This is a genomic window from Pseudacidovorax intermedius (assembly GCF_003350475.1).
Lineage (GTDB): Bacteria > Pseudomonadota > Gammaproteobacteria > Burkholderiales > Burkholderiaceae_C > Xenophilus > Xenophilus intermedius.
Window position 1 is genome coordinate 56,470 of sequence record NZ_QQAV01000015.1, and the last position, 54,486, is coordinate 110,955.

Here is a 54,486-nt window from a genome sequence, read left to right on the forward strand (position 1 = left end):
CCCTCAAGGCCATGGGCCGCGCCGACCTGATCGGCAACGGCAAGCACCACCTGATCCCGACCTTCCAGCCGGCGACCGATGGCGGCTACCAGAGCGCGCGGCGCAAGAACTCCACGCCGGCACCGTCGTCGGCAGCGACGCCATCCAGCGCCCGCCGTGTCGGTGCCGCGCCACGGCCGGGCACCGTGCTGACGCAGCACACGGGCCTGCCGCCGCGGGAGACGGGCACATCGGCACAGTCGAGAAAGCGAAGAAGTACTTAGAACCCCTAATTGTCAACTTCGTTGAAATTTAAATACTCGAAACGCTTTCGAGGAGAATTTCGATGGGGCGTTATCAGGAGATATTTCATAGTCATTCTGCGTTGCAGCAGAGAATCAAGAGTAGTAGAGAGCTTCTCGAAAAGGTTAGAAAAAACGTATCGGAGAAGAGTGCGTGTAAGGCTCCTGGAGTTTGTATTTACGCTGCTGGAAGTCTTGCACGATACGAAACGGGAAAGGTTTCGGACTTAGATTTGTTTTTCGTCGCTGATCGAAGAAAAAGGAAGAAAGGTGAAAGAAGCCTTTCCAAGCTCAGTGAGGTGAAGATATTCTCTGACTTGATTCGATTGACAGATGAATTGCAGATTCAGCCTTTTTCTGGCGACGGAAAATTCCTCAAAATTCACGAACTTCAAGATATCATTGAAGGGACGGGGAGCTCAGATGATGATAGCGAAAACTTATTCACGACACGGCTTTTGCTGTTATTAGAAAGCAAATGCATAGTTGGGCAAAAAGTTTACGATAATTCAATTCGTAAAGTCTTGGATATGTATTTTAGAGATGGGCGGGGTCGGAAGGAATTTCGGCCCCTTTTTTTATTGAACGATATTCTCCGATATTGGCGAACGTTATGCCTAAACTACGAGCGCACTCGGTCAGAGCAGGGTAAGCCGTGGTGGAAGAAAAATTTGAATCTTAAATTTCCAAGAAAGCTTACGGTCTTTTCTACTGTGCTCTGCATTGTTGCGTTGGATATGCATACGTTAGAAGATTTTTTAAAAATTTCGTCCATGACCCCTCTTGAGCGCCTTATTTTTGCGCTAGATCATATGGCGGATAGCGAGCTGGAAGGGAGTTTTCTGGAAGTTCTAAATTATTACGAGGATTTCCTGGCGGCCAAATCATATGAGCAGTTGAACCAACCCGATCAGGTGCAGCTAGGTGAATTTAGCGCCAAGGCCCAAAAGTTGGACGACTTTTTCCACTCTGCTTTAGCAAGTACCAAGCTGAATCAAGAGCTGGTGCGCTATGTGCTGATCTAAATTGATAAAATATTTTGTTTTTGCGGAATTTGGGAGCGCTCGGGTAGTCGAGTTTTTAGAAGGCTTGCGATATGCCTTCTTCCAAAAAAAGAAAAATTCTCCTATACATGTAACTCTGCGGGGACCGCATGCTCGAGCGATAAGCCAGAACCGCCTGCAAGAGCTCGCCGAATTAGTACGTGGATATGGTGTAAAAATCCACAGTCCTGGATTTTTTTCCACAAGTACTGGATATGTGGTATTTCTTCGTGCCGAATGTTCTGTCTTTCGGGATATATGGAATAAGCCGGACTTTGATGTCAGTAAATTTGGAATTCAGCCACACATCACATTGTTCGAGACAAAAAATAAGAGTGATGCGGAGCGGGTGCTCAGATTTATAAAGAAAGAAAAAATTCATATTCATACATATGATTTATATTTGAGCTTGTATAGATCTGGGAACCAGCAGAGCGATCTATTTGATTTTCTTATTGCGAGACCTCAGGGGGAGCGTCCTCGCCCAGACATATTTCGCATCAATGACGGTGTTGTAGAACGTGCGCACGTTTTAGGAAAAGAAATTCTGGAAAAGCAGGGCCATGATATTGACTGAGCCTGTGCACTAAGACTTGAACCGGTCGATCACGTCCAGCACCGTCGTCACCGCCGGGTCGGACATGCCCGCCTGCCGGCTGGCCACCGCCATCGGCCGCATCAGCGACGGCGCCATCGGGCGGATGCACACCTCGGGCGCGTCCGCCAGGTCGGCCACTTCCTCGAAAGGGAGGATGGCCGCAGCCTGCGCGGCGGCGGCCAGGCTCTTGAGCGCGCCGGGATAGCTCAGCGCCAAGTAGGGCCGGGGGCTCAAGCCTGCCTGCCCGAACCAGCCGGCGATCAGCCCGTGCATCTGCGTGGCCGGCGTGAAGCTGGCCCAGCGCCGGCCGGCCAGCCAGTCGGGCGTGATGGCCTCCGGCGGCGCCCAGGCAGCGGGCAACAGCACCACCATCGCATCCTGCCGCCAGGGCTGCAGCCGCACCTCGGGTGCGGCCGGCTGGGGGCTGGCGACGATGGCGATGTCCAGCGTGCCAGCCTTCAGGCGTCGCATGGCTTCGGCGGAGCCGACGGCTTCCAGCCGCAGTTCGATATCGGGGCTCTGGGCATTGAGCTGCTGCAGCATCAGTGGCAGCAGCTGGGTGCTTACGCCGGCCGAGACGGCCACCCGCACCATGCCCGCGCGGCCGGCTGCGCGACGGCGCACCCGGTCGACCAGATCGTCGCCCGCGGCCAGCAGCTTGCGGCCCTCCTGCACCAACACGGCGCCGGCCGGCGTCAGCTCCGCCTGACGGCGGCCACGGATGACGAGCGCCGTGTCGAGCCAGCTTTCCAGCTCCTTCACATGCAGGCTGACCGTGGGCGGCGCCAGGTGCAGCGCCTGCGCGGCGGCCGCAAAGGTGCCCAGGTCGGCAATGACGATCAGCGTCTGTAGCTGGTCGAGGTTGAGTTGACGCATCAGAAATGATGAAGTGAATGCTAAGTAAATTCAACTTTACGAAAGTGTAGGCGAGCGTGAGCATTCGGGCATGTCGATTTCTGATACTGCCAATCCCGCCCGACACCGCCCCGCTGGGGAGCCCGGTTCGCCGACGATGGCCATGGTGGGTTCAAGCGGCGTGCATGAGCAGGGCGTCAAGGAGGGCGTGGGAGATGAGCGCGGCGAGCAGATCGTTGGCGCGGGAGGACTGGGGCGCCGCTGGCGTGACGCGATGGTTGATCTGCTTGAGCGCGCTGAGGCTCGAATCGCCGCCAACTTCCGTGTACCGCCGGGAGGCGGCTGATCATTCCATCGGCGCCGGGCCCGGCCAGATGGCCTGTCGCGCCCAAGCGCACACCCGGGGCGGTGTGCTGGAATCTGTCGGATGCCCGCCGCTCTGAGTCTCGACCATCTTCGCCGCTATGCCGTCGCACGCTCACTGTTCACGCCGACCACGCTGCCGGCGGCCATCCGCCGGCTCGGCTTCGTGCAGGCCGACCCGATCCGCGCGCCCGCCCGCGCGCAGGACCTGATCCTGCGCCACCGCGTCACCGACTACCGCGCCGGCGACCTGGAGGCCCGCTACCCGCGGCTGCAGATCGACGAGGACTGCCTCGTCAACTACGGCTTCCTGCCACGCGAGCACCTCGCGCTGATGCACCCGCGCGAGCCCAGGCGCCCCTGGGATGCCCAGACCCAGCGCAAGGCCGACGATGTGCTGGCCTTCGTTCGTGAGCGCCGCATCGTGCATCCGCGGGAGGTCGAACTGCACTTCGCGCATGGCCGGAGGCAGAACCCCTGGGGCGGCGCCGGCAACCTGGCCACTCACCTGCTCGACGGCCTGCACTACCGGGGCCTGCTGCGCGTCAAACGCCGCGACAGCGGCACGCGCGTGTACGAAGTCGCTGCGCACCCGCCGGCCGACGAAAGCCCGGCCGGCCGTGCCCGCCGCGCCGCAGCGCTGATCGATCTGGTGGTGCGGACCTATGCCCCCTTGCCGGCGGCCAGCCTGACCTACCTCGTGCGCCTGCTCGGCTACGGCGCGCCGCACCTGAGCGCCCAGACCCAGGCTGCCCTGCGCCTGGCCCGCGAGCAACTCGCCAGCGCCACCCTCGACGGCACCACGTGGTACTGGCCGGCCGACGAGAACCCGCGCTCGCGCCGCTGGGCCGTCGATGACCAACTGCGCCTGCTCGCCCCCTTCGACCCCATCGTCTGGGACCGCCGCCGCTTCACGCTGTTCTGGGGCTGGACGTACAAGTTCGAGGCGTACGTGCCACCGGCGCAGCGGCAGTTTGGGTATTACGCGTTGCCGATGCTGTGGGGGGATCGGGTGATTGGGTGGGCGAATGTGGCGGGGGAATCGGCGGGTAGGGCGCCAGCAGTGGGCTATGCCGACGCGGCAGCAGCCCAGGATCGGACTGCGTCGACGTTGCTGGATGAGGACCTGGCGCGGCTCAGCCAGTTCCTCCTGCCGCGTTGAACGGACCGGTCGGCGAGTCCTTTGGCCGCTCCGTCGGTCAGGAACGAGTCTCCTGGAAGTTCCGGTCCGTCGGCTTCTCGCGCAAATACCTCGTCGCCCCCGCCGTCCTCACCACCGCCGACAACAACGACCGAAACCACACATGCCCCGGCGCCAATTGCGTGCGCCCATGCCACAACTGATAGAAGCGCATCGGCGGAAAGTCCACCGGCGCGGGCACGATGGCGAGGGGCAGCAGGCCGGCGTAGTACTGCGCAAAGTGCCGGCTGGTGGTGAAGATCAGGTCGGTGCCGGGCAGCAGGTGCGGCGCCAGGCCGAAGTAGGGCACGGTGACCGTGCCGGTGCGGCTCATGCGCTGGGAGGCGAGGGCGGTCTCGACCACGCCGCGCTGGGTCACGCTGTACAGCAGCGGCACCACGTGCGAGCCCTGCAGGTAGTCGGCCAGCGTCATGCGGGCGGCGCAGGGGTGGCGCTCGTCGACCAGGCAGACGATCTCGTCCTCCAGCAGCAGCGTGGTGCGCAGGTGTTCCGGCGGCTGGGGCCAGTTGCCGATGACCACGTCCAGCTCGCCTTCGGCCAGGGCGGCTTCGAAGTCGTAGTCGGGGCCCAGCGGCTGCAGCACCAGCCGGGCGGCGGGCGCGGTCTCGCGCATGTACTGCGCCACGGCGGCCATGAGCGGCGGCGCCAGGTAGTCGGGCGTGCCGATGCGAAAGACCTGCCGCGTTGTGGCGGGGTCGAAATTGGATTCGGGGGCGAGCAAGGCGTCCAGCTCGCCCAGCACCAGCCGCACCGACGCATGCAGTTGCATCGCCCGCTCGGTGGGCACCATGCGCTGCTTGTCCTTGATGAGCAGCGGGTCGCCAAAGATCTCGCGCAGGCGCTTGAGGGCACTGCTGATGGCGGGCTGCGACTGGTTCATGCGCGCGGCGGTGCGCGACACGCTGCATTCCGCCATCAAGGTGTGAAAGACGCGCAGCAGGTAGGTGTCGAAAGGATCGTCGGGTCGGGACATGCGGTGGTTGCCTGCACCGCCTTGGTGCCTCGCCGTCGGAATGGCGGGCCGCCAGCGCCTTGCGGCTGATACGGTGCATTCGGTCTTGGCAATTGGCGTGCCGGAGCACGGCTCGAACAATGCGGGCATTCCCATTGCTTGCGGCGCCCACCATGTCCGAATCCTTTCTGCCTACCTCTTCCCCGTCCCTGCCGCGCCTTCACCGCCGAGGCGTCCTGCGCCTGATGGCGGCCGGGGCGGCGGCGGGCGCTCTGCCGACCTTCGCCCAGTGGCCCGAGCGGCCGATCAAGATCGTCGTCACCTTCGCGCCCGGCGGCGCCAGCGACATCCTGGCGCGCGTGGTGGCCGAGCAGCTGGGGCGCAAACTGGGCCAGCCGGTGGTGGTGGACAACCGCCCCGGTGCGGGCGGCACCATCGGTGGCCAGGTGGTGGCGACGGCTGCGCCGGACGGCTACACGCTGATGCTCTCCAACACGACGCCCATCGCGCTGGGGCCCTTCACGCTCGACAAGCAGCCCTACGACCCGGTGGCCGCTTTCAGCCATGTGGCCTATCTGGGCTCGGCGCCGCTGGTGGTCATGGCGAGCAAGGAGTCGGGCATCAAGAGCTGGGCCGACCTGGAGGCCCGTGCCAAGAAGGAAGGCCGGCTGGACTTCGGCTCCGGCGGTCCGGGCTCGGTCGGGCACATCCACGGCGAGCTGATCAAGCGGGTAACGGGCGCCAACATGGTGCATGTGCCCTACCGCGGCGGCGCGCCGATGACCACCGACCTGCTGGCCAACATCGTGCCGGTGGGCATCGACGTGATCACCGCCTATGTGCAGTACTTCAAGACCGGCCAGCTGGTGCCGCTGGCCGTGACCGGCACCACCCGCTCGCCGCTGATGCCCGAGGTGCCGACCATGGTCGAGCTGGGCCAGCCCAAGCTGGTGCTGGAGAACTTCTTCGGCATCTCGGGCCCGGCGAAGCTGCCGGCCGAGACGGTCGCGCGTCTGCACGACGCCGCCAATGCGGTGCTGGCGATGCCCGAGGTGCAGAAGAAGATGGTCGACCTGGGGATCGTGGCCCAGCCCGAGAGCACGGCGCGCTTCGAGGGCTTCGTGCGCGAGCAGGTGGCGGTGCTGGGGCCGACGGTGAAGGGCGCGGGCATCAAGCTCTGAGCCTGTAGCGCGGCGGCGCACAGGCACCGCTGGCACCGCGGGTGCCCGGCGGGTTGGCGCCGGCCGCCAGCCACCTGGACGACAGCGGCCCGGCGCAGCGGCGCCCACAATGCGCAGCTTTGCCCCAGGAGCTGCGATGACCGATTCCGCCACGCCCGTGCTCGGGCTGATCGTGCCGCCCGCCGCCGGCGAGGTGCCGCCGGAAGGGCCGGCGCTGTACGCGGGCCGGGTGCGCTTCATGGCGCGCGGCCTGGCGCTCGCCGGCATCCATCCCGAAGGCTTCGACGAGGTGGAAGGGCGCATCGTCGACCTGTCCCGCGAACTGAAGGCAGCCGGGGCGCAGGCCGTCTCACTCATGGGCACCTCGCTCAGCTTCTACCGCGGCGCCGCCTTCACCGAGGATCTCCGTGCGCGGATGGTGGCCGCGACCGGCTTGCCGTGCACGACCATGAGCCATGCCATCGTGCGCAGCCTGCGCCAGCTGGGCGTGCGGCGGGTGGCGGTGGCCACCGCCTACATCGACACGCTCAACGACCGGCTCGCCGCCTACCTGGAAGGCGAGGGCTTCGAGGTCACGGCCATCCGCGGCCTGTCGATGACGGGCGTCGAGGCGGTCGGTCAGGTCGATGCCGAGACGCTCGCCCAACTGGCCCGCAGCGTCAGCGTTGAAGGGCAGCCGGACGGCCTGCTCATCTCCTGCGGCGGCCTGCGCACGCTGGACCTGCATCCGCGCCTGAAGCGCGAACTGGGCCTGCCCGTCACGTCCAGCTCGCCGGCCGGCTTCTGGGACCTGATGCGCACCGCCGGCCTGGATGCTGCCTCGCCCGGCCACGGCCGCCTCTTCGATGCCTGAGGGCCTGCAACTGGACCTGGCGACGCTGCGCGTCGTGGTCACGGCAGCCGAACTGGGCTCGATCAGCGCCGCGAGCGACCGGCTGAACCTGGCCATCGCCGCCGCCAGCGCCCGCATCAGCGCGCTGGAGGAATCGCTGGGCCTGCGCATCTTCGAGCGCTCATCGCGGGGCGTGCGGCTCACGCCGGCGGGTCAGATGCTGGTGCGCCGCGGACGCGAGCTGCTGGCCGACGCCGACCGCCTGTCGCTCGACCTGCACGACCATGCCCGCGGCCTGCAGGGCCATGTGCGCCTGGCGGCCAACACCTCGGCGCTGGTGGAGGTGATGCCCGCCCACCTGCAGCACATGGCCCGCGCCCATCCGCTGATCCGCATCGATGTGGAGGAGCACGGCAGCCTCGACATTCCGCTGCTGCTGCTCGAAGGCCGGGCCGACCTGGGCATCGTGCACATGGCGCATGCGCCGCACGGCATCGCGCTGACCGACTGCTTCGTCGACACGCTGGTGCTGGTGGTGCCGCAGGGACACGCACTGGCCAAGCGCGAGGCCGCGGCGCTGGCGGATGCGCTGGATGAGGACTTCATCTCCCTGGGCGACGGCACCGCGCTCTCCAGCCGGCTGGCCGCCGCCGCGTCGGTGGCGGGCCGCCTGCTCAAGATCCGCATGCAGATGCGCAGCTTCGACGTGGTCTGCCGCATGGTGGCCGGCGGCCTGGGCGTGGCGGTGCTGCCGCGCGAGGCCGTGGCACCACAGCTGGCCAGCCTGCCGATCCGCGCCGTGCCGCTGACGGATGCCTGGGCCGTGCGCACGCACAGAATCGCCGTGCGCGAGGGCGTGGAGCTGGCGCCGCCCGCGCGCACGCTGTTCGACGTGCTGGCCGGCCACGCGCCGCGCCCCGCGTAAACCCTCGTCTTCGCGGATCGCGAAAGCGGCCTTCGCGCCGCCGCGTTGTGGCGCCTGGAGACGCTTCCTAGACTGGGCCAAAACCCCCGAGCCCCGAAGCAGGAGACACCGCCCCATGAAGATCGCCCGCGTCCACGCCACGCCGCTGAACCTGCCGGTCAGCGTCGGCCATGGCGGCCGCACCAAAACCACCTCGCTGTCGCTGTGCCTGGTCGACATCGAGACCGACGATGGCCGTATCGGCACCGGCATGACCGCCATCACCGAGGAAGAGGCCGTCGCCGCCATCGTCAACGAGGTGGCCGCCCATCACCTGGAGGGGCTGGACCCGCTCAACCACGAGCAGGTGTGGGAGCGGCTCTACTGGCTGCTCACGCCGCGTGGCCAGTCGGGCTACGCCAGCCATGCCATCGCCGCCATCGACCTCGCGCTGTGGGACCTCAAGGGCCAGGCCCTGGGCCAGCCCTGCTGGAAGCTGCTGGGCGGCGCCCGCGCCCAGGTGCCGGTGTATGCGACCTTCGGCTTCGCCTTCTACGACCGCGACGAGCTGGCCCAGGCCGCCCGCGCCTGGGTGGGCCGCGGCTTCACCCGCCTGAAGATGACCGTGGGCCACCACGGCCTGGCGCGCCGCGACGAGCCCCGGCCGCTCGACACGCTGATCGCCGAGGACGTGCAGCGCATCCGTGCCGTTCGCGAGGCGGTGGGCCCCGACGTCCAGATCTACATCGACGCCAACTGCAGCCTGGACTACTTCCATGCACTGTCGCTGGCCCGGCGGGTGGAGGCCTACGACATCGCCTTCTTCGAGGAGCCGGTGACGCAGAACGACATTCCCAACCTGGCCAAGCTGCGCGCCAAGACCGCCATTCCGCTGGCGGCCGGCCAGAACGAAGGCCATGCCAGCCGCTTCCGCGACATGCTGGTGGCACAGGCGGTGGACGTGGTGCAGCCCAATGCCTGCATCACCGGCGGCTTCACCCAGTGCGCGCGCATCGCCGGCATGGCCGCGGCCTTCAACACGCGCTTTGCCAACGGTGGCGCCTGGCCGCACCACAACATGCACCTGCATGCGGGCCTGGCCAATGGCTCGCTGGTCGAGTACCACTCGGTGGCGGTCGAATGCTGCAAGCAGGTGTTCGACGGCCTGCCCGAGCCGCAGGCCGGCGTGCTCGACCTGCCGCAGGCGCCGGGCCTGGGCTTCGCGCCCAACCGCGAGCGGCTGCGCGAGCTGGCCAAGCGCCCGGGCTCGCGCGGTGCCGGAAAAGCGTGACATGAAGCGCCCTCGAATAGCCCGTTCCCCGAACGTTCGTTCCCCGTCCCCACACCGGTTCCAGACATTCGGGTGAACCGCGGCGCCTCAACCCGTTCGCCCTGAAACCGCGGCGCCCCAACCCGTTCGCCCTGAGCTTGTCGAAGGGCAGAACGGCGCGCAGCCCAAGTCCGCGCCCGAACAAGAAAAGGAGACAACCATGACGACCCATCCATTGACTCGCCGCCACGCCTTCGCCCTGGCCGCCGCGATGCTGGCCGCCGCGCCGGCCGTGCAGGCGCAGTCCGGCACCTATCCCGAGCGCCCGATCCGCCTGCTGGTCGGCTATTCGGCCGGCGGCGGCGTGGACGCCATGGCCCGGCTGCTCACGCCGCGCCTGTCCACGTTGCTGGGCCAGCAGGTCGTGGTCGAGAACCGCGCGGGCGCGGCCGGCCTGATCGCCGGCGACCTGGCGGCCAAGGCGCCCGCCGACGGCTACACGCTGCTACTGGGCGACAGCTCCACGCTGATCGCGCAATACATGCAGCCGAAGATGTCCTTCGACCCGATCAAGAGCTTCGTGCCGGTCGCCGGTCTGTTCACGCTGCCGCTGATCGTCGTGGCGGGCAACGACTTCCCGGCGAAGACGCCGCAGGAGCTGGTGGCCGCCCTCAAGGCCCGGCCCGGGCACTATTCCTTCGCCACCTCGGGCGTGGGCACGGTGCAGCACCTGGGCTTCGAACTGTTCAAGGGCAAGACGGGCACCTTCGTCACGCACATCCCCTACCGCGGCGCGGCGCAGATCGTGCCGGACGTGATCAGCGGGCAGGTGCCGCTGGGCGTCGTCAGCGCCACCTCGGCCCTGGCGCAGGCCAAGGGCGGACGGCTCAAGGCGCTGGCGGTGATGAGCCCGGTCAAGCTGGCCGGTGCGGAGGACGTGGCGCCGCTGGCAGCCGCCGTGCCGGGCTTCGATGCCGCGCCGCGCGTGTTCCTGCTGGCACCGGCGGGTACGCCCGATGCGGTGGTCGAGCGGCTGGGCAGCGCCGTGCGCACGGTGATGGCTGCGCCCGACCTGGCCCAGGTCGCCGCGCAGCAGGGCGCCGTGCCGGCCTTCGAGCCGCCGGCCGAACTGGGCCGCAGCCTCGTGCAGGAGTCGCAGCGCTGGGGCCAGCTGATCCGCGAGCAGAACATCGTCGCCCAATGAGCCCCCTTGCACCGTCGCCGAGCGGGTGGGCGTGGAGGGTGTGCGCATGAGTGCGCCGGCCGCACTGGCGCGCATGACCTGCGTGGAGGATCTGCGCCAGGTGGCCCGCGCGCGGGTGCCGCGCATGTTCTACGAGTACGTCGATTCGGGCTCCTGGCGCGAATCGACCTACCGCGCCAACGAGCGCGATTTCCAGCAATTGCTGCTGCGCCAGCGCGTGGCGCGGGACATCTCGCAGCGCACCGTCGCCACCACGATGCTCGGCCATCACGTGGCCATGCCGGTGGCGCTGGCGCCGACAGGCCTCACGGGCATGCAGCATGCCGACGGCGAGATCCTGGCTGCGCGCGCCGCACGCGACTTCGGCGTGCCCTTCACGCTTTCGACCATGAGCATCTGCTCGCTGGAGGACGTGGCCGCGAACACGGGGCGGCATCCCTTCTGGTTCCAGCTCTACGTGATGCGCGACCGTACGTTCATCGAGGCACTGATCGAGCGGGCGAGGGCGGCCAACTGCAGCGCGCTCCAGCTCACGCTCGACCTGCCGGTGATGGGGCAGCGCCATGCCGACATCCGCAACGGCCTGTCGGTACCGCCGCGGCCCACGTTGCGCAACCTGCTCGACCTCGCCCTGCGCACGCGCTGGTGCCTGGGCATGCTGGGCACGCGGCGGCGCAGCTTCGGCAACATCGTGGGCCATGTGAAGGGCGTGGACGACATGGCCTCGCTGGCCGCCTGGACCAACGCCCAGTTCGATCCCACGCTGTCGTGGGCGGACGTGGAATGGATCAAGCGCCGCTGGGGTGGGCCGCTGGTGCTCAAGGGCATCCTCGATGCGGAGGACGCGCGCCGGGCCGTGGACTGCGGCGCGGAGGCGATCGTGGTCTCCAACCATGGCGGCCGCCAGTTGGACGGGGCGCCCTCCGCCATCCGCGCGCTGCCCGCCATTGCCGATGCCGTAGGGCGGGAGACCGAGGTCTGGCTCGACAGCGGCGTGCGCAGCGGCCAGGACGTGCTCAAGGCCCGAGCCCTGGGTGCGCGCGGCACGATGATCGGCCGTGCCTTCCTCTACGGGCTGGGTGCCTTCGGCGAGGCGGGCGTCACGCGGGTGCTGCAGATCATCCGGCGCGAACTGGACCTGACCATGGCCTTCTGCGGCCGCACGCACATCGACGACGTGGATGGGTCGATCCTGCTCGCACCGCGGCGTGCCGGCCCTTGGGACTGAGGGCCGGCACGCCGGCGAGCAGGGGTCGGGTCAGAGCCCCAGCGTGTCGAACTGCGTGTAGATCTGCACCAGCCAGCCCTTGACGCGCTGACGCTCCAGCAGGCCCAGGGCCTCGGGGCCGGTCTTGTCGTTGACGGCCTTCCAGAAGCTCGTGTTGTTGGCGTCGATCTTGCGCATCGTCGCTTCCTGCAGGCGGGGCAGGGTGATGAACTGGGCGCCGTGCTCGCGGGCCTTGATCTGGGCGGGGGAGCCGTCCAGCGTCGAGAAGTCGCTGCCGCGGCCCTGGTTCTGCACCACCACATAGCGGGCGCGGGTGCCGTAGGTGTCGACCAGGCGCCCGAGCATGTCGGTGGAGTCGCGGCCATCGTCCATCACGTGCCAGAACACGACCGGAATCTCCAGTTCGTCGAACACGTCGAAGAGCTGCGACTCGGCGATCCAGCGGGCCAGCGGCGCCTGCGTCTGCGCGGCCAGGTCGACGATCACGCTGCGCTCGGGGTGCTCCTCGAAGCCGTTGACCACCGTGTCCAGGCCTTCGAAGCTGTCCACCGCCACCGGCGAGGCAAAGCCTTCGTAGAAGCGGGTGAAGGAGTTGTGCGACCGGTCGGTGTCGAAGCCGATGAAGGGCCGGCTGCGGTCGATGAAGTACTGGGCCAGCAGGCGCGAGGTGACGGACTTGCCGACGCCGCCTTTTTCGCCACCGATGAAGTTCAGGGTGCTCATGTGCAGGAGGGGAGGTGGTGGAGAAGTTGCGCGCCGCGCGGTGCGGAAGCCGGGTTTGCACGGGTTGCGCGGCGCATTCTAGAAAGCGACCTGTGTCGGTGGTGTGCAAATACGGCAGGCGCAAAGGGTCGGCGCGACGCCCGCGCTCAGCGCGGCACCATCGCCAGCAGCGGCCCCAGGTTGCCCATCAGCCAGTTCTGGCTGAAGTCCAGCGCGGCGCGGCGGTATTTCTCGTCGGCCTGGGCGGCCAGCAGATCGAGCCGCGCCACCACTTTCGACAGTTCGCGGTCCACCACCAGATTGCGGCCGCGTTCGCTGATCTCGGTGGACAGCAGCAGCGGCTGGCCGTCGGCCCCGGTGCGCGAGCTCAGCAGCCACAGCGAGATCTCGAAGTTGCGTGCGGCGCGGAAGGCGTTCTCGGCACTGATGCCATCGATCATGGTCTGCCGCCAGGTGTCGCCGTTGGCCTGCTTGAGCATGGCGGCCCAGCCGGTCACCAGCGCCGCCACGCGGTCGCCTGCGTAGGTCTCCGGCGGCGCGAAGGCCAGGCGCACGGCCTCGATGCCGGTGGCACCGCGCAGCCAGGGCAGCGGCGGGCCCTGGTCGATGGCCTGCCAGGTGCGGGCCACGGCGTCGTCGGCGCTGGTGGCCCATTTGCGCCATTCGCGCGGATTGCGGCGGTACAGCGACAGCTGCACCCGGCGCACCGATTCCAGGTTGTCCCGCAACGCGAGGTTGGCCACGCGGTTGGCGCCGGACTCCAGCCATTCGCCCTGGGTGTAGGGCTCGGCGCGCTTGGTGTCATGGAACATGCCGCAGCCGGCGAGCAGGGCGCAGGTGGCGATCAGGGAGCCGAACAGCAGGCGATGCGCGTGCGCGGGCACGAGGGAAGCGGACGGGGGAAGGCGCATTGGGCGCACGTTATCATCCTGCGCTTGCGCGGCGAGCCACGGGCTGCGCACTTTTTCCTTGAATATCAACATCTTGGCCTTGCTGCCCGTCTGCGGTGCGTCTCAACTCCATCAAGCTTTCCGGGTTCAAGTCCTTCGCTGAGCCGACCAACTTCATGCTCCCTGGCCAGCTGGTGGGCGTTGTGGGTCCCAACGGCTGCGGCAAGTCCAACATCATGGACGCGGTGCGCTGGGTGCTGGGCGAGTCGCGCGCCTCCGAGCTGCGCGGCGAGTCCATGCAGGACGTGATCTTCAACGGCACCACCAGCCGCAAGCAGGCCAGCCGGGCGAGCGTGGAGCTGGTGTTCGACAACGCCGACCATCGCGCCGGCGGCCAGTGGAGCCAGTTCACCGAGATTGCGGTCAAGCGCGTGCTCACGCGCGACGGCAACAGCAGCTACTTCATCAACAACCAGCCGGTGCGCCGACGCGACGTGCAGGACGTGTTCCTGGGCACCGGCCTGGGCCCGCGGGCCTACGCGATCATCGGCCAGGGGACGATCAGCCGGATCATCGAGTCCAAGCCCGAGGAGCTGCGCCTGTTCCTCGAAGAGGCCGCGGGCGTTTCCAAGTACAAGGAGCGCCGCCGCGAGACAGAGAACCGCCTGTCGGACACGCGCGAGAACCTGACCCGGGTCGAGGACATCCTGCGCGAGCTCAACGCCAACCTCGAGAAGCTGGAGAAGCAGGCCGAGGTGGCCGCGCGCTACAACCAGCTGCAGGCCGAGGCCACGCGCAAGCAGCACCAGCTGTGGTTCCTCAAGCGCGCCGACGCCGAGGCCGACCAACTGCGCGTGCAGGCCGAGGGCCGCCAGGCCGTCAACGACCTCGAATCGCGCATGGCCGACCTGCGCCACATCGAGGCCGAGCTGGAGACCATCCGCCAGGCCCACTACGGCGCCGGCGACCAGGTCAACCAGGCCCAGGGCAAGCTCTATGAGGCCAGCGCCGAGGTCGGCCGGCTGGAGGGCGAGATCCGCTACGTGGTCGAAGGCCGCCAGCGCGTTCAGCAGCGGCTGGCCCAGCTGGCCGAGCAGATCCAGCAATGGGACACCCGCCGCGCCGATGCCGAGGTCGAACTGGAGAACCTGGCCGGCGCCGGCATGGACGCCGAGGAGCAGGCTGCGATCCTGGCCGCGCAACTGGAAGAGCAGGAGGCCCGCCTGCCCGAGCTGGAAGACGCCCGCCAGCGCGCGCAGGAAACGGCCAACGGCCAGCGCGGTGCCGTGGTGCAGGTGCAGCAGCAGATCCAGGTGCTGGCCGCCGACCAGCGCAACATCGACGACCAGGTGCGCCAGCTCAGCCAGCGCAGCGACCGCCTGCGCGCCGACCGCCAGGCGCTGAACGCGCCCGATGAGGCCAAGCTGGAAGCGCTGCGCGAGGAATTCACCATGGCCGAAGAAGCGGCCAGCGAATCCGAGGCGCGCCTGATGGACCTGCAGGAACGCGTGCCGCAGCTGGACGACGACCGCCGCGCCCGCCAGCAGGCCGTCAACACCGAAGGCGCGCGCCAGGCCGAACTGTCGGCCCGGCTCGAGGCGCTGCGCGCCCTGCAGGAGAAGGTCAAGACCGACGGCAAGCTGCGCCCCTGGCTCGCCAAGCACGGCCTGGACGGCCTGCAAGGCCTGTGGAGCCGCCTGCATGTGGAGCCCGGCTGGGAGGCCGCGCTCGAAGCCGCGCTGCGTGACCGCATGGGCGCGCTGGAAATCTCGCGCCTGGAGATGGCCCGCGCCTTCGCCGCCGACGCGCCGCCGGCCAAGCTCAGCTTCTACACGCCGCCCTCGGCGCCGGCTGCTGCCAGTGCGGGCGCCATGCCCCGCCTGGCCGACCTGCTGCGCCTTCACGACGCCGGCCTGCAGTCGCTGATGGCCGACTGGCTGCACGGCTGCTTCACTGCCGCCAGCCTGGACGAGGCCCTGGCCGCCCGCGAGCGCCTGCAGCCCGGCGAGGCCATCTACGTGGCCGCCGGCCACGTCGTCACGCGCCACAGCGTCGGCCTCTATGCGCAGGACTCCGAGCAGTCCGGCTTGCTGGCCCGCCAGCAGGAAATGGAGAACCTGGAGCGCGAACTGCGCGCCCAGGCCCTGATCGCCGAAGAGGCCCGCACCGCCCTCGTGCGGGCCGAAAGCGCCTATGGCGAGGCAGCCGGCCGCCTGGTCGGCGCACGGCGCGAGGCCGACCAGACCCGCGCCCGCGCCCACGAATTGCAGGTCGAGACGCTGCGCCTGTCGCAGCAGGCCGAGCAGGCCCGCGCCCGCAGCGAGCAGCTCAATGCCGACCTGGGCGAGGTCGAGGCCCAGCTCGAAGAGTTGCAGGAGCGCCGCGTCGCCGCCGAGGCCCGCTTCGAGGAGCTGGACCTGCAGTTGGCCGACAGCCAGGAGCGCCATGCCGAGCTGGAAGAGCGGGTGATCGAGGCCAGCCGCAAGCTGGACGCCGCACGGGAGCAGCACCGCAGCCTGGAGCGGCAGGTGCAGGAATCCACCTTCTCGCAGCGCACGCTGGAGGCGCGCCGCGCCGAACTCGGCCGCGCCATCGACACTGCCCGCCAGCAGACCGTGGCCCTGGCCGACGAGCGCGAGCGGGCCGAGGGCGAACTGGCCCGCCTGTCCGACGCCGCTGCCCAGGCCGGCCTGCAGGACGCGCTCAACCTCAAGGCCGAGCGCGAGGCCGCGCTGGGCGCCATGCGCAGCCAGTACGACGACCTGACGCAAAAGCTGCGCGCCAGCGACGAGCGGCGGCTGCAGATCGAGCGCGCGCTCGACCCGCTGCGCCAGCGCATCACCGAAATGCAGCTCAAGGAGCAGGCCGCCCGCCTGGGCCTGGAGCAGTACGAGCAGTTGCTGGCCGACGCCCAGGCCGACCGCGAGGCCATCGCCGCCTCCATCGAGGCCGACAAGGTGCGCCTGACCGGCCTGCAAGGCGAGATCGACCGGCTGCACCGCGAGGTGGCCGGCCTGGGCGCCGTCAACCTGGCGGCGCTGGACGAGCTGACCAGCGCCCGCGAGCGCAAGACCTTCCTCGACGCCCAGTCGGCCGACCTGAACGAGGCCATCACCACGCTGGAAGACGCGATCCGGAAGATCGACGGCGAGACGCGCGAGTTGCTGGGCGGCACCTTCAATACCGTCAACGAGCACTTCAGCCGCATGTTCCCGGAGCTGTTCGGCGGCGGCAATGCGCGGCTGATCATGACCGGCGACGAGATTCTGGACGCCGGCGTGCAGGTCATGGCCCAGCCGCCCGGCAAGAAGAACCAGACCATCCACCTGCTCTCGGGCGGCGAGAAGGCGCTGACGGCCATCGCGCTGGTGTTCGCCATCTTCCAGCTCAACCCTGCGCCCTTCTGCCTGCTGGACGAGGTGGACGCGCCGCTGGACGACGCCAACACCGAGCGCTACGCCCGGCTGGTGTCGGCCATGAGCCGCGGCACGCAGTTCCTCTTCATCAGCCACAACAAGATTGCCATGGAGATGGCGCAGCAGCTGATCGGCGTGACCATGCAGGAGCAGGGCGTCTCGCGCATCGTGGCGGTGGACATGGAATCCGCCGCCGGCATGGCCGAAGTCGGCTGACGCGCCGGACCGTCCGCGCGCATTACAACAAGAACACGGAAGAGCAATCCCAATGAGCAATCTCACGATCGCCGTGGCCATCGCCGGCGGCCTGGTGCTGGCGGCCCTGATCGCCTACAACACCTGGACGCTGCGCCGCAACGCCCCGCGCCAGCCCGAAGGCGACGGCCCGCATTCCGGCCTCGCGCCGCTCGATGGGGCGCAGGGCGGCCCGGACGATCCGGTGCTGCATGCCGACCCGAACGACGTGCATTCGGCTGATCGGCACGAGCCGCTGTTCGACCCCGACCTGCCGCCGCCCACCGGCCAGCCCGGTGCCGCCGCGTTGCTGGGCAGCCGCCGCGGCGGGCTCGATCCGCTGATCGACGTGATCGCCCCGGTGGCGCTGGAAGGCCTGGTCTCCGGTGCCGCCGTGCTGGCGGCCACGCCGGCCACCCGCCGCGCGGGCAGCAAGCCCATCGCCGTCGAGGGGCTGCGCGATGGCGCCGCCGAATGGGAGCCGCCCGTCGCCAGCGCCCGCTACCGCGCGCTGCAGATCGGCGTGCAGCTGGCCAACCGCACCGGCGCCCTGAACGAGATCGAGTATTCGGAATTCGTCGTCAAGGCCCAGGCCTTCGCCGACGCGCTCAATGGCGCGCCCGAGTTCCCCGAGATGCTGGACGAGGTCGCCCGTGCCCGCGAGCTGGACCAGTTCGCCAGCGCGCACGATGCGCAGCTGGCCTTCGTTCTTCGGGCGCGGCACGCCGCCTGGAGCCCTGGCTACGTGCAGCAGAATGCCGCGCGCCTGGGCTTCGTGCCCGGCATGCTGCCCGGGCGCATGGTGCTGCCCAATACCGATGCCGGCGCGCCGCCGGTGCTCGGCCTGGTCTTCGACACCCAGGCCGCGCTGGCCGACGACCCGGCCCAGTCCGCCATCCGCGAGCTGATGCTGAGCCTGGACGTGCCGCAGGTGGACCGAGCCCTGGAACCCTTCGCCCGCATGCGCGAGATCGCCGAGGCGCTGGCCCGGGAGATGGACGGCGTGGTCACCGACAGCGACGGCCAGCCCCTGCGCACCGAGACGCTGGACGCCATCGGGCAGGATCTGGAACAGCTCTACGACACGTTGGACGGCCGCGAGCTGTCCGCCGGCTCGGCGCTGGCGCGCCGGCTGTTCTCCTGATCCGCGCTGCTACCGCACACCGACCGCGATGACCGACACCGTTCCCGCAGCGGTGGCCCAGGAGGCCGCCGAGCTGCGCATTGCCCTCAACCATCACGCGCACCAGTACTACGTGCTGGACGCGCCGCAGATCCCGGACGCCGAATACGACCGTCTGTTCCGCCGCCTGTCCGAGCTGGAAGAGGCGCATCCCGCGCTGCGCACGCCCGATTCGCCCACCCAGCGCGTGGGCGGCGCGGTGCTGCCTTTCTTTGCCAAGGTGCGGCACCAGGTGCCGATGCTGTCCATCCGCACCGAGACCGACATCGAGGCCACCGGCGCCGAAGCCTTCGACGCCCGCGTGCGCCGCGAGCTGGGCCTGGCCGCCGATGCGCCGGCCATCGAATACGTGGCCGAACTCAAGTTCGACGGCCTGGCCATCAACCTGCGCTACGAGAACGGCACGCTGGTCCAGGCCGCCACCCGCGGCGACGGCGAGGTGGGCGAGGACGTGACGCAGAACATCCGCACCATCGGTCAGATTCCGTTGACGCTGCCGAAGGACGCGCCACCGGTGCTGGAGGTGCGCGGCGAGGTCTACATGAAGCGGGCCGACTTCGATCGCCTCAACGAGCGCCAGCGCCAGAAGATCGAGGCCGGCCAGAAGAACGAGAAGACCTACGTCAACCCCCGCAATGCCGCGGCCGGCGCGGTGCGCCAGCTCGACCCGGCCATCGCGCGGCAGCGGCCGCTGTCCTTCTTCGCCTACGGCTGGGGCGAGGTCACACCGGTGGAGCAGGGCGGCCCCGACTTCGGCACCCAGTACCAGGCGCTGCTGACGCTGCGCTCCTGGGGCTTTCCGGTGTCGGACCGCACACAGGTCTGCAACGGCCCGCAGGAGCTGGCCGAGTTCCACCGCCAGGTCGGCGCGCTGCGCGACCAGCTGCCCTTCGACATCGACGGCGTGGTCTACAAGGTGAACAGCCTGGCGCTGCAGCGGCAGCTGGGCTTCGTCTCGCGCGAGCCGCGCTGGGCCGTGGCCCACAAGTACCCGGCGCAGGAGCAGATGACGCGCATGCTGGACATCGACGTGCAGGTCGGCCGCACCGGCAAGCTGACGCCGGTGGCGCGGCTGGACCCGGTGTTCGTCGGCGGCACCACCGTCTCCAACGCCACGCTGCACAACCTGTTCGAGCTGCGCCGCAAGGAACTGCGCGTGGGGGACATGGTGGTCATCCGCCGCGCGGGCGATGTGATTCCCGAGGTGGTCGGCCGCGTGCCGCCGGCCGGTGTGGCGACGGCGCGCGCCGAAGGCACGGCCAGCGAGGCGGCCATCGACCAGGCGGTGGGCGAAGGCGAGAGCCACCGCCTGCCGCCGCGCGACCCTTACGTGCCCAACTTCCGCATGCCGCGGGCGTGCCCCATCTGCGGCAGCGCGGTGGTGCGGGAGAAGGGCGAGGTCAACCACCGCTGCTCGGGCGGCCTCTTCTGCGGGGCACAGCGCAAGCAGGCGATCCTGCATTACGCGCAGCGCCGCGCCGTGGACATCGAGGGCCTGGGCGAGAAGTTGGTCGACCAACTGGTGGACGCGGGCATCGTCAAGACGCTGCCCGACCTCTACCGCATCGGCCTGACGGCGCTGGCGGCGCTGGACCGCATGGCCGAGAAGTCCGCCCAGAACGTGCTGGAAGGGCTGGAGGCGTCCAAGACGACCACACTGCCGCGCTTTTTGTACGGCCTGGGCATCCGGCACGTGGGTGAGACCACGGCCAAGGACCTGGCCCGCCACTTCGGCCGACTCGACGGCATCATGGACGCGAGCGTGGAGCAGCTGCTGGAGGTCAATGACGTCGGCCCGATCGTGGCCGAGGCCATCCACACCTTCTTCGACCAGCCCCACAACCGCGAGGTGATCGAGCAACTGCGGGCCTGTGGCGTGCAGTGGCCGGAGGGCGATCCTGCCCCGCGCGCGGCGCTCCCGCTGGCGGGCAAGACCTTCGTCATCACAGGCACGCTGCCTACGCTCTCGCGCGAGGACGCGAAGGAAAAACTCGAGGCGGCAGGGGCCAAGGTGGCGGGCTCGGTCAGCAAGAAGACGCACTACGTGGTGGCCGGCGAGGCCGCCGGCAGCAAGCTCGACAAGGCTCGCGAGCTGGGCGTCGAGGTGCTCGACGAGGCGGGGATGCTGGCGCTGCTGGCAGCGGGCTGAAGCCGCCGACTGCACTGACGACGCGCTGACTCTTACCGCGTGTTACGCCCCGGTGGGGACCCTGGCGTCGGCACCCGCGCTCCAACCGCGTTGAACATCCAGGGCTGCGGCCCGGAGGACAAACGATGACGATGAATTTCAGACGTGGCGGGGCCGGCGCGCTGGCGCTCGGTGCAGCAATCCTTCTGGGCGGCTGCGCAGCCTATGAAGAGCCGGGTTACGCATATCCGGGTTATTCGACGTATCCGCAGGCGACTTATCCGGCCTATCCCGCGCAGCCCTATTACGGGCAACCGGCCGTCGTCCCTGGCGGTTACGTGGGCGTCGATGTGTACCGGGAGCCGGCGCCGCGGTATTGGGATCGCCGGCCGGTAACGCCCTATCCCTATCCCCCGGCGTACGGGCGCCCGGGCTGGAACGACCGCGACAGGGACCATGACCGGGGTCGGGGCTGGCGCGGTGCACCGCCCCAGGCGCAGCTGCCCGGCGCCGTGCCGGTGGTGCCACCTCGCGGGCCCGGTGCCGGCCGACCGGGTGGCCCGCAGGTCGTTCCCTTCGGTGACCCCCGTGTGGGCACCGGCACGATCATTCCGCCGCCCAAGCAGGACTCGGGCAACACGCCCTGAGCGGGGGCTTGCATCGGCCGCGTCCTGCCGTGTGGCGCGGCCACAATCGGCGGATGACGATCCGCGAAATCCTGAAGATGGGCGATCCCCGGTTGCTGCGCATTGCACAACCCGTTGGCGCCTTCGACACCGACGAGTTGCACCTGCTGGTGCGCGACATGTTCGAGACCATGCATGCCGTCAACGGCGCCGGCCTGGCGGCCCCGCAGATCGGGGTGGACCTGCAACTGGTGATCTTCGGCACCGACCGCCCCAATCCCCGTTATCCCGAGGCGCCAGTCGTCCCCCGTACCGTGCTGCTCAATCCCGTGATCGAGCCACTCGGCGACGAAGAGGAAGAGGGCTGGGAGGGCTGCCTGTCCGTGCCGGGCCTGCGCGGCGTGGTACCGCGCTGGCAGCGCATCCGCTACAGCGGCTTCGATCCCTACGGCGATCCCATCGACCGCGTGGCCGAGGGCTTCCATGCCCGGGTGGTCCAGCATGAATGCGACCACCTGATCGGCAAGCTCTACCCGATGCGCGTACGGGACTTCAGCCGCTTCGGCTTCACCGCGGTGCTGTTCCCCGGACTTGACGCGGCCGACGACGATTGAGTCGTGCGGCCCGGCCGCTCAGTTGAAGCGGCCTCCGGCGCCGATGCGGCCGCCGCCGATCATGGCGATGGCCAGCGCCGCCACCAGGAACATGCCCTGCAGTTCCAGCGCCCAGCCCCCGGTGCCGTTGAACTTGCCCAGGTCGCCCATGTGCACCAGCCAGATCGCCACCACCATGTTGATGGCCACCACGAGCGCCGCGGGCCGGGTGAAGAAGCCGACGATCAGCAGCGCCGGCGCGACGATCTCGCCCACGAAGACCAGGTAGGCCAGCACCGAGGGCACGCCGTGCGAGGCCAGCATGTGGCCGATGCCGTCCACCCCCTTGGGCAGCTTGGCGATGCCGTGCAGCAGGATCAGGATGCCGAGCGTGGCGCGCAGGAGGAACTTGCCGATGTCGTCGGTACGGTTCATGGAGGCGGGGGAGGAAGAAGCTGAGGAAAAAGATGGCCGCAGAGGCCGCGAGCGCGCGATGTTAGCGGCGCGCGTCACCGTGCCACGTGGTCAGGGCCGCACGACTTCCAGCAGCCGGTCCAGCCCGCCTTCGTCGATCGCCACCATGGCCTGCTCGCGAACCTTCGGCTTGGCATGGAAGGCCACCGACAGGCCGGCCTCGCCCATCATCGGCAGGTCGTTGGCGCCGTCGCCCACGGCGATGGTCTGCGCGGGCGAAAGGCGCAGCAGCGAGGCCACTTCCAGCAGCGTACGGCGCTTCTCGGCGCCGTCGCAGATGTCGCCCCAGTCCTGCGCACGCACACGGCCCGTGAGCCGGCCGCCGTCTTCCTCCAGCAGGTTGGAGCGTGCGAAGTCGATGCCCAGCCGGGCCTTCACGCGGTCAGCGAAGAAGGTGAAGCCGCCCGACACCAGCAGCACCTTCAGTCCTGCCTCGCGGCAGGCGCCCACCAGCTCGGGCGCACCGGGCGACAGGCGCAGCCGCTGGTCGTAGACCTCCTGCAGCGCACCCACTGGCACGCCTTCGAGCAGGGCGACGCGGCGGCGCAGGCTTTCCTTGAAATCCTTGATTTCGCCGCGCATAGTGGCCTCGGTGATGGCCGCGACCTCCGCCTTCTTGCCCACCGCATCCGCGATCTCGTCGATGCACTCGATGGTGATCAGCGTCGAGTCCATGTCGAAGGCGATCAGGCCGAAGTCGGCCAGCCTCAGCGGCCCGGGGATGTGCCGGACGACAAGGCCTGGCGAGATGGATGGCGTGGGAACGGCGACAGTCATGGCGTCGATTTTCTCATCGCGATCCGTGGGCGCTGGGTCGGCGTCGCAACGGGCTTCGACGGGCCTCGCCGCGATGCTGCATGACGTGGCGGTTTACTGCGGCACCAATCCCGCTGCCTTCACCAGCTGTGCGTGCAGCTTGATGTCGGCGGCGATGATGCGCTGCAGCTCCTCGGGCGAGCTGGGGGCGACCTCGATGCCGTTGGTGGCCAGCTTGGCCTTGAGGTCTGCATCCAGTGCGGCACGCACGGCTGCGTTGAGCTGGTCGATGATGGGCTTGGGCGTGCGAGCCGGCGCCAGGATGCCCACCCAGGCCGAGAGGTTCAGGTCGGGGATGCCGCTTTCGGCCATGGTCGGCACATTGGGCAGCACGGGCGAGCGCTGCGGGCTCAGCACACCCAGTGCGAACAGCTTGCCCGCCTGCACGTGCGGCAGGGCTTCGGGCATGACGGCGAACATGCCGTCCACGCTGCCGGCCAGCGTGTCGTTGATGGCGGGCGCGCCACCCTTGTAGGGCACGTGGAGCATCTTCGCGCCGGTGCGGGTCTCGAACATGAGCGCACCTAGGTGCTGGGGGCTGCCGTCGCCCGACGACGCGTAGGTGAGCTTGCCCGGCTCCGCCCTGGCTGCGGCGAGGAATGCCGCGACCGTCGGGTACTTGGCCTTGTCCTTCACGATCAGCACCATGGGCTGGTTCACCAGACGCGAGATCGGCGCAAAGTCGGCCTCGGGGTCGTAGGGCAGGGTTTTGAAGACGCTCTTGTTGGTCGTGAGGAAAGAGGCGGGAGAGACGGTGAGCGTGTAGCCGTCCGGCGCCGCGCGGGCCACCGCGGGCATGCCGATCTGCCCCGACGCGCCGGCGCGGTTGTCGACGACGAAGGGCTGGCCGAGCGCCGCGCCGAGCTTCTGGCTCAGCTCGCGCGCGATCATGTCCGCACTGCCACCGGCGGGCAGGCCCACGATGACCTTGACCGGGCGCTCGGGGTACCTGGCCTGCGCGAACGCCCGGCCGCTGGCGGCCAGCGTCCCCAGTGCGCCCGTGAACATCAGGGCTTGTCGTCGGGTGTGCATCGCTTCTCTCTCCGTTGTATTTTGGAACGATGAGTTTTAGCAAGCCCTGTGCCGATGCCCGCTGCGGGCCAACTCATGGCGCATGGGGTGCAAGGCCGTCAGAGCAGGTCGGCCTGGCGAAGTATTACGTCTATAGAATCGGTAACACTTTCCTGAAGGAGCTCTCCATGCCCACCACGCTCACCGTCAAAGGTCAGGTCACCATCCCCAAGCAAGTGCGCGACGCCCTGGGTCTCACGCCGGGCACTGCGGTGGATTTCGCCATCAACCGCGATGGCCAGGTGGTGCTGCAGAAGGCGGAAGCCAGCCGGGGCACGGCAGCGCGCCGGGCCGACCGTTTCGAGGCTGCCCGGGGCAAAGCCGACGTGAAGTGGCGCACCAAGGACCTGATGGCCTTGCTGAGGGGCTGATCGACATGCTGGTCGACACCAACGTGCTGGTGGATCTGCTGGAGGATGACCCGGAGTGGGCCGACTGGTCCGTGGCCCAGTTGCGTGCCCAGTCGCAGTTGCACAAGCTGTGCATCAACCCGGTCATCTACGCGGAACTGTCGCTGACCTTCAGCACCTTCGAGGCGCTGGACGAGGTGCTCGATTCGCTTCGGCTCCCGGTGATCGAGTTGCCCCGCCCGGCACTGTTCCTGGCCGGCAAGGCCTTCGCCCAATACCGTCGACGTGGCGGAACCAAGGCCAACGTGCTGCCCGACTTGTTCATCGGGGCGCATGCGGCCGTGGCGCGCTGGCCCGTGCTGACACGTGACGCCAGCCGCTACGCGAGCTACTTTCCCACCGTGGCCCTGGTCACGCCGGATTGAGGTTCTGCTGCCGTGCTCACAGGGTGCCCGTGAGCACGATCTGGGCAGCGGCCCAAGCGCCCCTCAGGCCGCCATCGCCTCGGTCTTCGGCTGCCCCAGCGAGCGCAGGACGTCGCGCACCATCTGCGCCCGGTCCTTCGGGTCCTTCAGCTCGCGCTCGATGCGCAGCTTGTCGTTGCCGGCCAGCTTGATGTGCTTGTTCTTCTGGATCAGCCCGATGATGGCCATCGGGTCGATGGGCGGGTTGGGCTTGAAGCTGATGTTGATCACGCCCGGCGCCGCGTCCACCTTGGTCACGCCGTAAGGCCGCGCCAGTACACGCAGGCGGTGCACGTCGATCAGGGTCTGCGTCTGCGGCGGTAGCTTGCCGAAACGGTCGACCAGCTCTTCGAGCAGCGTGTCGATCTGGTCGGTGGTCCTGGCGGTGGCCAGCTTCTTGTAGAAGGACAGCCGCAGGTGCACGTCGCCGCAGTAGTCGTCGGGCAGCAGGGCGGGGGCGTGCAGGTTGATCTCGGTGGTGGCCGACAGCGGCGCCAGCAGGTCGGGCTCCTTGCCGGCCTTGAGTGAGGCCACGGCCTCGGCCAGCATCTCGTTGTAGAGCTGGAAGCCGATCTCCATCATGTTGCCGCTCTGGTGCTCGCCCAGCACCTCGCCGGCGCCGCGGATCTCCAGGTCGTGCATCGCCAGGTAGAAGCCGGAGCCCAGTTCCTCCATGGCCTGGATGGCGTCCAGCCGCTGGGCGGCCTGCTTGGTCAGGCCCTCGATGTCCGGCACCATCAGGTAGGCATAGGCCTGGTGGTGGCTGCGGCCCACCCGGCCGCGCAGCTGGTGCAGCTGAGCCAGGCCGAACTTGTCCGCGCGGCTGATGACGATGGTGTTGGCGCTGGGCACGTCGATGCCGGTCTCGATGATGGTCGAGCACAGCAGCAGGTTGAAGCGTTGGGCGACGAAGTCGCGCATCACCCGCTCCAGCTCACGCTCGGGCATCTGGCCGTGGGCGACGGCGATGCGCGCCTCGGGCAGGATCTCCTGCAGCTTCTGGCGCCGGTTCTCGATGGTCTCGACCTCGTTGTGCAGGAAGTACACCTGCCCGCCGCGCTTGAGCTCGCGCAGCACGGCCTCGCGGATCACGCCGGTGCCCTCGTTGCGAACGAAGGTCTTGATGGCCAGGCGCCGCTGCGGCGCCGTGGCGATGACCGACAGGTCGCGCAGGCCCTCCAGCGCCATGCCCAGCGTGCGCGGGATGGGCGTGGCGGTGAGCGTGAGCACGTCCACCTCGGCACGCAGGGCCTTCATCGCCTCCTTGTGGCGCACGCCGAAGCGGTGCTCCTCGTCGATGATGAGCAGGCCCAGGTTCTTGAACTTGACGCTCTCGCTGAGCAGCTTGTGCGTGCCGACCACGATGTCCACGCTGCCGTCGGCCAGGCCCTTGGCGGCGGCCGTGATCTCCTTGGCCGAGCGGAAGCGGCTCATCTCGGCCACCTTGACCGGCCACTTGGAGAAGCGGTCCACCAGCGTCTGGTAGTGCTGCTCGGCCAGCAGCGTGGTCGGCGCCAGGAAGGCCACCTGCTTGCCGCCGGTGACGGCCACGAAGGCCGCCCGCAGTGCCACCTCGGTCTTGCCGAAGCCCACGTCGCCGCAGACCAGCCGGTCCATCGGCTGGGGCGAGATCATGTCCTGGATGACGGCATGGATCGCCGCCTTCTGGTCCGCCGTTTCCTCGAAGCCGAAGTCGTTGGCGAAGACCTCGTAGTCCGGCGCCTGGAAGCGGAAGGCATGGCCCTCGCGCGCGGCGCGGCGGGCATAGATGTTCAGCAGCTCGGCCGCCGCATCGCGCACCTGCTCGGCCGCTTTGCGCTTGGCCTTGTCCCACTGGCCGCTGCCCAGCTTGTGCAGCGGCGCCTCGTCGGCGCTGACGCCGGTGTAGCGGCTGATGAGGTGCAGCTGGCTCACCGGCACGTAGAGCGTCGCCTTGTCGGCGTATTCCAGGTGCAGGAATTCCTGCAGCAGCGGCTTGCCGTCCGGCCCTGTGCCCTGGCCCAGGTCCATGTTGACCAGGCCTTTGTAGCGGCCGATGCCGTGGGCGCTGTGGACGACCGGGTCGCCCAGGTTGAGTTCGGACAGGTCCTTGATCAGCGCATCGACGTCGCTGGTGGCCTCCTGCCGCTTGTTGCGGCGGCGGCCGCTGCCGGTGCCCGTGGCAAAGAGCTCGGTCTCGGTGACGAAGTCGATGCCGGCCTCGTTCCAGGCGAAGCCGGCCGCGAGGGCGGCGGTGGCGATGCCGATCTTCTCGGTAGCCTCGGCCTCGAACTCGGCCAGGGTGTCGAAGGCCGGCGGGTTGACGCCGCTGGCGCGCAGGAAGTCCAGCAGGCTCTCGCGCCGGCCGGCGGTCTCGGCCAGCAGCAGCACGCGGTGGCGGGTGGCCTGGATGTGCTCCTTGAGGCGGGCGAGCGGGTCGTCGGCGCCACGCACGGCGGCCATGGGGGGCAGCGGTGCGAATTCGGGGAAGGCTTCGACAGGCTCAGCCTGAGCGGATGCAGGCCGCAGCGACAGTTGGCGGTGCGGCTTGGTCTGGCCGTAGAAATGCTCGGCATTGAGGAACAGCGCCTCGGGCGGCAGCACGGGCCGCTCCGGGTCGCCGTGGGCCAGGCGGTAGCGCTCGCGCGTGTCCTGCCAGAAATGCTGGAAGGCGGCCTCCAGGTCGCCGTGCAGCACCAGGGTGACGGAAGAAGGCGCATCGCCGTCGCGGCCTTGCGCGCCGGCGCCCGCCAGGTAGTCGAACACCGTCGCCGTCTGGTCGAAGAAGAGGGGCAGGTAGTACTCGATCCCGGCGGTCGCCACGCCGTTGCCCATGTCCTTGTAGATGCGGCTCTTGGTCGGGTCGCCTTCGAGCAGTTCGCGCCAGCGGCTGCGGAAATGCGCCCGGGCGTCGTCGTCCATAGGGAATTCGCGGCCGGGCAGCAGGCGCACCTCGGGCACGGGGTACAGGCTGCGCTGGCTGTCGGGGTCGAAGGTGCGGATGGAGTCGATCTCGTCGTCGAACAGGTCGACGCGGAAGGGCTGCGGCGAGCCCATCGGGAACAGGTCGATCAGGCCGCCGCGCACCGCGTATTCGCCGGGGCTCACCACCTGCGTCACATGGCTGTAGCCCGCCAGCGTGAGCTGGGCCTTCAGGCGCGCCTCGTCCAGCTTCTGCTTGGTGCGGAAGTGGAAGGTGTAGCCGGCCATGAAGCCCGGCGGCGCCAGGCGGTAGAGCGCCGTGGTCGCCGGCACCAGCACCACGTCCACCTCCTTCTGCAGAATGCGCCAGAGCGTGGCCAGGCGTTCGCTGATCAGGTCCTGGTGCGGCGAGAAGCTGTCGTAGGGCAGCGTCTCCCAGTCCGGGAAGACGGCGCAGCGCAACTCGGGCGCGAAGAAGGCCAGTTCGTCCGTCAGGCGCTGGGTGTCGGTGGCGTCCGCCGTGAAGATGGCGGTCGTGCGACCGGCCGACTTTTCACGCAGTGCCAGCCGAGCGAGCAGCAGTGCATCGCTGGAGGAGGGCGGACGGGGAAGGGTGAAGCGTTTGCCGGGGGAGAGGGCGGGCAGGTCCATGCGGGGGCGGCACCAAAGGCGGACCCTCCCGGCCGCAACGGCGGGGAGGGCGAAGCGGGCAATTTTAGAATGCGGGGCTTTTCCCTGGACGGGGCCGGCCCGGTCGCCGCTCCGTCCGCGCAGAACCGGTCGACTCCCCCCCATCCGGTTCGCGCTGAGCTTGTCCACGTGCCGTGCCCGCGGCGCCCCCTCCCACTGTTGCCCGTCCCGTTCCCGCCCGCCTCGCCCATGCCCTTGCCGCCGCCGCGCCTGTTCGTGCTCATCCCCTGCGCCGGGACGGGCTCCCGCTCCGGCGCCGCCGGCCCCAAGCAGTACGAGCCGCTGGCAGGACGGCCGCTGGTGGCGCACACGCTGGACGTCTTCCGCGCCCTGGGCGACCGGCTGGCGGCCATCGCGCTGGTGGTGGCGCCGCAGGACGAGCGCATCGCGCAGGTGCTGCCGGGCTTTCCGGGCCCCGGCGAATGGCTGCTGCGTGCCGGCGGCGCCACGCGCGCGCAGAGTGTGGCCCAGGGCCTGGGCGCCCTGCGGGAGCAGGCCGGCGCGCTGCCGCACGACTGGGTGCTGGTGCACGACGCCGCCCGCTGCCTGCTGCAGCCCACGCAGGTCGATGCGCTCATCGGCGCCTGCGAGCACGACGCCGTCGGTGGCCTGCTGGCGCTGCCGCTGCCGGACACGCTCAAGGCCGCCACGGCCGACGGCCGCGTGGCCGGCACCGTGACCCGCGCCGACAAGTGGCTGGCCCAGACGCCCCAGATGTTCCGCATCGGCCTGCTGCAGGAGGCGCTGGCGCGCATGGGCGACGCGGTGACCGACGAATCCAGCGCCATCGAAGGCCTGGGCCTGACGCCGCGGCTGGTGCCGGGCAGCGCCCAGAACTTCAAGGTGACCTTTCCCGAAGACTTTGCCGTGGCGGCAGCGGTGCTGGTGGCCCGCAGCGGCACGGCCATGCCATGACGAGCCTCCACCCGATGACCCACGCCGCCGACTCCGACTTTCCCTTCCGCATCGGCGAGGGCTGGGACGTGCACCAGCTCGCCGCCGGGCGCAAGCTGATCCTCGGAGGTGTGGAGGTCCCTCACACCGTCGGCCTGCTGGGCCATTCCGATGCCGACGTGCTGCTCCATGCCATCACCGACGCGCTGCTGGGCGCGGCGGCGCTCGGCGACATCGGCCGGCACTTTCCGGACACCGACCCGCAGTTCCGCGGCGCCGATTCCACGGTGCTGCTGGCCGAGGCCGCGCGGCGCGTGCGCGAGCGCGGCTGGGCGATCGGCAACGTGGACAGCACCATCGTGGCCCAGGCGCCCAAGCTGGCGCCGCACATTCCGGCCATGTGCGCCCGCATCGCCGAGGTGCTGGCGCTAGCACCGGGCCAGGTCAACGTGAAGGCCAAGACGGCCGAGAAGCTGGGCCCGGTGGGCGAGGGCCGGGCGATGGAGGCGCGGGCGGCGGTGATGCTCTACCGCGCGCCCGCCACGACGGCCGGGATCAGCGGCAGCTGAAGTTCGCCGCGTCTTCGATGCTGCCGCTGCCGTTGTAGCGCGCCTGCTTCGGATAGGCGCACAGCGGGCGCGTGCGACCGGGCCAGGTCACGTCCGGGTTCTCGGGCCGGGCGCGGGCCACGATGCGTTCGGGCGGTTGGCCCTTCTCGACCCAGTTCACCAGCGCCGTCAGGCCGTCGTACTGGTCGGTGGCCGGCCCGCCGCTGCAGTGGGCCATGTTGGGCACCGTGAACAGCCGGGCCATGCCGTCGGTGGCGGCGCCGTAGCGCTGGCGCAACTGGCCGAGGTAGCGCACGGTGTCGGTCACCGAGAACACCGGATCGCTCACGCCGTGGAAGAACAGGATCTTGCCGCCATGGCGGGCATAGGCGTCCACGTCGGGCGAGTCGGCGGCCACCATGCGCATGGCGGACTCGCGGAAGGCGCCGTCGGTGGCGTACACCTTGGCCGTGTCGCGCTGCGGATCGAAGCCCATCGCATAGACCCAGAAGTCGCTCGTCACGGTCGGTGGCGTGGTGAAGAACATCGCCAGCCCGCCGGTCATCAGCGTGAGGTTGCGTGCATTGGCCGGGCCGCTGGTGGCGTCGCCGAACTTCCAGCGCGTCCAGTCGGCCGAATGCAGGCCGGCGTCGAACACCCAGTCCGAATAGACGGGCTTGCCCTGCGCGTCGCGTGCACCGGCGAAGGAGCGTTGCAGCGCCTCGACCTGCGCCGGGCCCAGGCAGGCGTCCGTCTTGGCGCCGGTGCAGCGCAGCACCTCGGGCTTGAACTGGCAGGCCGGCCAGTTGTTGACCATGCCGTCGGCCAGGCCGTCCAGTGCATCGCACTGGCGCAGCACTTCGCGCGTGAGCAGTTTCATGTCGCCGGGCGAGAAGGCCTTGGCCAGCACCGGCCGGCCGTCGGGGCCGGGCGGTGCCTGCTCGGCCGCGGCGCGGGCATAAAGCTGCGTGTCGTACACCGCCTGCACCGAGGCCAGCGGTACGCGGTACGCCGGTGCCGAGGCGATGACGCCGTCGAACATCTCCGGATAGCGCTGCGTCATCATCATGGCCTGTCGCCCGCCGTTGGAGCAGCCCACGAAGTAGGAGCGCTGCGGCGCCTGGCCGTAGTGCGCGCGGATCAGCGTCTTGGCCACGCGCGCCGTCTGGGCCATCGAGTTGTAGCCGTTGTCGGCGCGGGCCTGCGGGTCCAGCCCGAACTGGTAGGGGCCGTTGGGGCCAGGCTCGTTGAGGTGGCCGGTGTCGGTGAAGGCCACCGCATAGCCCTGCATCAGCGCATTGCTGGTGTTGCCGCCGCCGGTGAGCACGCCGATGGCATCGCGCAGCACGCCGTCGGTGCCGCCGCCGCCCTGGAAGAAGAAGCGGCCGTTCCACTGGGCCGGCAGGCGCAGGTCGAAGCCGATGGCGTAGGGCTTGCCGTCCAGGCCGGTGCGCTCGGCGATCCTGCCCTGCACATGGCAGTGGGCTGGCACCGGCGCAGCGGAGCCGGGGGCGCCGGGCTGGATGCCAGTGAGGTTGATGGTGCCGGCGGCGACTTCCTCAGTCAGCGTGAGCCGGCCGCCGGGCGGCACGGCCCGCGCGAGTTGGGCACAGGCCAGCGGCGGGGTCGCTGCTTGTGCCGCAGGCGGTGCGTCGACCGGGCTGCCGCAGGCGCTCAGCAGCGCGGCGCCCGCAGCCGCCATGCCGAATCCGACAGTGCAGCGCACGGCTCAGTCCGCCTTGAAACCGGTGGCTTGCACGGCCTTGCCCCAGGTCACGGTGTCGGCCGCGATGATGTTGCCGAACTCCCTGGCCGTGGTGCCGGTCACGCTGAAGCCGGCGTCTTCCATGCGCTGCTTGCCGTCGGCGGACTGCATGGCGCGGCGAATGTCGGCTTCGAGCTTGGCCAGCACGTCGGGCGGCGTGCGGCTGGGCGCCACGATGCCGAACCAGGACTGGAACACCAGTTGGCCGTAGCCCTGTTCCTTGAAGGTGGGCACATCCGGCAGCAGCGCGGCGCGGGTCTCGCCGCTGGCGGCCAGGGCCACCAGCTTGCCCGCCTTGACGTTCGGCGCAGCCAGGCCGACGCTGGCGAAGGCGCCGGCCACGTCGCCACTCATCAGGCCGGCCAGCGCATCGCCGGTGTTGCGGTAGTGCACCGCCTCGGGCTTCACGCCGATGGCGTCGCCGAAGATGTAGGCGCCGAAGTGCCCGGGCGTGCCGGCACCGAAGGTGCCCATGAACAGGCCCTTCTGCTGGCGACTCCAGTCCACGAACTGCTTCACGTCGCGCGCCGGCACCTTCTGCGGGTTGACCACCAGCATGAAGTTGCTGGTGACGACTTGGCTCACCGGAGCGAAGTCCTTCTTCGGGTCGTAGGGCAGCTTGGTGTAGCTGCTGGGCGCGATCGACAGCTGGCCGGTCTCGCCCAGCATCAGGGTGTAGCCGTCGGGCTGGGCGCGCGCGGCCTCGCTGGCGGCGATGGTGCCGCCGGCCCCGGGCTTGTTGTCCACCACCACGCCGACGCCGTTCCAGCCCTCGGAGAGCTTCTGGGCCAGCAGGCGCGCGACGATGTCCGGGCCGGTGCCGGCCGGGAACCCCACGATCAGCCGCACCGGCCGGCTGGGGTAGGCGCCAGTCTGGGCTTGGGCGCCGGTCCAGGCGGCGGTCAGGGCGGCCGTGGCGGCGAGCAGGCGGAAGGACGTGCGGAATCGGGTCATGGGAGTCTCCTTGGAAGTGTTCTGGGTGAGGGCGGGAGGGCGGCGGCGAAGCCAATGTTGCGACGCGAGCGTGTCGAGCAGGCCAGTCCAGGGCAGCCGCGGAACTGGCTCGGCCAGGCCGCGGGGTGCGCCCCCCTCCAAGCCGAAGGCGCAAGAGAGGGGGGAGCCGCGAAGCGGCATGGGGGGTGGTTCACGTCAGCACGAAGAAGCGCATGGCCACCTGGGCCGGATGCCGCACGCCGCTGCCGACGAACAGCCGCTCGGTGATCCAGCGCAGCGCGGGCGAATCGGTCTCGAAGGTCGGCGTGCAGCGGAAGTACACCTCCGACGGGTGCACCGGCTCGCCGCGCATCAGGCGGGCCATCACCTCGGGCGCGGCGGCGCGCACGGCATGGTTCTGCACGTAGATCAGGTCGCCGGCGTCGGTCTCCATGCCGTAGCGGGCATCGAGCACCGAGCAGCCGTCGGTCACGAAGAGCTGAAAGTCGGCGCCACCGGGCAGCACCCGCGCCGTCCAGCCCTCGCCGCGCGCCGTGCCGCCCAGGATGGGCACCACGCGCCGCAGGCCCTGCGCGCCACGGCCGAGCACCAGCGGCTGGCCCACGTCCACCGCCACTTCCGCAAAGTGCGACAGGGTGGGCGGCGCCAGGGGATCGTTGTCGGACATCATCATTTGTCTAGCGTAAGTCCCGTGGCGGCGGCGCCTCGTCATCCCAGAAGATGACGGACTTCCCCCAATGCCGCCGCCCTCCCGCCTGCCATGAGAACCTGGAGCCCCGCCCTGCCTGCCGGCGAGAGCGCCCATGCGCTGCTGGCGGCGCGCATGCCCGAGGTGGTGCCGGCGCTGGGCGACGCCGCCTTCGGCCCGCGGCTGCTGCAGGCGGTGGCGGCGACGCTGCCGGTTGCCTCCTTCTCGATCTACCGCACGGGGGCCCGACCCGCCATCTTCATCAGCGGCAGTCTGGGCGTGCCCGACACCACGCGCGACTGCTGGCGGGCCTACCTGTCGGGCCCGGTTCAACACGACCGTACCTTCCGCGACGGCGAGACCGCGCCGCTGCGCATGTGCCACATCACGGCCGGCGAAGTGCCCCCCGAGCACCGGGCCAAGGTGTACGACGCGCACGGCGTGCGCGAGCGGGTATCGGTGGTGGAGCGCGAGCCTTCGGCTGACGGCGCCCTCTTTGCCGTCAACTTCTACCGGCACGACGGGCAACGGCCCCTGGCCGATGCGCAACTGGCCGATTTCGGCGAGGCCGGCGCCCTGTTGATGGCCCTGGCGCGCAAGCATGTGGTGCTGGCGTCGCCGCCGCAGGAGGCGGCCGGGCAGGCGCAGCGGCTGCTGGCCCATTGCCCCGAGCTGACGTCGCGGGAGCTGGAGGTCTGCCTGCGCTTGTTGCGTGGCATGACCCAGGAAGGCATCGCTGCCGACCTCGGGCTGGCACTGCCGACCGTCAAGACCTACCGCAACCGGGCCTTCGCTCGGCTGGGTATCCATTTCAGGAGCGAGCTCTTCGCCCTGATGCTGGAGGCTGGAGAGGGCGCCGCCGCAGCGCGCTGAGTGCGGCAGCCGACGTCCTCGTTTTTGTTCTTCAGGCCTGCTCGGCGCTGGCGGCGTCCAGCCGGGCGATCTGAGCCGGGTCCAGCTTGAGTTGCGCGGCGGCCACCAGCTCCTGCAACTGCTCCAGCGACGTCGCGCTGGCGATGGGCGCCGTGATCGACGGGCGGGCGATCTGCCAGGCAAGGGCGACCTGACCCGGCTTGGCGCTGGTCTCGGTCGCCACCTCGTCCAGGGCCGCCAGGATGCGCCGGCCACGGTCGTTGAGGTAGGCGGCCACCGCGCGCTCCCCGCGGGTGCTGCGGGACGCATCCTCGGCGCTGCGGTACTTCCCGGTGAGGAAGCCCATCGCCAGCGCGAAGAAGTTGATGACGCCCAGCTGCTGCGCCTGGCACAGCGGCTCCAGCTCGGCCTCGTACACCGCGCGGTCGTAGAGGTTGTAGAGCGGCTGCAGGCTTTCGTAGCGCGGCAGGCCCAGGCGCTCCGAGATGGCCAGCGCATCGGCCAGACGGGTCGCCGTGTGGTTGGAGGCGCCGATGGCGCGCACTTTGCCCGCCTTGATCAGCTCGGCATAGGCGCCCAGTGTGTCCTCGAAGGGCGTCTCGGCGTCGTCGTCGTGCGACTGGTACAGGTCGATGCAGTCGCACTGCAGCCGGCGCAGCGACGCCTCGACCGCTTCGCGGATGTAGCGCGGCGACAGGCCCTTCTTGCCTTCGCCCATCGGCTTGCCGACCTTGGTGGCCAGCACGATGCGGTCGCGCTTGCCGGAGGCGCGCAGCCACTTGCCGATGATGGTCTCCGACTCGCCGCCAGTGTGGCCCGGCACCCAGATGGAATAGACGTCGGCCGTGTCGATGAAGTTGAAGCCGGCGTCGACCCAGGCGTCGAGCAGGCGGAAGGAAGTGGCCTCGTCCACGGTCCAGCCGAAGACGTTGCCGCCGAAGGCGAGCGGGGAGACCTGGAGGCCGGAACGGCCGAGTGGGCGCAAGTTCATGTCTGGACAGTGGAAGAAGGAGGCGCGGGGCGCCGGTCGCTGGCGGCCGCCGGCGTGCCCTGGGCACGCAGCAGCCGGATATGGGCCGCGAAGCCGCGACCCGGGGTGCTGGTGAGCGCGAAGGTGCCGCCCATGCGTTCGATGTTCTTGGCGACGATCGACAGGCCCAGGCCCGCGCCCGCCGCGGACGTGCGGGCCGTGTCGCCGCGGAAGAAGGGCTTGGTCAATTGCGCCAGCATGACCGGCGCCACGCCGGGCCCATGGTCGCGCACCTTGATGAGCACGGCCGTCGGTTGGGTCTGCGCATGGATGTCGATTTGCGTGACGTTCATGCCGGGTGTGCGACCGTAGCGGCGGGCGTTCTCCAGCAGATTGGACAGCACACGCTTGAGCTCCACTTCGTCGGCCATGACCATGGCGTCGTCGGGCACGCTGATCTGGATCTCGACATCGTCCTGGTCGCGCACCGGGAACACGCTGTCGGCCACCACGTCGCTCAGTCGCAGCGGCTGCAGCCGCACGTGGTCGGGCCGCGCATAGTCGAGGAACTTGTCGATGATGCCGTCGAGCTGGGCGATGTCGGCTGCCATGTGGGCGCGGGCGTCCTCGTCGGCCACGCTCATCTCGGTCTCCAGCCGCAGACGGGCGAGGGGCGTTCGCAGGTCGTGCGAGATGCCGGCCAGCATCACGGCGCGGTCCTGCTCGATCTTGGCGAGCTGGTCGGCCATGCGGTTGAAGCCGATGTTGACGGCCCGGATCTCGTTGGTGCGTGCATGCTCGTCGAGGCGGTGGGCCTCGTACTCGCCCTCGCGCACCTGCGTGGTGGCGCGCGACAGCTGCTTGAGCGGGCGGTTGATCAGCCGCGTGATCAGCGCCGAGCCCGCCAGCGACATCATGCCGGCGGTGATGAACCAGGCCAGCCAGGTCCGGCCGCCGACGCGCGAGAAGCGCGCCGGGTCGAGCAACAGCCAGTACTGGTCGCCGTCGATGCCGAAGCCGATCCACAGCCCCGGCTCGCCGTTGACCTCGCTCGCGATGGTGGTGCCTTCGCCCAGGCGGCGGATCAGCTCGTCGCGCACGCGGCGGTCGAGCGCGCGGTCGGTGTAGCCCTCGTAGCGGTCGCGCGGCTCGCGCGGAACGATGCGCACGCCCTCCTGGTCGGCCAGGGTCTTGATCAGGGAGACGCGGGTGATCGCGTCGGAATAGACCAGCGCCGCGCGCGTCAGGTTGACGAGCGAGGCGATCTGGTGCGCGGTCTGGACCGTCCGAGGTTCGTCCTCGAAGGCACGGAAGGTCTGCAGCCAGCCATAGATGCAGCCGAGCAGCAGCAGCACCAGCAGGAAGAAAGTGCGCCAGAACAGGCTGAAGCCGAGGCGGAAGCGCGTCTGCGCGCGCACCCGCTCGGACATCTCGAGCGGGGAGGGCAGGGTGCCCTGGATGGAATCGGGCGGGGGAAGCGCCCGCCCCGAAGCGGGGCTGGCTGGGGCCGCAGGGGGCACGGTCAGGCGTTGCCGTCCGGCACGAAGACGTAGCCCACGCCCCAGACCGTCTGGATGTAGCGCGGTGCGGCGGCATCGGACTCGATGAGCTTGCGCAGACGCGAGATCTGCACGTCGAGGCTGCGGTCGAAGGGCTCGAACTCGCGGCCGCGGGCCAGTTGGGCCAGCTTCTCGCGCGACAGCGGCTGCCGCGGGTGGCGCACCAGCGCCTTGAGCATGGCGAACTCGCCGGTCGTCAGCGACAGTTCCTCGCCGTCCTTGCGCAGCGTGCGCGAGCCCAGGTCGAACTCGAAGGGGCCGAAGGACACCATCTCGTTCTCGGAAGATGGTGCGCCGGGCGCCTCCTGCGGCGGCCGGCGGCGCAGCACGGCATGCACGCGGGCCAGCAGTTCGCGCGGGTTGAAGGGCTTGCCGAGGTAGTCGTCCGCACCCACCTCCAGGCCGACGATGCGGTCCACGTCCTCGCCCTTGGCGGTGAGCATGATGATGGGCGTGCGGTCGTTGGCCGCACGCAGCCGACGGCATACCGACAGGCCGTCCTCGCCCGGCATCATCAGATCGAGGACGATCAGGTCGACCGTGTCGCGCAGCAGGATGCGGTTGAGCGCCTTGCTGTCCTCCGCAACGATCACCTCGAAACCTTCCTGCGTCAGGTAGCGGCGCAGCAGGTCGCGGATGCGGGCGTCGTCGTCGACGATCACGATCTTGTCGGTACGGGTCTGGTTTTGAGTCATAGGTACGACATTCCTCGGGAGCAGATTTGTAACAGAGCCGATTGTGGAGGTCGAGTTCACCGATTCTTGGACCCCATCGCTCTGGATGACACGACGTTACACAACTTGCGCTCGCTCGCGTGACAGCAAAGTTCTCGCATTGAAGCGGTGGCAGAGTAGGGGCCATGACGACTGCGTGCTGCTTCCTGCGATCCACCCCCGGCTTCGGCCTGGCGGTGGTCATGGCTGCGGCAGGCGCCACGCTGGCGCCTGCCGCGTGGGCCGCCGAAGGCCCGCGCTGGCAGGCGCAGGCCGCGCACCAGCGGGCGATGTCGCAGGAGGATGCCGCCACCGAGGCCGCTATGCGGCAGCTCTCGCCCGCGCAGCGCGCCGAACTGCGCGAGCAGCTTCGCAGTGAATGGAATGCTCGGCACCCGGCCGACGGCGGTGGCGCTGATCCGGCTGCGGCACGCGCCGATGGTTCTCCGCCGCGACGCGGCTGGAACCTTCCCTTTCCCTGGCGCGACCCGCGGCACTGAATAGTGCCGCGCGTCCGTCTTCAACCCATCCAAAGAGGAACTGCTTGACCATCCTTCGCCCTTTGTTCCGCGTTGTTGCCCCCGTGGCTTTCTCCGCCCTTTCGCTGCCCGTGCTGGCCCAGGAGGGGCCGATGTGGTCACCTCCGCAGAACGTGCTCCAGCTGTCGGCATCGGGCTCGATCGATGCCCAGCAGGACATGTTGACGATGACGCTGTCGACCACGCGGGACGGAACCTCGGCCGCCGCAGTCCAGGGGCAGTTGAAGGCGGCCGTGGATGCGGCGCTTGCTGTAGCGCGCACGCAGGCGCAGCCTGGTGACCTGGACGTGCGCACGGGCAACTTCAGCCTGTCGCCGCGCTACAGCCGTGAGGGCAAGATCAACGGCTGGCAGGGAAGCGCCGAGGTGGTGCTGGAGGGCCGCGACTTTCCCCGAATCACGCAGGTGGCCGGCCGCATCGACAGCCTGACCGTGGCGAACGTGGGATTCAGCCTCAGCCGGGAGCAGACACGGAAGGTCGAGGCCGAAGCGCAGGCTCGCGCCATCGAAAGCTTCCGCCAGAAGGCCGCCGCGCTGGCACAGAACTTCGGCTTCTCCGGCTACACGCTGCGGCAGGTGTCCGTCAACGGCCCTCAGGACTTCACGCCGCGGCCGCGCATGATGGCAGCCGAGGCCATGGCCTTCAAGGCGGACGCTGCGCCGGTGCCCGTGGAAGCGGGCAAGACCACGGTGACCGTCAATGTGTCGGGATCGGTGCAGCTGAAGTAGCGTCGAGGAGGGGCGGCGCGCGCGAGACGGGCCGCCGCCGACACGTCTACTGGGCGGTCCAGCCGCCGTCCATGGCCCATGCGACGCCCCGTACCTGATCCGCCGCAGGCGAGCACAGGAAGACCGCCAGGCCTCCCAGTTGCTCGACGGTCGTGAACTGAAGCGAGGGTTGCTTCTCGCCCAACAGGTCCTTGTTCGCCTGCTCGACGGTGATGCCTTCGCGCGCGGCACGATCATCGATCTGCTTCTGCACCAGGGGCGTCAGCACCCAGCCGGGGCAGATGGCATTGCAGGTCACGCCGGTGGTCGCAGTCTCCAGCGCCACGGCCTTGGTCAGCCCCACGATGCCGTGCTTCGCCGCCACATAGGCTGACTTCTGCGCCGATGCAACCAAGCCGTGCGCCGAAGCGATGTTGACGATGCGTCCCCAGTTGGCCTCGCGCATGGCCGGGATGGCCAGACGGGTGGTGTGGAAGGCGCTGCTGAGGTTGATGGCGATGATCGCGTCCCACTTCTCCGGCGGGAAGTCCTCGACCTTGGCCACATGCTGGATGCCGGCATTGTTGACCAGCACATCCACACGGCCGAACTTGCTGGCCGCGAAGGTCATCATGTCCTCGATCTGGCTGGCCTTGCTCATGTCGGCGCCGTGGTACTCGGCCTTCACGCCGAGGGCGCGGATCTCGGCCAGAGCGCCATCCGCGTCTCCGAAGCCGTTGAGCACGAGGTTGGCGCCCTGCTGTGCCAGTGCCTTGGCGATCCCGAGTCCGATGCCGCTGGTCGAGCCTGTGACGAGCGCTGTTTTGCCTTGAAGCATGATGGGCTGTTCTCCGCGATCAATTAGGATGGACGCGAGCATATCCCCCAGCGCCACGGAGACGTTTGCATGACAGAGCCCATCCTTGATTTCGTGGACTGCGCGGATGCGGGCGGGGGTCATCGCATGGCCTATTGGCAGTGGGGCGACCCGCAGGCCGGCCATGTGGTGCTGTGCGTGCATGGGCTCACGCGCCAGGGGCGGGACTTCGACGCGCTGGCGAACGTGCTGCTGGCCCAGGCGCCGCAGCCCGTGCGCATCGTCTGCCCGGACGTCGTGGGCCGCGGCCGAAGCGACTGGCTGGCGGAGCCCGCGCACTACCAGTTTCCGCAGTACGTCGCCGACATGATGGCGCTGCTCGCGCACCTGCATGCGCGTGCGCCCATCATGCAGTTCGACCATGTCGGCACCAGCATGGGCGGCCTCATCGGCATCTTCCTGGCCGCCCAGCCAACCTTGGTGCCCGTGCCTGTGCGGCGCCTCGTGCTCAACGATGTCGGTCCGGCGGTTGAATTCGATGCGATCGCCCGCATCTCGGGCTACGTGGGGCAGGGCGGCGTCTATGCCACAGTCGAGGAAGCGGCGCAGGTGCTGCTCGGGATCTCGGCGGGTTTCGGCCCGCACACGCCTGAACAGTGGCGTGCGCTGACGGTGCCCATGCTGGTCCCGGCCAGCGAACGCAGCGCCGACGGCCGGCAACGGCAGGCGCCGGCGCAGGGCAGCACCGATGTCGGCCCTTACCGGCTGCATTACGACCCGGCCTTGTCCGTGGGCCTGCGGGCGCTGACGCGCGAGCAGGCGGCGCAGGGCGAAGCGGTGGTGTGGGCGGCCTACGATGCCGTGACGGCGCCGACCTTGCTGCTGCGCGGCGCGGATTCCGATCTGCTGTCGCGCAGCACGGCGCAGGCGATGACGCAGCGGGGCCCCAGGGCTTCACTCGTCGAGTTCGCCAACGTCGGGCATGCGCCCACGCTGGTCGATCCGGCGCAATCGTCCGTCGTGGCGTCCTTCCTGTTCGGGCCTTGAGTGCCCATCCAGAATTTTCGATTGAGAGTTGTCAGTGTCCGAGCCAGCCGTTGTTGAACATGCCCTGTCCGCCGCCACTGCCCAGGCGGCGCCGGGGATGGAGGACATGTTGGCCCGCGCCCGGGCCTTCGCGGCGCCGCTGATCGAGGGCGAGACGCTCGACACCGGCGAGAACACGCTGGCCCATGCCGACGCGGTGGCCGCCATCGTGGCCTCGATGGGCGGCTCGGAGGCGATGCAGGCGGCGAGCTACCTCGTCTACGCCTGCCCGCACCTCAACCGGCCGCACGAGGTCATTTCGAAGGTCTTCGGCGACAACTACGCCTCTCTCGCGCTGGAGACGACCAAGCTGGTCCAGGTCCAGAAGCAGACGCGCGGCGTGGTGCAGATGGCCGACGGCAGCGGCGCGCAGACCGAGACGGTGCGCAAGATGCTGCTCGCCTTCTCGCGGGACCTGCGGGTCGTGATGCTGCGCCTGGCCTCGCGGCTGCAGACGCTGAGGCATGCGGCGGCCGTCAAGCAGCCGGTGCCCGAGAGCATGGCGCGCGAGTCGCTCCAGGTGTTCGCGCCGCTGGCCAACCGGCTCGGCATCTGGCAGGTCAAGTGGGAGATCGAGGACCTCTCCTTCCGCTTCCTGGAGCCGGACACCTACAAGCTGATTGCCCAGCTGCTCGATGAGAAGCGGGCGGAGCGCGAGGTCTATGTCGAGCAGCTGCGCGCGCGGCTCGAACGGGATCTGGCGGGCCAAGGCATCGAGGCGAAGGTGCAGGGCCGGCCCAAGAACATTTACAGCATCGTCAAGAAGATGCGCGGCAAGTCGCTCGACTTCGGCCAGGTATTCGACATCCTGGCCTTGCGCGTGATCGTCGGTGATGTGAAGGACTGCTATGCGGTGCTCGCCTGGGTGCATTCGCACTTCCAGCCGATCGTGGAGGAGTTCGACGACTACATCGCCCGCCCCAAGCCCAACGGCTACCAGTCGCTGCACACGGTGGTGCGCGACGTGGCGGGCGGCCGGCCCGACAAGCCCATCGAGATCCAGATCCGGACTGCACAGATGCACGAGCATGCCGAACACGGCGTGGCGGCGCACTGGGCCTACAAGGAGGCCGGGCCCAAGGGCTATGCGGGCGTGTGGGCCGGCGGCGAGTACGACGCGAAGATCGCGGTGCTGCGGCAGCTGCTGGCCTGGGAGCGCGACCTGTCGGGTGGCGACCAGGGTAGCGGCCTTTTCGACGACCGTATCTACGTGCTGACGCCCGATGCGGCCATCGTGGAGCTGCCCCAGGGCTCCACGCCGGTGGATTTTGCGTACACGGTGCACACGCAGCTGGGCCACCGATGCCGGGGCGCGCGCGTCGACGGTGCCATGGTGCCGCTCAACACGCCGCTGCAGAACGGCCAGACCGTCGAGGTGATCGCCACGAAGGACGGGGGACCGTCGCGTGACTGGCTCAACACCGAACTGGGCTATCTCGCCAGCCATCGGGCGCGTGCCAAGGTGCGCGCCTGGTTCAATGCCCAGGCCACGCACGAGACGGTAGCCCGGGGGCGCGAGGCGGTCGAGAAGCTGCTTCAGCGCGAGGGTAAGACGGCATTGCGCCTGGAGGACCTGGCCACCCAACTGGGCTTTCGCAGCGCCGACCACCTGTTCGAAGTGGTGGGCAAGGACGAGTTCTCCTTGCGCAACATCGAGAACCTGTTGCGACCGCAAGAGGCTCAGCCCGCGGCCGACGAAGCGCCGCTCATCCGCAAGCCCCGGGCCACCGATGGTTCCGGCAAGGGCGGCGTGCTGGTGGTGGGCGTCTCCTCGCTCATGACCCAGCTGGCCAAGTGCTGCCGACCTGCGCCGCCAGATGCGATCAGGGGTTTCGTGACACGCGGCCACGGCGTGAGCGTGCACCGCGCGGACTGCAGCAACTTCAGGATGATGGCGGCCAAGGATGCCGGCCGCGTGATCGACGTGGAATGGGGAACGCCACGGACCGGCAGCGACATGGTCTATGCCGTGGACGTGGCGGTGGAGGCGGCCGACCGCCAGGGATTGCTTCGCGACATCTCGGACGTCTTCGCGCGCGAGAAGATGAACGTGATCGGCGTCCAGACCCAGTCGGTACGGGGGACGGCCTGGATGACTTTCACCATCGAGATCGCCGACGCAGCGCGGCTGACCCATGTGCTGGGCATCGTGGCGTCGGTCTCCGGCGTGCGCTCGGCCCGGCGTCGCTGAGGTTTCGCCCAAGGGGCAGCGCGCGGAGCCGCCGGCTCTCCGTGCCGCTCCGTTCCCAGGCAAAGTCGTTCGACGAACGGCATCCTTTGCCGTGCGTGGCCAACGAACAGGCAAAAAAATAGCCCCTTTCGGGGCTATTTTTGGTGTGTGCCTGGTTGACACACGGCGTTTGGTAGGCGCGATTGGACTCGAACCAACGACCCCCACCATGTCAAGGTGGTGCTCTAACCAGCTGAGCTACGCGCCTGTGTTTGTTCGAGAGGGTAGAGTATAGCACGGTATTTTGGGGACTGGGAAGCCCCTGCCGAATTTTGCGGAAACAGTCCGACACGCTGGGCCGCGAGCCGTCGGATCATTCCTCTGCCTCGATGCCAGTTCGCCCTGTCTTGAGGGCGCACGCTGGCTGACTTTCCTGGCCGAACGTCAGATGCAATTGGTTGCGGCGTGTGATAACTTGGCCTGCACATAACAACCACTTCCGCGCCCCGGGGATCCTGATGAACTCGCCCTCCGTCCTTCCTGATGAACTTGCTTCGCGGCGCAGAATTGCCATGCTGCTGCATCAGGCCCCGCTGGAGTTTGCTCGGGCCGTCTATGGCATCAATGACCGGGCCAGCGGACGCGTCGGCACGATGGCGGCGCAGGACGTAGCGCGTGCCGAAGGCATGGGCGTGCTGGTGACCCGGGAACGCGTCCAGCAGCGTGCCCGCTCCTACCTGCCGATGGAAGGACGGGAGCATTGCCCGCGATGCTGGGTTTTTGCCAGCACGCGCACGCCGCTGTCGTTCCAGCGCATGGAGGAGGGCCACGAACTCGCACGCTGCAGCAGTTGCGGTGCCGAGTACCCTAATCCCTGAGGCTTGGCGGCTGGGCAGGGTAAACCTTGGAATGCGCTTCCAGTCGCCTCCCTAGAATGGGTTGCTCGTGGAATGCGAGGTGTGTGGTTTGAAGGAATCTCCAGTGCAGGGCAAGAAGGCGGCGGCCAAGTCGGCTGAACGGGTGATCAAGAAGTACCCGAACCGCAGGCTCTACGACACCGACTCTTCGGCCTACATCACACTTGCGGACGTCAAGCAACTGGTGATGGATCAGGCGACCTTCGTGGTCCGCGATGCCAAGACGGGCGAAGACATCACCCGCAGCATCCTGCTGCAGATCATCCTGGAAGAAGAGGCCGGTGGCGCGCCAATGTTCACCGAGCAAGTGCTGGCCAGCATCATCCGCTTCTACGGCCACGCCATGCAGGGCTTCATGGCGCCCTACCTCGAGAAGAACATCCAGGCCATGGTCGAGGTGCAGACCCAGATGGCCGACAAGGCCCAGAGCTTCACGCCCGAGATGTGGTCCCGCTTCATGACGATGCAGTCGCCCGTGCTGCAGGGGCTGATGGGAAGCTACGTCGAACAGTCCAAATCCGCCTTCCAGCAGATGCAGGAGCAGATGCAGAAAAACGCAGACCAGGTGCTGGGCGCCTTCGGCCTCAAGCGTCCCTGAAGGCTCGGGCTGCGCGGGCAGGGTGCGCATATCGCCTACCAACTACCCTGGCCCGCTTCAAGCCTGCCGAGAGGCCGGCGGCGCCCACGAGTGCCCGCTGCTTCAGGGCGACTTCCCGTTGTTCGTCCGCAAGCGCGGTGACCCGCTCGGGTAGCTGGTCGACCATGCACAGCGCTGTCGTTCTTGTCCGACGTTGCCCTCAAAGCCGCTGAGGTACTGTCTCGTACCTCTACCCACGTCTGGAATGCCATCGTGAGACCTGCATCCTCCTCTGGTTCCCTCTCGCGCCGATTCTTGATCGTGGGCGGCGTCGTGCTCGCTGGATCCGCCGTGTCCGGATGCGCGGTCTCCACCCCTACCATCGAACGCGAGGCAACGGTCGACCTGCGCCGGTTCATGGGCGATTGGTATGTCATCGGCAACATCCCCACCCCGCCCGAGCGCGATGCCTACAACGCCGTCGAGTCATACCACCTGGATGACGAGGGCCGCATTCGCACGCGTTTTCGGTACCGCGAGGGTGCCTTCGACGGCCCTTTGCGGACGATGAATCCGGTGGGTACCGTGGTGGAAGGCACGGGCAATGCCGTCTGGGGGATGCAGTTCATCTGGCCGATCAAAGCCGAGTACGTGATCGTCGACGTGGACCCCGATTATTCGCTGACCATCATCGGCCGTAGCGCCCGGGACTACGCCTGGATCATGGCGAGGCAGCCCGCCACCCCGGAACAACGCTACGACGCGGCCGTCGCCCGTCTGCGAGCGCTGGGTTACGACACCGCGAAGCTGCGGCGCGTGCCGCAGCGTTGGCCCGAGCGCTGAATGTCCGGTCACCGTGGTGGGCCCGCGCCGGGCTCCACGACAATCGCACCTTCTGCGAAAGTGTCCTGATGAACGAGATCCAGTGGTTCGTGCGTGCCTGCCAGATCGAGGGCCTCGAAGCGGCTCTGCGCGAGCTCAACGCCCGTGTTCCCCACCGCTTTACCGGCGTCTACCGCTTCGAGGGCGACCTCATGCGCAGCCTTGCGCTGGTGGACAAGGCGGGCGAAGCGCGGCCCGAGCATCTGGCCGCGGTGCCCTTCAAGGACAGCTTCTGCCAGTACGTGCTGCGCGAGGGCGGCTTCCAAAGTGGGGACACTGGCGCTGACCGGCGCTTGGACGGCCATGTCTACCAAGGGGTGGTGCTGAGCTATCACGGCGTCCCGGTGCTTGACGACGCCGGCCAGCTCTTCGGTTCGCTGTGCCATTTCGATCAGGACAGCAAAGAGTTGAGCGACGGCGAGTTCGCCATGATGCAGCGCGTCGCGCGGGTGATCCCTGCCTTCCTGCGGTCCCGCTCGGCGGGCATCGCACTGCCCGCGGCCTGAATTCAGCGCTGGAAGGGCGGCGCTCCCCGCAGACGGCGCCAGGCCAGGGAAGGCAGGCGCAGGGCGAACTCGATCATCAGCCGCGTGTGCATCCAGGTCAGCAGCACGTTGTCGCGGCCATACCGGAAGTGGGACACGCCGCCCTCATCGGCGCTCAGGTACTTGACCGGCGCGTCGATGTTGACGGGCTTCACGCCGCGCCAGGCCAGCCGGACCACCGCCTCGGTGTCGAAGTCGAAGCGCCGCATCCAGGGCTGCCGATCCATGATGGCGAGCAGGTCCTCGATGGGGTAGACCCGGAACCCATACAGCGAGTCGCCGATCCCGGCGAACAGGGTTTCCAGCTGAGTCCATCCGTTGGAGACACGGCGCCCGCGCACACGCAGCAGCGGGGCACTGGCGTCGAACACCGGCCGGCCGAGAACCATCGTCTCCGGCCGCTGGATCGATGCTGCCATGAACGCGGGGATGAGCGCGGAAGGATGCTGCCCGTCCGAATCCATCGTGAGCGCGTGCGTGAATCCTTCGGCGGCGGCGGTGCGCAGACCCTGCATCACGGCGGCGCCCTTGCCCTGGTTCTGGGGCAGCACCCACACGCGCAGGCCGGCGTCCGCCTGCGCCATCTGCTGGAGTTCCTCGGCCGTGCCGTCGGTGCTGCCGTCCACCACCACCCACACGGGGTTCCACTGGGCCCGGGCTTCGCGCACCGTCTCGAAGACTTTCGGCCCGGTGTTGTAGCTGGGGATCAGGACAAGGTGGGTGCGCGAGGACTCTGGCATTCGGCAGCGGCCGCCTCGGGCGCGGGCCCGGGCGTCAGATGTTGTTGGAAGTATTGTTCGAGGCGTGCCGTAAGGCCGTTGCTGTCCGCCATCGGTGCAAAGCGTTCGCCCAGCCGCAGGTGGAACACGATGGGCAGCGGGGGAACCCGCCAGATCGGCCAGCCCTTGCCGAGGTAGGGCGAGTCGGTGTCGATGAACACGGTCTGGATCGGCGCCTGCGCGAGCCGTGCGATCAGGGTGACGCCAGGGCGGAAGGCGTTGAGCCGCCCGCCGGTCGTGCGGGTGCCTTCCGGGAAGACGACGAGTTGCCCGCCCTCGCGCAGGTCGTCGACCGCCAGCCGCACCATGGTGCGGGCCGAGTCATTGCGGATGTAGCGTGCCAGCCGGGCGCCGGCGCCCAGGAACACGTTCCTCATCAGCGACGCCTTCATGATGCAAGCGCTGTGCGGCAGGTGCGCCACCAGTAGCAGGGCGTCGAGCATCGTCGGATGGTTGGCGATGATCACGAGCCCTTGCTCATCGCGCAGGGCGGACAGGCAACGGGCATCGATACGCATCATTCCGCAGGCGCAGGCGACGGTCCAGAACAGGCGATAGCCATGCGCGATGGCTGCGCGACCGACGTCGCGACCTCTCCCCGCCGGCAGCAGGGGATAGAGCACCATGGCCACCAGGTTCCACGCCAGCGACATGAGACCCAGCCCCAACAGCAGCAGGTAGAGCGGCGGCGCAAGAAGAACCGCCTTGGCGAGACGCAGGATCGGCCTCATGGCTGCGCGCAATCCAGGCGAAGTTGGGGGCGGTGGCGGTCAGCGCGTGGGGTCATCCAGATCCGGGAGCGACGCGGTGCGGCGCGTGTCGGCGGCCTCGGGGGGCGGCGCGACAGCGGCTGCAGGGCGGTCGGCAATACTCATGTGGGTTTCGATTTCTAGCAGCAGATCGCGACGGCAGATGTCAGCGTGCAGGAACAGTGCACGACGGAGGAAAGGACTCTGCTCGCCCAATGCCGCGGCCAATTGTTCGCGCAGCACCGGCGCGTCCTCGGGATGGCGGACGTAGACCACAGCGTCGCTCCCGCCTAGGGTGAATCCGCCGCCACCGTGGTGGTTCGCCTCAGCCATCACGGCGTCGAGGTTACGCAGTGTCTCCTCGAGTTGGGCCTGCAGGTCGTCCACATGGACGGTCGCATGGCCGACGATGCTGGCCGTGCCCGAGACGAACACCTGCTTCGTTCCGTCAGTCTGGCGTACCACGGCCGCGCGCGAGAAGGTGGGCGCGCGCGGGCCGTAGTCGGCCGGGTAGCGCCAGGCTGGGGTCTGGCGTGGATTCTCGATGGGGTGTGGCGGCACTCTGGCGGCGAGGAAGCGTAGGATCAGGCCACCCCGGTGCAGGCCCAGAGCGCATGCTGCGGGGGCGCCTTCGAACGCGGCCTGGCCGGCATCGAGGAACGCCTGCTGCCGCCCGGCGTTGAACTGGCGGTACCGTTCCAGCCCGCCGCCATCCTCGTTGATGCGCGGCAGGTAGTTCCAGAGCCTGTGCAAATGGGCAAAGCCCGTCCGGGCGAGGCAGGCGAAGAGGTCGCCATAGGCCCGCCGGGCAAGCGCCTCCAGCCCGGAGCCGTCTTCCGGCAGGTCGATGGCGCCGAACAGGTGCCGGCCGTCGTGGCGCCAGCGCGCGCTGCCGGTCTGATCGGCCTCGACCCGCCCGCTGGCAAGCCACACATCGGCGCACACCTGCTGCTGCAGGAGCACCGCTGCCGGCACTGCGGCCAGGCCGTCAGGCAGCGCCGCGCCGTCCTCCATCCAGCCATAGACCAGTCCACCCAGGATGCGCCCGGATTCGACCCGGGCGGCATCGCTCAGGGGCCAGCGTTGAAAGGACGAAGCGGGCATGACGGCGGCAGCGTCCGCGGCGCGGGCGCCGGTGGTGATGGGCGAGGCTGCGCTCATTGCCGCTCGAGCACGTTCTCGCCGGCCAGTGGGCCCAGGTCGCGGATGTTGCGCCGGCGCCGCTGCCAGGCATGCCAGGTGCGCCGTGGATTGGCCGCGGACACCGCGTAGTAGATGGTCTTGAGGATGCGCAGCGAGCGCCAGATGGGCGTGCCGTTGTGGATGTCGCCCGCCAGCAGCGACATCAGCGCCTCCTTCACGCGGAAGGGGTTCTGCGGGTACATGAAGAACTCGCGCATCGTCGGGTTGGTGACGCGGAAGATGAACCAGGAGAACTCTTTCGGGCCCTTGCGCATGTACCGCTCGAAGGCGCGCCGCGCGGCGGGGGCGCGGCTGGGCTGGTCCAGCGTGGTGGCCACCAGTTCGGCACCCTCGAAGGCACTGTGCATGGCCAGGTACACCCCCGAGGAGAACACCGGATCGATGAACGCGAAGGCATCGCCCAGCATCAGGTAGCGCTCGCCGGTGCAATGCGTGCCACTGTAGGAATAGTTGCCGGTGGCATACACCGCGTCATCGACCAATTCCGCGTCCTTGAGCCGCTCGGAGAGTTCGGGGCTCAGGGCGATGGTGTCGGCGAAGAACTCCTTGAGTGGCTTGTCGCGCGACTTCAGGTAATAGGGCCAGCACACGGCGCCCACGCTCACCGTGCCGTCGGCCAGCGGGATGTACCAGAACCAGCCGTGCTTGAACCAGAAGATGGTGATGTAGCCCTCGTACATGCCCTCCGCCCGCCACGCGTTGCGGAAGTGGCCGAACAGGGCCGAACTGTTGTGGCGCGGGTTCTTGAGCTTGGACTTCAGGCGGTTGGCCATGAAGGTGTCGCGGCCGGAGGCGTCGATCACGAAACGCGCGCGCCACTGGCGTGAACTGCCGTCGTCGAGGGTAGCTTGGACGGTCGCGCCCTCCGCGTCGAAAACGACGTCGCGCACCCGGCAGCCTTCGAGTGCGGTCGCGCCTTCCTTGGCGGCATGGCGGAACAGGATCTCGTCGAGGTCGGAGCGGCGGACCTGCCAGGCGTGGGTGAGTTTCTTGTCCCAGCCTTCGCCAAAGCCGAGGCGGACACTGCGTCCGTGCTCCTGCGAAACGAACTCCGCGCCCCACTTGGCCATGCCGATGCGCTCGACCCGCTCCCGCACGCCCAGTCGGTCGAACAGTTCCACATTGGCAGGCAGCAGGGATTCGCCGATGTGGAAGCGCGGGTGATGCGCCTTCTCGGCCATCACCACCCGCCGGCCCTGGCGCGCCAGCAACGCGGCGGCCGTGGCCCCGGCCGGGCCGCCGCCGATCACGAAGACATCGCAGCTGTCCGAGTCTGCGGTCGACATGCCGGCGCTGGAGGAATCGATGGTCATGGAGCGGTGCGTGTGTCGTGAAAAAGGCGGAGTATGCCGTCCCGCCGAGGGGCGGCCTCGTTGCGGACGGTAAAATTGCCTACCCGTAACGACAGACAAGAAACGCGAGCATCAGGTCATGGCCGGACACAGCAAGTGGGCAAACATTCAACACAGAAAAGGCCGGCAGGACGAGAAGCGCGGCAAGATCTGGACGCGCGTCATCCGCGAGATCATGGTGGCCGCGCGCACGGGCGGCGGTGACCTCACGGCCAACCCCCGCCTGCGCTTGGCGGTCGACAAGGCCAAGGCCGCCAACATGCCGGCCGACACCATCAAGCGCAACATCGACAAGGCCACCGGCAACCTCGAAGGCGTGCAGTACGAGGAAATCCGCTACGAGGGCTACGGCATCGGCGGGGCCGCTATCATCGTCGACACCATGACCGACAACCGCGTGCGCACCGTCGCCGAGGTCCGGCATGTGTTCTCCAAGTACGGCGGCAACATGGGCACCGAGGGCTCGGTGGCCTTCCAGTTCAAGCATTGCGGCCAGATCCTGTTTGCGCCGGGCACGGACGAGGACAAGATCATGGAAGTGGCGCTGGAAGCCGGCGCCGAGGATGTGGTGACGGACGACGACGGCGCCATCGAGGTGATCACCGCGCCCGGCGATTTCGAAGCCGTCAAGAACGCGCTGGAGGCCGCCGGCCTGAAGGCCGAACTGGCCGAGGTCACGATGCGTGCCGAGAACACCATCGAACTCGGTGGGGAGGACGGCGCCCGCATGCAGAAGCTGCTGGACATGATCGAGGACCTGGACGACGTCCAGGAGGTCTACCACAACGCGTCCATCGCGGAGGCCTCCTGATGAAGGTCCTGGTCATCGGCGGGGGCGGCCGCGAACATGCGCTGGCCTGGCGCCTGGCGCATTCCGAGCGCGTCACGCGGGTCTACGTGGCGCCCGGCAACGGCGGAACGGCACTGGACAAGCGGTTCGTGCAGGTCCCCCACACCGATCCTGCAGCGCTGCGCGAATGGGCGCAGCAGGAAAAGATCGCGCTGACCGTGGTCGGCCCGGAAGGCCCGTTGGCGGCCGGCGTAGTCGACGAATTCCGCGACCATGGCCTGCGCATCTTCGGCCCCACCAAGGCGGCCGCGCAGCTCGAAAGCTCCAAGGCCTTCTCCAAAGCCTTCATGAAGCGGCACAAGATTCCCACCGCGGAATACGAGACCTTCACCGACGCCACGGCCGCTCATGCGTATGTGGACGCCAAGGGCGCGCCCATCGTCATCAAGGCCGATGGTCTGGCGGCGGGCAAGGGCGTGGTCGTGGCGACGTCGCTGGCCGAGGCGCACGAGGCCATCGACTTCATGCTGCTCGACAATAAGCTGGGCATCAGCCATAACGAGGGCGGTGCGCGCGTGGTGATCGAGGAGTTCCTGGCGGGCGAGGAAGCAAGCTTCATCGTGCTGTGCGATGGCAAGAACGTCGCGGCCCTCGCCACCAGCCAGGACCACAAGCGCCTGCTCGACAGCGACCAGGGCCCGAACACCGGCGGCATGGGCGCCTATTCGCCGGCGCCCGTGGTGACGGCCGAGGTGCATGCCCGCGTGATGCGCGAGATCATCCTGCCGACGATCCGCGGCATGGAGCGCGACGGCATTCCCTACACCGGCTTCCTCTACGCCGGACTGATGATCGACGCGGCCGGCCATCCCAAGACGCTCGAATTCAACTGCCGCATGGGGGACCCCGAGACGCAGCCGATCATGATGCGCCTCAAGTCCGACCTGTTCGACCTGCTCTGGCATGCCACCGACGGCACGCTGGACCAGGTGGAATTGGAATGGGACCGTCGCGCCGCGCTCGGCGTGGTCCTGGCTGCGCACGGCTATCCGCTGGATCCGCGCAAGGGCGACGCCATCAGCGGCGTGCCGGCGGAGGTCGCCGATGCGGTGGTCTTCCATGCTGGCACCACGCTGCAGGAGGGCAAATTGCTCACCAGCGGCGGCCGCGTGATGTGCGTGACGGTGCTGGCCGACAACGTCAAGCTGGCCCAGCAGCGCGCCTACGAAGTGGCGGCGCAGGTGCGCTTCGACGGGGTCCAGTACCGCAAGGACATCGGTCATCGCGCCATGCCCGCGCGCGGGCAGGGCGCCTGATGCAGGCCCAGCCACAGGCGGTCGGCGACTGGCTGCGCGGTCTGCAGGCTCGCATCGTCGAGAGCATCGAAAGGGCAGACGGCGGGCGTGCCGTGCGCGATGCGTGGCACAAACCGCCCGGTGAGCCGCTGCAGGGCGAGGGGCTGACCTGCATCCTGGAAGGTGGCGACCTGTTCGAGCGCGCCGGCTGCGGCTTCTCGCACGTCCGGGGCCCGCGGCTGCCGCCTTCTGCCACGCAGCATCGGCCCGAATTGTCCGGCGCGCCCTTCGAGGCCATGGGCGTCTCCCTGGTCTTCCACCCGCGCAATCCGTATGTCCCGACGGTGCACATGAATGTGCGCATGATCGCGGCGCTTCCGGCCGATGCGGAGCCAGTGTGCTGGTTCGGCGGCGGCATGGACCTCACGCCCTACTATGGCTTCGAAGAGGACGCGGTGCACTTCCACCGCAGCTGCCGAGATGCTCTCGCGCCCTTCGGCGAAGACAAATACCCCCGCTTCAAGTCCTGGTGCGACGAGTACTTCTGCCTGAAGCACCGGGGCGAGCAGCGCGGCATCGGCGGCATCTTCTTCGACGACTTCTCCGAACTGGGCTTCGAGCGCAGCTTCGGCATGCTGCAGTCGGTCGGCGACGCCTTCCTGCCTGCCTACATGCCCATCGTGGAGCGCCGGCGCGACATGCCCTGGAGCGGACGCGAGCGCGATTTCCAGCTCTACCGCCGGGGTCGCTACGTGGAATTCAACCTGGTGTGGGACCGCGGCACGCACTTCGGCCTGCAGTCGGGGGGGCGCACGGAGTCCATCCTGCTGTCGATGCCGCCCCAGGCCAGCTGGGCCTATCGCCGCGAGGAAGCACCCGGCTCGGCCGAGGCGCGGCTCTACACCGACTTCCTGCCCCGCCGCGAATGGCTCTGAAACCCCGCGTGGGCGTGTTCGGCGGTGCCTTCGATCCACCGCACAACACGCATGTGGCTTTGGCACGCGCGGCCCTCTCGCAGTTGCGTCTGCGCGAGCTGCGCGTGCTGCCCACCGGCCATGCCTGGCACAAGGCGCGCACGCTCAGCGACGCGGCCGATCGGGTGGCCATGGCACGGCTGGCCTTCGAGCCGCTGGGTGCCGTGATGGTCGATGCGCGGGAGACACTTCGCAGCGGTCCGAGCTACACGCTCGATACCCTGCGAGAATTGCGGCTCGAACAGCCCGAAGTCGAGTGGGTGCTGATGCTCGGCACCGACCAGGCGGCGGCACTGCCCACCTGGCATGGCTGGCAGCAGATCCTGCAGATCGCCACGGTGGCGGTGGCCGAACGCATCGACGATGCGGGCCAGCCCATCGTCTTCGACCCGCGCAGCCTTCCCGGGCTGCCGGCCGAAGCCCGTTTCGAATCCCTTCGCATTGCGCCGGAGGACACCAGTGCCACCCTGATCCGCCAGCGCGCCGCGCAGGGGCTGGACGTGGCGGCGCTGGTTCCTCCTGCCGTTGCACGCTATATTGAACAACACCACCTCTACAGCCCGCCTGATGAGCACTGACGCCTCCGCCAAGAAAGACATCCAGAAACTCCAGCGGGCCATCGTCGATGGCCTGGAGGACGTCAAGGCCCAGGACATCCAGGTCTTCAACACGGAGCACCTGTCCCCCCTGTTCGAGCGGGTGATCGTCGCCTCCGGCTCTTCCAACCGCCAGACCAAGGCCCTCGCCGCCAGCGTGCGTGAGGCCGTCAAGGAGGCCGGCTTCAACAAGCCGCGCATCGAAGGCGAGGACAACGGCGAATGGATCATCGTGGACTGCGGCCCCGCCGTGGCCCACATCATGCAGCCCAACATCCGCGCCTACTACCACCTCGAAGAGATCTGGGGCGACAAGCCTGTGCGCGTGAAGTTCGGTGCGCCCAAGCCGTCGGCCCGCGTCTCTTCCGACGAACCGGCGGTACCGGCGAAGAAGGCTGCGCGCAAGCGCCCCGGCGCGCGTGCCGAATCGGCCGCGGCTCCGGCGCCGGCCCGCAAGCCTGCAGCCAAGAAAGCAGCCGCCAAGCCCGCTGCGTCCAAGGCGCCCGCACGCAAGGCTACCGGCAACGCCGCGGCAAAGCCCGCCCGCAAGCCCGCTGCGAAAAAGGCTGCGCCGAAGAAGGTCGTGGTCGGCACGCCGGCCCGCAAGGTGGCTGCCAAGAAGGCACCGGCCCGCAAGAAGGCATGAAGTTGCTGGTGGTCGCCGTCGGGCAGCGCATGCCCGACTGGGCGCAGACCGCCTGGGACGACTATGCCAAGCGCTTCCCGCCGGAGCTCAAGCTCGAGCTCAAGGCCGTCAAGACCGAGCCCCGCGGCTCCAAGTCGCTCGAGACGCTGTATGCGGCCGAGCGTGAGCGCATCGAGGCGGCGATTCCACGCGGCACGCGCATCGTCGCGCTCGACGAGCGCGGCACTGCGCTCACCACCAAGGCCCTGGCTGCTCGCCTGTCCTTCTGGCAAGGGGAGGGCGATGACGTGGCGCTGGTCATCGGGGGGCCGGACGGGCTGGAACCCGCTTTCAGGGCAGCCGCGCACGAGCGTATCCGCCTCTCCGACCTGACGCTGCCGCACGCCATGGCGCGCGTGCTGCTGGTCGAACAGCTCTACAGGGCGTG

At 68.6% G+C, this 54,486-nt stretch carries 54 protein-coding genes and 1 tRNA gene (2 of these 55 cut by a window edge); 35 read left to right on the forward strand and 20 right to left on the reverse strand.

The genetic code is table 11. From position 1 onward, the window contains the following. The 3 genes from DFR41_RS24905 to DFR41_RS27545 all read left to right on the forward strand — a co-directional run. Positions 1-263: the 3' portion of a YgiQ family radical SAM protein gene (locus DFR41_RS24905; protein ID WP_114804716.1), read on the forward strand. 2,119 nt of this gene lie to the left of the window's left edge; only the last 263 of its 2,382 coding nucleotides appear in the window; its start codon lies off the left edge, out of view; its stop codon occupies positions 261-263. A gap of 62 nt (positions 264-325) precedes the next feature. Further along, on the forward strand, positions 326-1,306 hold the full coding sequence (locus DFR41_RS27540) for a hypothetical protein (RefSeq protein ID WP_147284427.1): 981 nt from the start codon (positions 326-328) through the stop codon (positions 1,304-1,306). A gap of 1 nt (position 1,307) precedes the next feature. Further along, positions 1,308-1,901, forward strand: coding sequence for a hypothetical protein (locus DFR41_RS27545; RefSeq protein WP_147284428.1), 594 nt, complete (start codon positions 1,308-1,310; stop codon positions 1,899-1,901). A 9-nt stretch (positions 1,902-1,910) separates the two neighbouring features. Here the strand turns inward: DFR41_RS27545 and DFR41_RS24915 are convergent, their stop codons facing one another. Then, entirely contained in the window at positions 1,911-2,798 is an 888-nt protein-coding gene (locus tag DFR41_RS24915; protein ID WP_114804718.1) for a LysR family transcriptional regulator, read from the reverse strand. Between the two features lie 70 nt (positions 2,799-2,868). Between DFR41_RS24915 and DFR41_RS27550 the strand changes: the two genes are divergently transcribed. Then, complete coding sequence (locus DFR41_RS27550; RefSeq protein WP_147284429.1) at positions 2,869-3,123, forward strand: hypothetical protein; 255 nt, start codon at positions 2,869-2,871, stop codon at positions 3,121-3,123. Between the two features lie 81 nt (positions 3,124-3,204). Further along, the gene (locus DFR41_RS24925) at positions 3,205-4,302 is read left to right on the forward strand and encodes a DNA glycosylase AlkZ-like family protein (RefSeq protein WP_114804720.1); all 1,098 of its coding nucleotides are present in this window, start codon (positions 3,205-3,207) and stop codon (positions 4,300-4,302) included. Positions 4,303-4,339: 37 nt separating this feature from the next. On the opposite strand, the gene DFR41_RS24930 is transcribed toward DFR41_RS24925, so the two are convergent. Then, complete coding sequence (locus tag DFR41_RS24930; protein ID WP_114804721.1) at positions 4,340-5,314, reverse strand: LysR family transcriptional regulator; 975 nt, start codon at positions 5,312-5,314, stop codon at positions 4,340-4,342. A gap of 152 nt (positions 5,315-5,466) precedes the next feature. Between DFR41_RS24930 and DFR41_RS24935 the strand changes: the two genes are divergently transcribed. The 6 genes from DFR41_RS24935 to DFR41_RS24960 all read left to right on the forward strand — a co-directional run bounded on the left by DFR41_RS24935 (position 5,467) and on the right by DFR41_RS24960 (position 11,912). After that, entirely contained in the window at positions 5,467-6,474 is a 1,008-nt protein-coding gene (locus DFR41_RS24935; RefSeq protein WP_114804770.1) for a Bug family tripartite tricarboxylate transporter substrate binding protein, read from the forward strand. Between the two features lie 136 nt (positions 6,475-6,610). After that, positions 6,611-7,327, forward strand: a complete 717-nt coding sequence (locus tag DFR41_RS24940; RefSeq protein ID WP_114804722.1) for an arylmalonate decarboxylase — start codon at positions 6,611-6,613, stop codon at positions 7,325-7,327. Continuing rightward, positions 7,320-8,231 carry a LysR substrate-binding domain-containing protein gene (locus DFR41_RS24945; RefSeq protein WP_170159467.1) on the forward strand — a complete coding sequence of 304 codons (912 nt, stop codon included), beginning with the start codon at positions 7,320-7,322 and terminating at the stop codon, positions 8,229-8,231. Before DFR41_RS24940 ends, DFR41_RS24945 begins: the two co-directional genes overlap by 8 nt. A gap of 115 nt (positions 8,232-8,346) precedes the next feature. Then, a complete protein-coding gene (locus DFR41_RS24950; RefSeq protein ID WP_114804724.1) occupies positions 8,347-9,501 on the forward strand; it encodes a mandelate racemase/muconate lactonizing enzyme family protein in 1,155 nt (384 codons plus the stop codon). A 199-nt stretch (positions 9,502-9,700) separates the two neighbouring features. Further along, positions 9,701-10,684: a Bug family tripartite tricarboxylate transporter substrate binding protein gene (locus tag DFR41_RS24955; RefSeq protein WP_114804725.1), complete on the forward strand. Its 984-nt coding sequence runs from the start codon at positions 9,701-9,703 to the stop codon at positions 10,682-10,684. Positions 10,685-10,730: 46 nt separating this feature from the next. Then, positions 10,731-11,912 (forward strand): alpha-hydroxy acid oxidase, encoded by a 1,182-nt coding sequence (locus DFR41_RS24960; protein ID WP_043112869.1) that lies wholly within the window; start codon positions 10,731-10,733, stop codon positions 11,910-11,912. Between the two features lie 30 nt (positions 11,913-11,942). On the opposite strand, the gene DFR41_RS24965 is transcribed toward DFR41_RS24960, so the two are convergent. Further along, complete coding sequence (locus DFR41_RS24965; RefSeq protein ID WP_114804726.1) at positions 11,943-12,635, reverse strand: P-loop NTPase family protein; 693 nt, start codon at positions 12,633-12,635, stop codon at positions 11,943-11,945. Positions 12,636-12,781: 146 nt separating this feature from the next. Next, the gene (locus DFR41_RS24970) at positions 12,782-13,546 is read right to left on the reverse strand and encodes a hypothetical protein (protein ID WP_043112866.1); all 765 of its coding nucleotides are present in this window, start codon (positions 13,544-13,546) and stop codon (positions 12,782-12,784) included. Between the two features lie 95 nt (positions 13,547-13,641). Here DFR41_RS24970 and smc point away from each other — a divergent pair, with 95 nt between their 5' ends. The 5 genes from smc to def all read left to right on the forward strand — a co-directional run bounded on the left by smc (position 13,642) and on the right by def (position 21,726). Further along, on the forward strand, positions 13,642-17,157 hold the full coding sequence (gene smc, locus DFR41_RS24975; protein ID WP_114804727.1) for a chromosome segregation protein SMC: 3,516 nt from the start codon (positions 13,642-13,644) through the stop codon (positions 17,155-17,157). Positions 17,158-17,209: 52 nt separating this feature from the next. Continuing rightward, complete coding sequence (locus DFR41_RS24980; RefSeq protein WP_114804728.1) at positions 17,210-18,319, forward strand: cell division protein ZipA C-terminal FtsZ-binding domain-containing protein; 1,110 nt, start codon at positions 17,210-17,212, stop codon at positions 18,317-18,319. A 28-nt stretch (positions 18,320-18,347) separates the two neighbouring features. Next, positions 18,348-20,507 carry an NAD-dependent DNA ligase LigA gene (gene ligA, locus DFR41_RS24985; RefSeq protein ID WP_114804729.1) on the forward strand — a complete coding sequence of 720 codons (2,160 nt, stop codon included), beginning with the start codon at positions 18,348-18,350 and terminating at the stop codon, positions 20,505-20,507. A 131-nt stretch (positions 20,508-20,638) separates the two neighbouring features. Continuing rightward, positions 20,639-21,133, forward strand: coding sequence for a hypothetical protein (locus DFR41_RS27555; protein WP_147284430.1), 495 nt, complete (start codon positions 20,639-20,641; stop codon positions 21,131-21,133). Positions 21,134-21,186: 53 nt separating this feature from the next. Beyond that, positions 21,187-21,726, forward strand: coding sequence for a peptide deformylase (def, locus tag DFR41_RS24990; protein ID WP_114804730.1), 540 nt, complete (start codon positions 21,187-21,189; stop codon positions 21,724-21,726). An 18-nt stretch (positions 21,727-21,744) separates the two neighbouring features. Here the strand turns inward: def and DFR41_RS24995 are convergent, their stop codons facing one another. The 3 genes from DFR41_RS24995 to DFR41_RS25005 all read right to left on the reverse strand — a co-directional run bounded on the left by DFR41_RS24995 (position 21,745) and on the right by DFR41_RS25005 (position 24,027). Further along, complete coding sequence (locus DFR41_RS24995; protein ID WP_114804731.1) at positions 21,745-22,140, reverse strand: DoxX family protein; 396 nt, start codon at positions 22,138-22,140, stop codon at positions 21,745-21,747. A 90-nt stretch (positions 22,141-22,230) separates the two neighbouring features. Further along, on the reverse strand, positions 22,231-22,956 hold the full coding sequence (serB, locus tag DFR41_RS25000; protein WP_114804732.1) for a phosphoserine phosphatase SerB: 726 nt from the start codon (positions 22,954-22,956) through the stop codon (positions 22,231-22,233). Between the two features lie 93 nt (positions 22,957-23,049). Continuing rightward, positions 23,050-24,027, reverse strand: coding sequence for a Bug family tripartite tricarboxylate transporter substrate binding protein (locus DFR41_RS25005; protein ID WP_043112863.1), 978 nt, complete (start codon positions 24,025-24,027; stop codon positions 23,050-23,052). Positions 24,028-24,194: 167 nt separating this feature from the next. Here DFR41_RS25005 and DFR41_RS25010 point away from each other — a divergent pair, with 167 nt between their 5' ends. Together DFR41_RS25010 and DFR41_RS25015 are read left to right on the forward strand one after the other, a co-directional pair. Beyond that, on the forward strand, positions 24,195-24,437 hold the full coding sequence (locus DFR41_RS25010; RefSeq protein ID WP_017762341.1) for an AbrB/MazE/SpoVT family DNA-binding domain-containing protein: 243 nt from the start codon (positions 24,195-24,197) through the stop codon (positions 24,435-24,437). Between the two features lie 5 nt (positions 24,438-24,442). Beyond that, positions 24,443-24,841 carry a type II toxin-antitoxin system VapC family toxin gene (locus DFR41_RS25015; protein WP_114804733.1) on the forward strand — a complete coding sequence of 133 codons (399 nt, stop codon included), beginning with the start codon at positions 24,443-24,445 and terminating at the stop codon, positions 24,839-24,841. A gap of 63 nt (positions 24,842-24,904) precedes the next feature. Here the strand turns inward: DFR41_RS25015 and mfd are convergent, their stop codons facing one another. Next, positions 24,905-28,432 (reverse strand): transcription-repair coupling factor, encoded by a 3,528-nt coding sequence (gene mfd, locus DFR41_RS25020; RefSeq protein ID WP_114804734.1) that lies wholly within the window; start codon positions 28,430-28,432, stop codon positions 24,905-24,907. A 228-nt stretch (positions 28,433-28,660) separates the two neighbouring features. Between mfd and ispD the strand changes: the two genes are divergently transcribed. Both ispD and ispF read left to right on the forward strand, forming a co-directional pair. After that, complete coding sequence (ispD, locus tag DFR41_RS25025; protein WP_114804735.1) at positions 28,661-29,386, forward strand: 2-C-methyl-D-erythritol 4-phosphate cytidylyltransferase; 726 nt, start codon at positions 28,661-28,663, stop codon at positions 29,384-29,386. Positions 29,387-29,400: 14 nt separating this feature from the next. Further along, on the forward strand, positions 29,401-29,934 hold the full coding sequence (ispF, locus tag DFR41_RS25030; protein ID WP_114804736.1) for a 2-C-methyl-D-erythritol 2,4-cyclodiphosphate synthase: 534 nt from the start codon (positions 29,401-29,403) through the stop codon (positions 29,932-29,934). Here the strand turns inward: ispF and DFR41_RS25035 are convergent. From DFR41_RS25035 to DFR41_RS25045, 3 genes are all read right to left on the reverse strand, one after another. After that, positions 29,921-31,639: a tannase/feruloyl esterase family alpha/beta hydrolase gene (locus DFR41_RS25035; RefSeq protein WP_147284431.1), complete on the reverse strand. Its 1,719-nt coding sequence runs from the start codon at positions 31,637-31,639 to the stop codon at positions 29,921-29,923. The genes ispF and DFR41_RS25035 overlap by 14 nt on opposite strands. Before the next feature lie 3 nt (positions 31,640-31,642). Further along, complete coding sequence (locus tag DFR41_RS25040; RefSeq protein WP_114804737.1) at positions 31,643-32,632, reverse strand: Bug family tripartite tricarboxylate transporter substrate binding protein; 990 nt, start codon at positions 32,630-32,632, stop codon at positions 31,643-31,645. Between the two features lie 190 nt (positions 32,633-32,822). Then, positions 32,823-33,299, reverse strand: coding sequence for a DUF3237 domain-containing protein (locus DFR41_RS25045; protein WP_114804772.1), 477 nt, complete (start codon positions 33,297-33,299; stop codon positions 32,823-32,825). A gap of 93 nt (positions 33,300-33,392) precedes the next feature. On the opposite strand from DFR41_RS25045, the gene DFR41_RS25050 reads away from it, so the two are divergent. Then, positions 33,393-34,193 carry a helix-turn-helix transcriptional regulator gene (locus DFR41_RS25050; RefSeq protein WP_211322659.1) on the forward strand — a complete coding sequence of 267 codons (801 nt, stop codon included), beginning with the start codon at positions 33,393-33,395 and terminating at the stop codon, positions 34,191-34,193. 31 nt (positions 34,194-34,224) lie between these two features. Here DFR41_RS25050 and DFR41_RS25055 read toward each other — a convergent pair whose 3' ends face one another. The 3 genes from DFR41_RS25055 to ompR all read right to left on the reverse strand — a co-directional run bounded on the left by DFR41_RS25055 (position 34,225) and on the right by ompR (position 37,417). Further along, positions 34,225-35,184, reverse strand: a complete 960-nt coding sequence (locus DFR41_RS25055; RefSeq protein WP_114804738.1) for an aldo/keto reductase — start codon at positions 35,182-35,184, stop codon at positions 34,225-34,227. Continuing rightward, the gene (locus DFR41_RS25060; RefSeq protein WP_114804739.1) at positions 35,181-36,593 is read right to left on the reverse strand and encodes a sensor histidine kinase; all 1,413 of its coding nucleotides are present in this window, start codon (positions 36,591-36,593) and stop codon (positions 35,181-35,183) included. The genes DFR41_RS25055 and DFR41_RS25060 overlap by 4 nt, the downstream gene beginning before the upstream one ends. Positions 36,594-36,685: 92 nt before the next feature. Then, on the reverse strand, positions 36,686-37,417 hold the full coding sequence (gene ompR / locus DFR41_RS25065; RefSeq protein ID WP_017759953.1) for an osmolarity response regulator transcription factor OmpR: 732 nt from the start codon (positions 37,415-37,417) through the stop codon (positions 36,686-36,688). Between the two features lie 164 nt (positions 37,418-37,581). Between ompR and DFR41_RS25070 the strand changes: the two genes are divergently transcribed. Both DFR41_RS25070 and DFR41_RS25075 read left to right on the forward strand, forming a co-directional pair. Further along, the gene (locus DFR41_RS25070; RefSeq protein WP_114804740.1) at positions 37,582-37,935 is read left to right on the forward strand and encodes a hypothetical protein; all 354 of its coding nucleotides are present in this window, start codon (positions 37,582-37,584) and stop codon (positions 37,933-37,935) included. A 131-nt stretch (positions 37,936-38,066) separates the two neighbouring features. After that, complete coding sequence (locus DFR41_RS25075; protein ID WP_114804741.1) at positions 38,067-38,702, forward strand: SIMPL domain-containing protein; 636 nt, start codon at positions 38,067-38,069, stop codon at positions 38,700-38,702. Between the two features lie 46 nt (positions 38,703-38,748). Here the strand turns inward: DFR41_RS25075 and DFR41_RS25080 are convergent, their stop codons facing one another. Further along, a complete protein-coding gene (locus DFR41_RS25080) occupies positions 38,749-39,522 on the reverse strand; it encodes a 3-hydroxybutyrate dehydrogenase (RefSeq protein WP_211322662.1) in 774 nt (257 codons plus the stop codon). A 66-nt stretch (positions 39,523-39,588) separates the two neighbouring features. Between DFR41_RS25080 and DFR41_RS25085 the strand changes: the two genes are divergently transcribed. After that, entirely contained in the window at positions 39,589-40,545 is a 957-nt protein-coding gene (locus DFR41_RS25085; RefSeq protein ID WP_114804743.1) for an alpha/beta fold hydrolase, read from the forward strand. A gap of 97 nt (positions 40,546-40,642) precedes the next feature. Then, positions 40,643-42,775, forward strand: coding sequence for a RelA/SpoT family protein (locus DFR41_RS25090; protein ID WP_017759958.1), 2,133 nt, complete (start codon positions 40,643-40,645; stop codon positions 42,773-42,775). 170 nt (positions 42,776-42,945) lie between these two features. Here DFR41_RS25090 and DFR41_RS25095 read toward each other — a convergent pair. After that, a tRNA-Val gene (locus tag DFR41_RS25095) sits at positions 42,946-43,022 on the reverse strand. A 250-nt stretch (positions 43,023-43,272) separates the two neighbouring features. Here DFR41_RS25095 and DFR41_RS25100 point away from each other — a divergent pair. The 4 genes from DFR41_RS25100 (at position 43,273) to DFR41_RS25115 (ending at position 45,636) form a co-directional block, all read left to right on the forward strand. After that, positions 43,273-43,632: a hypothetical protein gene (locus DFR41_RS25100; RefSeq protein ID WP_052383743.1), complete on the forward strand. Its 360-nt coding sequence runs from the start codon at positions 43,273-43,275 to the stop codon at positions 43,630-43,632. A gap of 103 nt (positions 43,633-43,735) precedes the next feature. After that, a complete protein-coding gene (gene phaR, locus DFR41_RS25105) occupies positions 43,736-44,269 on the forward strand; it encodes a polyhydroxyalkanoate synthesis repressor PhaR (RefSeq protein ID WP_017759960.1) in 534 nt (177 codons plus the stop codon). A gap of 300 nt (positions 44,270-44,569) precedes the next feature. After that, complete coding sequence (locus DFR41_RS25110) at positions 44,570-45,091, forward strand: lipocalin family protein (protein ID WP_244917871.1); 522 nt, start codon at positions 44,570-44,572, stop codon at positions 45,089-45,091. 68 nt (positions 45,092-45,159) lie between these two features. Then, entirely contained in the window at positions 45,160-45,636 is a 477-nt protein-coding gene (locus DFR41_RS25115) for a GAF domain-containing protein (RefSeq protein ID WP_017759962.1), read from the forward strand. A gap of 2 nt (positions 45,637-45,638) precedes the next feature. On the opposite strand, the gene DFR41_RS25120 is transcribed toward DFR41_RS25115, so the two are convergent. From DFR41_RS25120 to DFR41_RS25135, 4 genes are read right to left on the reverse strand one after another with little or no spacing between them, the layout of a single operon-like run. Further along, a complete protein-coding gene (locus DFR41_RS25120) occupies positions 45,639-46,415 on the reverse strand; it encodes a glycosyltransferase family 2 protein (protein ID WP_114804744.1) in 777 nt (258 codons plus the stop codon). Beyond that, entirely contained in the window at positions 46,382-47,197 is an 816-nt protein-coding gene (locus DFR41_RS25125) for a lysophospholipid acyltransferase family protein (protein WP_244917872.1), read from the reverse strand. Before DFR41_RS25125 ends, DFR41_RS25120 begins: the two co-directional genes overlap by 34 nt. A gap of 27 nt (positions 47,198-47,224) precedes the next feature. Then, positions 47,225-48,364, reverse strand: a complete 1,140-nt coding sequence (locus tag DFR41_RS25130) for a chorismate transformation FkbO/Hyg5 family protein (protein WP_017759965.1) — start codon at positions 48,362-48,364, stop codon at positions 47,225-47,227. After that, positions 48,361-49,719, reverse strand: a complete 1,359-nt coding sequence (locus DFR41_RS25135; RefSeq protein WP_114804745.1) for an NAD(P)/FAD-dependent oxidoreductase — start codon at positions 49,717-49,719, stop codon at positions 48,361-48,363. The genes DFR41_RS25130 and DFR41_RS25135 overlap by 4 nt, the downstream gene beginning before the upstream one ends. Positions 49,720-49,837: 118 nt before the next feature. Here DFR41_RS25135 and DFR41_RS25140 point away from each other — a divergent pair, with 118 nt between their 5' ends. The 6 genes in view from DFR41_RS25140 to rlmH are tightly spaced (each overlapping or abutting the next) and all read left to right on the forward strand, a layout consistent with a single transcriptional unit that may run on beyond the window. After that, positions 49,838-50,569, forward strand: coding sequence for a YebC/PmpR family DNA-binding transcriptional regulator (locus DFR41_RS25140; RefSeq protein ID WP_017757720.1), 732 nt, complete (start codon positions 49,838-49,840; stop codon positions 50,567-50,569). After that, positions 50,569-51,864, forward strand: coding sequence for a phosphoribosylamine--glycine ligase (purD, locus tag DFR41_RS25145; protein WP_114804746.1), 1,296 nt, complete (start codon positions 50,569-50,571; stop codon positions 51,862-51,864). Before DFR41_RS25140 ends, purD begins: the two co-directional genes overlap by 1 nt. Next, complete coding sequence (gene hemF / locus DFR41_RS25150; protein ID WP_017761581.1) at positions 51,864-52,778, forward strand: oxygen-dependent coproporphyrinogen oxidase; 915 nt, start codon at positions 51,864-51,866, stop codon at positions 52,776-52,778. The genes purD and hemF overlap by 1 nt, the downstream gene beginning before the upstream one ends. Continuing rightward, positions 52,769-53,395 (forward strand): nicotinate (nicotinamide) nucleotide adenylyltransferase, encoded by a 627-nt coding sequence (nadD, locus tag DFR41_RS25155; RefSeq protein ID WP_114804747.1) that lies wholly within the window; start codon positions 52,769-52,771, stop codon positions 53,393-53,395. The genes hemF and nadD overlap by 10 nt, the downstream gene beginning before the upstream one ends. Continuing rightward, the gene (gene rsfS / locus DFR41_RS25160; RefSeq protein ID WP_017761579.1) at positions 53,385-54,059 is read left to right on the forward strand and encodes a ribosome silencing factor; all 675 of its coding nucleotides are present in this window, start codon (positions 53,385-53,387) and stop codon (positions 54,057-54,059) included. Before nadD ends, rsfS begins: the two co-directional genes overlap by 11 nt. Further along, a protein-coding gene (gene rlmH / locus DFR41_RS25165; protein ID WP_017761578.1) for a 23S rRNA (pseudouridine(1915)-N(3))-methyltransferase RlmH crosses the window boundary here: on the forward strand, positions 54,056-54,486 show its 5' portion. It continues 37 nt past the right edge of the window; 431 of the gene's 468 nt are visible here — the first part of the coding sequence; its start codon is at positions 54,056-54,058; its stop codon lies beyond the right edge, outside the window. Before rsfS ends, rlmH begins: the two co-directional genes overlap by 4 nt.

What these genes read in the sequence shown, in the direction of transcription:
- DFR41_RS24955 (WP_114804725.1), top strand. Translation starts at nt 9,701, where the DNA reads ATGACGACCCATCCATTGACTCGCCGCCACGCCTTCGCCCTGGCCGCC.
- hemF (WP_017761581.1), top strand. Translation starts at nt 51,864, where the DNA reads ATGCAGGCCCAGCCACAGGCGGTCGGCGACTGGCTGCGCGGTCTGCAG.
- DFR41_RS24935 (WP_114804770.1), top strand. Translation starts at nt 5,467, where the DNA reads ATGTCCGAATCCTTTCTGCCTACCTCTTCCCCGTCCCTGCCGCGCCTT.
- DFR41_RS24970 (WP_043112866.1), bottom strand. Translation starts at nt 13,546, where the DNA reads ATGCGCCTTCCCCCGTCCGCTTCCCTCGTGCCCGCGCACGCGCATCGC.
- DFR41_RS27550 (WP_147284429.1), top strand. Translation starts at nt 2,869, where the DNA reads ATGTCGATTTCTGATACTGCCAATCCCGCCCGACACCGCCCCGCTGGG.
- DFR41_RS24915 (WP_114804718.1), bottom strand. Translation starts at nt 2,798, where the DNA reads ATGCGTCAACTCAACCTCGACCAGCTACAGACGCTGATCGTCATTGCC.
- def (WP_114804730.1), top strand. Translation starts at nt 21,187, where the DNA reads ATGACGATCCGCGAAATCCTGAAGATGGGCGATCCCCGGTTGCTGCGC.
- DFR41_RS25050 (WP_211322659.1), top strand. Translation starts at nt 33,393, where the DNA reads ATGAGAACCTGGAGCCCCGCCCTGCCTGCCGGCGAGAGCGCCCATGCG.
- DFR41_RS25140 (WP_017757720.1), top strand. Translation starts at nt 49,838, where the DNA reads ATGGCCGGACACAGCAAGTGGGCAAACATTCAACACAGAAAAGGCCGG.
- DFR41_RS24925 (WP_114804720.1), top strand. Translation starts at nt 3,205, where the DNA reads ATGCCCGCCGCTCTGAGTCTCGACCATCTTCGCCGCTATGCCGTCGCA.
- DFR41_RS25075 (WP_114804741.1), top strand. Translation starts at nt 38,067, where the DNA reads ATGTGGTCACCTCCGCAGAACGTGCTCCAGCTGTCGGCATCGGGCTCG.
- ligA (WP_114804729.1), top strand. Translation starts at nt 18,348, where the DNA reads ATGACCGACACCGTTCCCGCAGCGGTGGCCCAGGAGGCCGCCGAGCTG.
- DFR41_RS25135 (WP_114804745.1), bottom strand. Translation starts at nt 49,719, where the DNA reads ATGACCATCGATTCCTCCAGCGCCGGCATGTCGACCGCAGACTCGGAC.
- DFR41_RS25090 (WP_017759958.1), top strand. Translation starts at nt 40,643, where the DNA reads ATGGAGGACATGTTGGCCCGCGCCCGGGCCTTCGCGGCGCCGCTGATC.
- rsfS (WP_017761579.1), top strand. Translation starts at nt 53,385, where the DNA reads ATGAGCACTGACGCCTCCGCCAAGAAAGACATCCAGAAACTCCAGCGG.
- DFR41_RS25040 (WP_114804737.1), bottom strand. Translation starts at nt 32,632, where the DNA reads ATGACCCGATTCCGCACGTCCTTCCGCCTGCTCGCCGCCACGGCCGCC.
- DFR41_RS24940 (WP_114804722.1), top strand. Translation starts at nt 6,611, where the DNA reads ATGACCGATTCCGCCACGCCCGTGCTCGGGCTGATCGTGCCGCCCGCC.
- DFR41_RS27540 (WP_147284427.1), top strand. Translation starts at nt 326, where the DNA reads ATGGGGCGTTATCAGGAGATATTTCATAGTCATTCTGCGTTGCAGCAG.
- DFR41_RS27555 (WP_147284430.1), top strand. Translation starts at nt 20,639, where the DNA reads ATGAATTTCAGACGTGGCGGGGCCGGCGCGCTGGCGCTCGGTGCAGCA.
- DFR41_RS24980 (WP_114804728.1), top strand. Translation starts at nt 17,210, where the DNA reads ATGAGCAATCTCACGATCGCCGTGGCCATCGCCGGCGGCCTGGTGCTG.
- DFR41_RS25100 (WP_052383743.1), top strand. Translation starts at nt 43,273, where the DNA reads ATGAACTCGCCCTCCGTCCTTCCTGATGAACTTGCTTCGCGGCGCAGA.
- mfd (WP_114804734.1), bottom strand. Translation starts at nt 28,432, where the DNA reads ATGGACCTGCCCGCCCTCTCCCCCGGCAAACGCTTCACCCTTCCCCGT.
- DFR41_RS24930 (WP_114804721.1), bottom strand. Translation starts at nt 5,314, where the DNA reads ATGTCCCGACCCGACGATCCTTTCGACACCTACCTGCTGCGCGTCTTT.
- DFR41_RS24950 (WP_114804724.1), top strand. Translation starts at nt 8,347, where the DNA reads ATGAAGATCGCCCGCGTCCACGCCACGCCGCTGAACCTGCCGGTCAGC.
- ispD (WP_114804735.1), top strand. Translation starts at nt 28,661, where the DNA reads ATGCCCTTGCCGCCGCCGCGCCTGTTCGTGCTCATCCCCTGCGCCGGG.
- DFR41_RS25085 (WP_114804743.1), top strand. Translation starts at nt 39,589, where the DNA reads ATGACAGAGCCCATCCTTGATTTCGTGGACTGCGCGGATGCGGGCGGG.
- DFR41_RS25120 (WP_114804744.1), bottom strand. Translation starts at nt 46,415, where the DNA reads ATGCCAGAGTCCTCGCGCACCCACCTTGTCCTGATCCCCAGCTACAAC.
- ompR (WP_017759953.1), bottom strand. Translation starts at nt 37,417, where the DNA reads ATGACTCAAAACCAGACCCGTACCGACAAGATCGTGATCGTCGACGAC.
- DFR41_RS24995 (WP_114804731.1), bottom strand. Translation starts at nt 22,140, where the DNA reads ATGAACCGTACCGACGACATCGGCAAGTTCCTCCTGCGCGCCACGCTC.
- DFR41_RS25070 (WP_114804740.1), top strand. Translation starts at nt 37,582, where the DNA reads ATGACGACTGCGTGCTGCTTCCTGCGATCCACCCCCGGCTTCGGCCTG.
- DFR41_RS24960 (WP_043112869.1), top strand. Translation starts at nt 10,731, where the DNA reads ATGAGTGCGCCGGCCGCACTGGCGCGCATGACCTGCGTGGAGGATCTG.
- DFR41_RS25045 (WP_114804772.1), bottom strand. Translation starts at nt 33,299, where the DNA reads ATGTCCGACAACGATCCCCTGGCGCCGCCCACCCTGTCGCACTTTGCG.
- DFR41_RS24965 (WP_114804726.1), bottom strand. Translation starts at nt 12,635, where the DNA reads ATGAGCACCCTGAACTTCATCGGTGGCGAAAAAGGCGGCGTCGGCAAG.
- DFR41_RS25060 (WP_114804739.1), bottom strand. Translation starts at nt 36,593, where the DNA reads ATGTCCGAGCGGGTGCGCGCGCAGACGCGCTTCCGCCTCGGCTTCAGC.
- DFR41_RS25010 (WP_017762341.1), top strand. Translation starts at nt 24,195, where the DNA reads ATGCCCACCACGCTCACCGTCAAAGGTCAGGTCACCATCCCCAAGCAA.
- DFR41_RS24945 (WP_170159467.1), top strand. Translation starts at nt 7,320, where the DNA reads ATGCCTGAGGGCCTGCAACTGGACCTGGCGACGCTGCGCGTCGTGGTC.
- serB (WP_114804732.1), bottom strand. Translation starts at nt 22,956, where the DNA reads ATGACTGTCGCCGTTCCCACGCCATCCATCTCGCCAGGCCTTGTCGTC.
- DFR41_RS25115 (WP_017759962.1), top strand. Translation starts at nt 45,160, where the DNA reads ATGAACGAGATCCAGTGGTTCGTGCGTGCCTGCCAGATCGAGGGCCTC.
- DFR41_RS25015 (WP_114804733.1), top strand. Translation starts at nt 24,443, where the DNA reads ATGCTGGTCGACACCAACGTGCTGGTGGATCTGCTGGAGGATGACCCG.
- nadD (WP_114804747.1), top strand. Translation starts at nt 52,769, where the DNA reads ATGGCTCTGAAACCCCGCGTGGGCGTGTTCGGCGGTGCCTTCGATCCA.
- DFR41_RS25005 (WP_043112863.1), bottom strand. Translation starts at nt 24,027, where the DNA reads ATGCACACCCGACGACAAGCCCTGATGTTCACGGGCGCACTGGGGACG.
- purD (WP_114804746.1), top strand. Translation starts at nt 50,569, where the DNA reads ATGAAGGTCCTGGTCATCGGCGGGGGCGGCCGCGAACATGCGCTGGCC.
- DFR41_RS25055 (WP_114804738.1), bottom strand. Translation starts at nt 35,184, where the DNA reads ATGAACTTGCGCCCACTCGGCCGTTCCGGCCTCCAGGTCTCCCCGCTC.
- ispF (WP_114804736.1), top strand. Translation starts at nt 29,401, where the DNA reads ATGACCCACGCCGCCGACTCCGACTTTCCCTTCCGCATCGGCGAGGGC.
- DFR41_RS25130 (WP_017759965.1), bottom strand. Translation starts at nt 48,364, where the DNA reads ATGAGCGCAGCCTCGCCCATCACCACCGGCGCCCGCGCCGCGGACGCT.